This window comes from Stenotrophomonas sp. CFBP8994 (genome assembly GCF_034044835.1).
Taxonomy (GTDB): Bacteria; Pseudomonadota; Gammaproteobacteria; order Xanthomonadales; family Xanthomonadaceae; genus Stenotrophomonas; species Stenotrophomonas rhizophila_A.
The window spans coordinates 57,672-114,554 of sequence record NZ_JAXCWT010000003.1; the positions used below are offsets into that span (position 1 = coordinate 57,672).

Consider the following 56,883-nt stretch of genomic DNA (forward strand, 5'->3'; position numbering starts at 1 on the left):
TGGACCCGCAGCCGTCCGAAGCGGTGGTCGAGGCGTTCCTGCGCTGGCATGAGCAGGGCCTGATCTACCGTGGCCAGCGCCTGGTCAACTGGGACCCGGTGCTGAAGACCGCCATTTCCGACCTGGAAGTGGAAAGCGTGGAGGAAGACGGCTTCCTGTGGTCGATCGCCTACGCGCTGGAAGACGGCGCCAGCTACGAGCATGTCGAGCGCGACGCCGACGGCAACGAGACCCTGCGCGAAACCCGCCCGTATCTCGTCGTCGCCACCACCCGCCCGGAAACCCTGCTGGGCGATACGGCGGTGATGGTGCACCCGGAAGACGAGCGCTACGCGCACCTGATCGGCCGCAGCGTCACCCTGCCGCTGACCGGGCGCAGCGTGCCGGTGATCGCCGATGACTATGTCGACCGCGCGTTCGGTACCGGCGTGGTCAAGGTCACCCCGGCGCACGACTTCAACGACTACCAGGTCGGCCTGCGCCACAACCTGCCGATGATCAACCTGTTCACCCCGGTGGCGGCGATCAACGACAACGCCCCGGAAAAGTACCGCGGGCTGGACCGCTACGAAGCGCGCAAGGTGATCCTGGCCGAGCTGGAAGAACAGGGCATCCTGGTCGAGACCAAGGCGCACAAGCTGCAGGTGCCGCGCGGCGACCGCACCCAGCAGGTGATCGAGCCCTACCTGACCGACCAGTGGTTCGTGAAGATGGACGTGCTGGCCCAGCGCGGCCTGGAACTGGTCGAAAACGGGTCCATCCAGTTCGTCCCGGCCAACTGGATCAACACCTACCGCCACTGGATGGAAAACATCCAGGACTGGTGCATCAGCCGCCAGCTGTGGTGGGGCCACCGCATTCCGGCGTGGTTCGACGCCGCCGGCACCTGCTATGTGGGCCGCGATGAAGCAGACGCGCGCGCGCGCGCCGGGCTGGGGGCCGATGTGGTGCTCACCCAGGACAGCGACGTGCTGGAAACCTGGTTCTCCTCGCAGCTGTGGCCGTTCTCCACCCTGGGCTGGCCGAACGAACAGGCGATGGCCGAGCGCGGTTTCGAGCGCTACCTGCCGTCGTCGGTGCTGATCACCGGGTTCGACATCATCTTCTTCTGGGTGGCCCGCATGATCATGGCCACCGACAGCTTCACCGGGAAGATCCCGTTCAAGGACGTCTACATCACCGGCCTGATCCGCGATGCGCAGGGCCAGAAGATGTCCAAGTCCAAGGGCAACGTGCTCGACCCGCTGGACATCATCGACGGCATCTCCATCGACGACCTGGTCGCCAAGCGCACCACCGGGCTGATGAAGCCCAAGGACGCGCCGAAGATCGAGAAGCAGACCCGCAAGGATTTCCCGGACGGCATCATTGCCCACGGTGCCGACGCGCTGCGCTTCACCATCGCCGCGCTGGCCACCCATGGCCGCGACATCAAGTTCGACATGAGCCGCGCCGAGGGCTACAAGAACTTCTGCAACAAGCTGTGGAATGCCAGCCGCTTCACCCTGATGAACACCGAAGGCGCGCAGTTCAACGGCGTGCCGCAGCCGCGCACCGACGCCGAGCGCTGGATCCTGGCGCGGTTGGCGGCGGTGTCGGCCGAGGCGCAGGCGCATTACGCCAACTACCGCTTCGACCTGCTGGCGCAAGCGCTGTACGAGTTCGCCTGGAACGAATTCTGCGACTGGTTCCTGGAGCTGACCAAGCCGGCGCTCAACGGCGACAACGCCGAGGACGCGGCCAGCACCCGCCACACCCTGCTGTACGTGCTGGAAGCGCTGCTGCGCCTGCTCCACCCGCTCACCCCGTTCGTGACCGAGCAGCTGTGGCGCCAGGTGGCACCGCGCCTGGGTCTGGACGGCGACACCATCTCGCTGCGCGCCTATCCCACCGCGGAGGAGTTCGCCGGCGATTACGCGCGTGCCGAGGCCGACGTGGAGTGGTTGAAGTCGATGGTCAGCGCGCTGCGCCGCGTGCGCAGCGAACTGAACGTGCCGCCGGCCAAGCAGGTGGGCCTGCTGCTGCAGGGCGGCAACGAGGACGACCGCAACCGCGTGGCCCGCTTCACCTCGTCGCTGTCGTTCCTGCTGAAGCTGGAGCGCATTGAGTGGTTGGCCGGCGATGCGGACACCCCGCCGGCCGCGACCGCCATCGTGGGCGAGCTGAAGCTGCTGGTGCCGCTGGAAGGCCTGGTCGACCTGGGCGCCGAACGCGCCCGGCTGGACAAGGAAATCGCGCGGGTGGAAGCAGAGAAGGAAAAGAGCGCCACCAAGCTGTCCAGGTTCACCGACAAGGTGCCGGCGGCGGTGATCGAGCAGGAGCGCGTGCGCCTGGTCGACTGGACCGCGCAGCTGGAAGGCCTGGTCGCGCAGCGCGCGAAGCTGTAACGGGATGGCGCGTGGCGACCAACGGTCGCCACCTACCGGGGTTCGCAGCCACGCAGGGCGTGGCGGGCCTTACAACGGCGGCATCGTCTGGATGTCGTCGTCGACCAGTTCGATCGCCATCACCAGCGCATCTTCGCGCCCATCACGGGCCGGGTAATAGCGTGGGCGCCGGCCGATCTCGTTGAAGCCTTCGCTGTGGTACAGCGCTACCGCCGGGGTGTTGGACGGGCGCACTTCCAGGAACACCCGGTGCGCGCCATGCTCGCGCGCCAGCTTCACCAGCGCGCGGAACAGCCGCCGGCCCAGGCCACGGGTCTGGCAGGCCGGATCGATGCAGACATTGAGCACGTGCGCCTCATCGGCGGCGATGCTCAGCACCCCATAGCCCACCAGCACGCCGTCGTCCTCCAGCGCCAAGGCCGGATAACCGGCGCGCAGGCAGTCGACGAAGATGCCGCGCGTCCAGGGGAACGGGTAGCCGCGCAGCTCGATTTGCATCACCGCATCCAGGTCGACCTCGCGCAGCGCGCGCAGCCTCATCGGCCGCGGCGAACTGACCGCGCTCACCCGCGGCCCCGCTTGCGCAGTGCCCTCAACTGCGGCCACAACGCGCGCTTGGCGGCGGCATTGCCGCGCAGTTCGTCCAGGTTCCAGCCGGCCATCAGCGCCTGGGTGTCCGGATCATTGGGGTTGCAGCCCGAAGCGCGCAGCAGCGCGATCTGCAGCGGCGGCGGCATACGGACGGCGGGACGGCGGGCACCGGCGCGCACGGGCGCGGCAGGCGCTTCGGCAGCGGGCGCGGTGCGGCGCCGGGGGGCGGGAGCATCGTCGCTGGGCGCGTTGCCGCGCGCTGGCGGGGGTGCGTCTTCCATGCGCGACGGTGCGTCGCGCCGTGGGGCGGGCGGGAGTGCCTGGTCGGCGGCGGGTGCCGCGGCGAGTTCGATCTGCGCGTCCGGCGCCGGTTCAACATTGCCGTCCACGAACACCGTGTAGCCCATCGCCTGCAGCCAGGACTGCTGCGCCGGGGTCCACAGTGACGGGTCGGCCGGGCTGCTCACGCGCCGGGCTCGGCCGTCTTGCGGGTACGCTGCCACAGCCAGCTGACCGGCCCGGACAGCGCGTAGATCACCCCCACCGCGAACAGCACGCGCGGCAGGTCGATGACCATGATCGCAATGGCGATCGGCACCAGCGCCAGTGCCAGGAACGGCACGCGATCGGCACGCGGGCCTTTCTCGCCGCTGCCCTTGAAGCTCCAGAAACGGATCCGGCTCACCATCAGCAGCGCTGCCACCAGGGTCACGGCCAGCGCCACGTAGCGCAGCTCATTGCCATCCCAGCCCAGCTGGCCATCGGCGAAGGCCCACACGAACGACATCATCAGTCCGGCCGCGGCCGGGCTGGCCAGGCCGATGAACCAGCGCTTGTCGACCACGCTGACCTGCGTATTGAAGCGGGCCAGGCGCAGCGCCGCGCATGCGGCATACAGGAACGCCACCGCCCAGCCGACCCGGCCGAGGACGGGATCGTCGAACTTCAGCCACGACAGCGACCAGTGGTACATCACCAGCGCCGGGGCCATGCCGAAGCTGACCAGGTCGGCCAGCGAGTCATACTGCACGCCGAACTCGCTGCTGGTCCCGGTCAGGCGCGCCACCCGGCCATCCAGGCCGTCCATCACCGCCGCCACGAACACGGCGATGGCGGCATTGACGAAATCGCCGTTGGCCGCCGCGATGATCGCGTAGAACCCGGCGAACAGGCCGGCGGTAGTAAACAGGTTGGGCAGCAAATAGATGCTGCGCGAGCGCGGCGGGGGTTTCATCTGATCCATGCCCGCCAGTTTAGTGGCTGCGGCCCGGTTTGGGGGGAGGCTTGCCAGCACGGGGCGGGAATGCTGCAATCGCGCCTCTGTCCCCCGCTGCCCGGAGTTGCCATGCGTGCCCTGCCCCTCGTGTGCTGCCTGCTGCTGCTTGCCAGCGCTTCGGCCAGCGCCGGAACCGTCTACAAATGGAAGGACGCCAACGGCGTGACCCAGTATTCGGAGAAGCCGCCCACCGGCCAGAAGGCCGAAGAGCGCAAGATCCAGACCCGCGACCCGGCCGGCCGCACCGCGGCAGCCGAGCCCGCCGCCGCCGAATCGGCCGACTGCACCACCGCCCGCACCAACCTGTCCCTGCTCAACGGCAAGGGCGCGGTGCTGCAGGACACCAATGGCGACGGCAAGCCAGATACCCCGCTGGATGACGGCCAGCGCGAAGCGCAGAAGACCTTGGCCGAAGCCGGCATCAAGGCGTACTGCAAGCCTGCGGCCTGACCGGCCTCCCCCCGACCAACGGTCGGGGGCTACCGGAGGGGCGGTGGAATTGCGGCGGATTGGGCACGTCGCCGGCCGGGCTGGCAGAATATTGCCTCCCAGCCGTTCAGCGAAGCCGACGATGCGCCTCTCCCAGTTCCACCTGCACACCACCAAGGAAACCCCCGGCGACGCCGAGCTGACCAGCCACCGGCTGATGCTGCGCGCGGGCATGATCCGCAAGCTCGCCTCGGGGCTGTATATCTGGTCGCCGCTGGGCCTGCGCGTGCTGCGCAAGGTCGAGCGCATCGTGCGCGAGGAAATGGAGCGTGCCGGCGCCATTGAATTCCAGGTGCCGACGATCCAGCCCAAGGACCTGTGGGAGGCCACCGGGCGCTGGGAAAAGTTCGGCCCGCAGCTGCTCAAGATCAAGGACCGCAAGGAGCAGGTGTTCTGCTACAGCCCCACCGCTGAAGAGGCCGCCGCCGATTTCGCGCGCCAGGAACTGAACAGCTACAAGCAGCTGCCGGTGAATTTCTTCCAGATCCAGACCAAGTTCCGCGACGAGATCCGCCCGCGCTTCGGCGTGATGCGCGCGCGCGAGTTCCTGATGAAGGATGCCTATTCCTTCCACCTGGACGACGCCTGCCTGGTACGCGAATACGAGAACATGAAGGCGGCGTACGCCCGCGTGTTCACCCGCCTGGGCCTGGACTTCCGCATGGTGCAGGCCGACTCCGGCGCGATCGGCGGCGACGCCTCGCAGGAATTCCACGTCATCGCTGATTCCGGCGAAGACGCGCTGGTGTTCTCCACCGGCTCCGATTACGCCGCCAACATGGAAGCCGCCGTCGCCGCTGCCCCCGGCCCGCGCCCGGCCGCCAGCGAAGCGCTGCGCAAGGTCGACACCCCCACCCAGAAAACCTGCGAGGCGGTCGCCGCCCTGCTCGGCCTGGGCCTGGAGCGTACCGTCAAGTCGATCGCGATCATGACCGAAGCCGGCTTCGTGCTGGCGCTCGTGCGCGGCGACCACGACGTCAACGAGATCAAGCTGGGCAAGGTCCAGGGCCTGCAGGGCTACCGCATGGCCGGTGAGGCGGAAATCGCCACGCACCTCGGCAGCGAACCGGGCTTCCTGGGCCCGCTCAATCCGGCCAAGCCGATCCGCATCGTGGCCGATCGCGACGTCGCCGCGATGGCCGATTTCGTCATCGGCGCCAACGAAGCCGGTTTCCATATTGCCGGCGTCAACTGGGGCCGTGACCTGCCCGAGCCGGAAGTGGCCGACATCCGCAATGCGAAGGAAGGCGACCGTGCCGCCGATGGTGGCGAACTGCGCGTGGCACGCGGTATCGAAGTAGGCCACGTGTTCCAGCTGGGCCGCCAGTATGCGCAGGCGTTGAATGCCACCGTGCTGGACGAAAACGGCAAGGCCGCGGTGATGGCGATGGGCTGTTACGGCATCGGTATCTCGCGCATCGTTGCCGCGGCGATCGAACAGAACCATGACGATGCCGGCATTATCTGGCCCGACGCGATGGCGCCGTGGCAGGTGGTGGTGTGCGTGATCAACCCCAAGCAGGACGACGCCGTGGCCAGTGCCGCTGCCGAACTGCTGGCCGAGCTGCAGGCCGCCGGCCTGGATGCCGCACTGGACGACCGCGGGCTGCGCCCGGGGTCGATGTTCGCCGACATGGAACTGATCGGCGTGCCGCACCGGGTGGTGGTGTCCGAACGCGGCCTGGCCGCCGGTACGTTCGAGTACCGCGCGCGCAGTGCCAGCGAAGCGGAGAGCCTGGACCGCGACGCGCTGATGGCCAAGCTGACGAAGTGATGACAGTGCCGGGTGGGATATCCCGGCATTTTATTGTCCCGTTTCCATTGATTATTTCTGCGCGCTGTGCATCTTCGAAATGAGAATGTATGCTGTTGCCGCGCCAAGGACTGGCTCAACCCCGTCCTTCTATTTTTAGATTCCGGAGCAGTTGATGAGTATTGACCTGAGTGGTTTGTCCGCCAAAGAGCTGGGCGCCCTGATCAAGAACGCCAAGAAGCAGCAGACGATCGTCGCCAAGCGCCCGGCCATCACCAAGGTCCGCGCACAGCTGACCAAGTTGGCCAAGGCAAACGGATACACCCTGGAAGAAGTGGCGGGCGTTGCCGCTCCCACCCGCGGCCGCGCCAGCAAGGCCGCCGGCGCAGCACCGGCCAAGGCCGTGCGCAAGCTGGGCAAGGTTGCCCCGAAGTACCGCAACCCGGCCAACCCGAAGGAAACCTGGACCGGACGTGGCAAGCAGCCGCGCTGGCTGGCCGCGCACACCACCAAGGGCAAGAAGCTGGAAGATTTCCTGATCAAGAAGTAAGCGATGCGCCGATGGCGCGCGCATTGAAACGCCGGCCGGGATGGCTGGCGTTTTTTTTTGGGGGGGGTTACGTGCGCAGGCCTTCGGAAACTCTCAGAAACTCACAGATTCTTTCGCGCCGGCACCAGCAGGTTGCCGAACAATAATCCCGCCACGAGTGCCATTACCACGTTGAGCACGGTCATCAGTACGGTCTGGCCGGCACTCATGTCCTGCTGCTGCACCAACGTGAGCACCCCGCGCAGGCTGGTGCTGCCGGGCACCAGCATGATGATGCCGGGCAGGCGGATGATGGCGCCCGGTCGCTGCACCAGGCGGCCGAACAGGTTGCCTGCGGCCGTCATCACCATCGCCGACATGAAGATGCCGGCCGGCAGGCCCCACGCCTGGCCGGCAAATTTGGAGATCGCATAGCCGGCCACCGAGGCCGCGATCACCCACGGGTAATCGCGGCGGTGGGCCTTGAACAGCATCGCGAACGCGAACGCCGCGATCAGCAGCGCGCTCCATTCCACCCAGTCGGCCTGCGGGCGCGATGCGCGCACCACCGGGTCCAGCCCGATGATGCCCGACAGCGTCACCGCGATCACCGCGCCGACGGTGAGTTTGAGGATGGTGGTGATGGCACCGGCAAAACGCGCGGTACCCGATACCCAGTGCTGGCTGGCCAGTTCGTTGACCGCGTTGGTGAGCGACATGCCGGGCAGCATCACCACCAGCGAGGCGATGATGACGGTATTGAGGTTGAGCGCGCCCACGAACGAGGCCACCAGTGCCGCCACCGTACCGGCCAGCAGTGCCGCCAACGCCTCGCTGGCTTCGCGGCTGGCCGGGCGGCGGTCGGTGACCAGCGTCATCAGCCCGATCAGCAACCCGATCACCCCGGCGGTGGCGATATCCAGCCACGGCAGTTTCCACAGCCCGGCCACGCCGGCCGCGCCCAGGCTGTAGGACAGGATCATGCGGATCTTGCCGCGCCGGCCCGGGTCCTTGTCCAGCTGCCGCAGTGCGGTATGGCCCTGGGCGATGCTCATGGTGCCGTTGGCCACCGCTTCGGTGATCTGGTCGGCGATGCTGAGCTTGTGCAGGTCGTTTTCGCCCGGTGCCAGCCGGATGACGCGCGTGATGTCCGATGAACCGATGGCCTTGGTCGGGTCGCTGAAGCTCAGGATCAGCCCGGTCGGGTTCGACCATGGCTCGCAGTCCAGGTCCAGCCGCTGAGACAGCGCAACCACCGCCGCCTCCAGCCGCTGGGCCGTGGTGCCGTAGCTGTGCAGCCGTCCGGCGATCTCGGATACGAAGGCCACCCGCTGTGCGTAGGTGGCCGGAGGGGTGGCAATGGCGGGTGCGTCGGCAGACATGCGGCGTAGTATTACCCGATGTCGGGGCGCACACACACTTGGCATCCACGCAGACAGGTTATGCTGCGTGGAGGACGCCCCATGACGCCAGACCAGACTCCCAAACTTGAACAGGATCCACAGGACCCCGGTCTCATCCGGTTGTCCGGCCAGTGGACCTTGCGCACCGCGCTGGACGCGGCCGAAGTGCTGCGCGCAGCACCGGAAAAAGTCACCCGCATCGATGCCAGCGGCATCACCCAGCTGGATTCGGCTGGCGTGCTGCAGGTGCTGCGCGTGGCCCATCGCGCCGACCTGGCCGAGGATGCACTGACCTTCCGCGAGGACCACCGCGCGCTGGTCTGCACCATCGAAGAAGTGGCCGACGACCGCCCCAAGGCCAAGCGCGACTTCGGCGTGCTTGCCGCCTTGGAGCGGCTGGGCCGCAGCGTGCATGCGACCGGCCACAACATCGTGGCGCTGGCCAGCTTCCTCGGCGAGAACCTGGTCAAGGGCGGCCGCCTGCTGCGCGAGCCGCGCCGTTTCCGACTGACCGCCACCGTGCACCACATGGAGCAGGTGGGGCTGGATGCGGTGCCGCTGGTGGCGCTGCTGTCCTACCTGGTGGGTGCGGTGATCGCGTTCCTGGGCTCGACCATCCTGCGTGACTTCGGCGCCGAGATCTACGTGGTGGAGCTGGTCAGCATCGCCTTCCTGCGCGAATTCGCGGTGCTGCTTACCGCGATCGTGCTGGCCGGCCGCACCGCCAGCGCGTTCACCGCGCAGATCGGCTCGATGAAGGCCCGCGAGGAAATCGACGCCATCCAGACCCTGGGCCTGGACCCGGTCGACCTGCTGGTGCTGCCGCGCCTGATCGCGCTGCTGATCACCCTGCCGCTGCTGACCTTCGTGGCGATGATCGCCGGCCTGGCCGGTGGCGTCACCGTGGGCGCGTTCGACCTGGATATTCCGCCGCAGATGTACCTGGCGCGCCTGCACGACACCATTGAAGTGCGGCACATGCTGGTGGGCCTGTCCAAAGCGCCGGTGTTCGCCGCCGTGATCGGCCTGATTGGCTGCCTGGAGGGTCTGAAGGTGGAAGGCACCGCGCAGTCGGTGGGTGAGCGCACCACCTCCAGCGTGGTGCAGACCATCTCGCTGGTGATCATCATCGACGCGTTCGCCGCGTTGTGGTTCATGCACATGGATTGGTGATGACGACCACAGCCGCCCCTGAAGAAGACACCCGCTCCGACCTGGCCGATGAAGACGGCCTGGCGATCCGCGTGCGCGGGCTGACCAACCGCTTCGGCAGCCAGACCGTGCATGACGGGCTCGACCTGGACGTGCGCCGCGGCGAGATCCTGGGCGTGGTGGGCGGCTCGGGTACCGGCAAATCGGTGCTGATGCGCAGCATCCTGGGCCTGCGCCATCCCGATGCCGGCGAGATCGAGGTGCTGGGCGTGGATGCGCGTTCGGAAAACCGCGCCGACCGCCTGCACATCGAACGCAACACCGGCGTGCTGTTCCAGGATGGCGCACTGTTCTCGTCCATGACCGTGGGCGAGAACGTGCAGGTGCCGCTGAAGGAACACCACGGCGAACTGCCCGAGCGCTGGCACTACGAGCTGGCGCTGCTGAAGGTGAAACTGGCTGGCCTGCCGGCCGACGCGATCAACAAGCTGCCCTCGCAGCTCTCCGGTGGCATGCGCAAGCGTGCCGGCCTGGCCCGTGCGCTGGCGCTGGACCCGCCGCTGCTCTTCCTGGACGAGCCCACCGCCGGGCTGGACCCGATCGGCGCGGCCGCTTTCGACCGCCTGATCAAGACCCTGCAGGAAGCGCTGGGCCTGACCGTGCTGCTGATCACGCACGACCTGGACACCCTGTATGCGATCTGCGACCGGGTGGCGGTGCTGGCCGACCACAAGGTGATCGCCAACGCACCGTTGCATGAGATCGAACAACTGGAGCATCCGTGGATCCAGGAATATTTCCACGGACCGCGTGCGCGTGCTGCACGCGCTGCCAAGCAGAAGAGCGAGTAAGCCATGGAAACCAAAGCCAATTACGTACTGATCGGCGCGTTCACCCTGATCGTGGGGCTGGCATTGCTGGCCTTCGGCCTCTGGGCGGCCAAGTACTCCTCCGACCGCACCTGGACCGAGTACCGGGTGGTGTTCCGCGAGGCCGTCACCGGCCTGTCGGTGGGCAGCCCGGTGCAGTACAACGGCATCGCGGTCGGCTCGATCACCGAACTGAACCTGGTGCCGGATGACCCGCGCCAGGTGGTCGCGCGGATCCGCCTGAACTCCAACACGCCGGTCAAGACCGACACCCGCGCCAAGCTGGCCATCACCAGCCTGACCGGGCCGTCGATCATCCAGCTCAGCGGCGGCACGCCGCAGGCGCAGGCGCTGACCGCGGTGAACAAGGACCCGGCGCCGATCATCCCGACCACGCCATCGGCGCTGCAGAACATCACCGACGTGGCCAACCGCATCGTCGAGCGCATGGACCAGGTGCTGAGCGACCGCAACGTGGCCAGCATCAACGCCACCCTGGCCAACCTGGAAACCATCAGCGGCGGCCTGGCCGACCGCGACCAGGGTACCCAGGCGCTGCTGCTCAGCGCGCGCGATGCCGCGCGCAGCCTGGACAGCACGCTGAAGACCACCAACGGCACCATCCAGCGCCTGGACACCAACCTGGTGCAGCAGTTGCCGCCGATCCTGGACAAGCTGGAAACCACCCTGACCAAGCTCGATTCGGCGGCCGGCAGTGCCGATTCGATCCTGGGCGAGAACCGCGCGGCCATCAACAGCTTCGCCAACGATGGCCTGGCCCAGCTCGGGCCGACGTTGACCGAGCTGCGCGGGCTGATCCGCGACCTGCGCCGGGTCAGCGACAAACTGGACAACAACCCGGCCCGCTACCTGCTGGGCCGCGACGCGCCGAAGGAGTTCGAACCCAAATGAGCCGCTTCCCTCTCCTGCCCGCCTCCCTGCCCCGCCTGCTGCTGCCGGCGGCACTGATGATCGCGCTGGGCGCCTGCTCGTCGTTGCTGGGCGGCGGCGAGCGCAGCCAGGTCACCATCTACTCCCCCGTGGTGAAGATCCAGCCCGACCCGTCCTGGCCGAAGGTCGACTGGGCGCTGGTGCTGGTCAAGCCGACCGCCGCGCGCGTGGTCGACAGCCCGCGCATCAACGTGCGGCCGAACCCGGGTGAGCTTGAGGTCTACAAGGGCGTGAGCTGGGCGCAGCCGGCCACCGACATGGTGGACGACGCGCTGGTGCGCGCGTTCGAGGATTCCGGCCGCATCACCGGCGTGGCGCGTGCCACCACCGGCATCCGCGCCGACTACAAGCTGGCGCTGGATGTACGCCGTTTCGAATCCGATTACCGCGGCCAGCCGACCCCGACCGCTTTCATCGAGATCAACGCCAAGCTGATCCACGTGATCGACCAGCGCGTGGTTGCCGACCGCACGTTCCGCCAGGAGCAGCCGGTAGGCAGCACCGCGACCGGCGATGTCGCCCGGGCGCTCGAGCAGGGCCTCCAGGCGGTCACCACCGAACTGGTCGGGTGGACGCTCGTAACGGGCCAGGCCGACAGCCAGACCGCCGCAGTCATCCCGACGCGGTTGCGTTGATCCAACGGAACGTGAGGTTGATGCGTTCGGCCAAGGGCCGGGCGCTTTTTGGCAGGGCGTGCTGGTAGAAGGTCTGCGTGCGCCCCCCCATCACCAGCAGGTCGCCATGACCCAGGATGACCTCGGCCTTGCGCGCATGGTCATCGCGTCGGCGCAGCAGGAACCGGCGGGCCGCGCCGAGGCTCAGCGAGGCGATCACCGGCGTGAGGCCCAGTTCGGGTTCGTTGTCGCTGTGCCAGCCCATGCCGTCGTCGTTGTCGCGGTAGCAGTTGAGCAGCACGCTGTTGAATGGCTGGCCGCAGAACCTGCCCAACGCATCGCGGAGCGGGACCAGGGCGGGATGCCAGGCGTGCGGGACGAAGTCGGTGCCCGAATAGTGGTACCGCGCGGCGGGATCGCCCATCCAGCAGCTCAGCCGAGGCGAATCCACCGACCGCCCGAACATGCGGATCCGGTGCACCCCCCACGGCACCTCGCCGCGCAGCTGTCGCTGCAGGGCATCCGCCTCGGCGGCGGCCAACCAGTGGCGGTGCCAGTGCACCGAGGCATCGGGAAGATGGAGGTCCATGCGGGAACGCTAGCATGCCACTGCGTGCCAACGGGCTGCAGGGACCGCCTGGGCCGGCCAACGGCCGGCGCTACCCGGTGTCTGCGCCCGGCCGGTACGCGTCACCCGGTATCTGCGCTGGGCGGGTACGCGTCACCTCCACGTCGAGTCCTCTACAATCTGCGGCCTGAGGCGCGTTTCCGTCGCGCACCCACCCGCCGCATTGTCACAAGGTTCCTGCATGAGAAGTCACGACAGCAGCAAGCGCGTCCTGGTCACCGGTGGCGCCGGATTCCTCGGCTCGCACCTGATCGAACGCCTGCTGGAGCAGGGCCATGAGGTGGTGTGCGCGGACAACCTGTTCACCGGCACCAAGCGCAACATCGCGCACCTGCTGGGCAACCCGCACTTCGAGTTCCTGCGCCACGATGTGACCTTCCCGTTGTACATCGAGGTGGACGAGATCTGGAATCTGGCCTGCCCCGCGTCGCCGGTGCATTACAGCCACGACCCGGTGCAGACCACCAAGACTTCGGTGCACGGTGCTATCAACCTGCTGGGCCTGGCCAAGCGGCTGGACTGCCGGATCTTCCAGGCCTCCACCAGCGAGGTATACGGCGACCCCAGCGTGCACCCGCAGCGCGAGGAATACTGGGGCAACGTCAACCCGATCGGCCCGCGCTCGTGCTACGACGAAGGCAAGCGCTGCGCCGAGACGCTGTTCTTCGATTACCACCGCCAGCATGGGCTGGACATCAAGGTGGCGCGCATCTTCAACACCTATGGCCCGCGCATGCATCCCAATGATGGGCGCGTAGTGTCCAACTTCATCGTGCAGGCGTTGCGCGGCGAGAACATCACCATTTACGGCGAGGGGCAGCAGACGCGCTCGTTCTGCTACGTGGATGACCTGATAGAGGGTTTCATGCGCTTGATGGCCACGGACAAGGATTTCACCGGGCCGTGCAACCTGGGCAATCCGGCAGAGATGACCATCCGCGAGCTGGCGGAGGCGGTTATCGCGCTGACCAATTCCGGGTCAAAGCTGGTGTTCAAGCCGCTGCCGCAGGATGATCCGATGCAGCGCCAGCCGGATATCACGCTGGCCAAGAGCCGGCTGGGTGGGTGGGAACCGCAGGTGAAGCTGGAAGAAGGGTTGCGCCGGACGATTGCCTATTTTGACACCCTGCTGAGCGAATCCCGGTAACGCCGTCTTCTGGATGGCGCATTGGCACGGTAGAGCCGTCTGTTAGACGGCTGCCTTTAGCCTGGTAGAGCCGTCTGTTAGACGGCTGCCTTCTGCGCGAAGAGCAGCGGACTAACAGTCCGCTCTACCCGTCCGTGATACCCGTCCGTGATACCCGTACGCGATACCCGTACGCGATACCCGTCCGTGATACCCGTCCGCTCTCCCCCCCCTCCGCTCTACAACAGCGTTGATTCTTCTGCCGTAGGCGTTACCGACACTGGTAGGTGACGTCCTGGCGGCTGTGGCGGAACGGGTCGGTCAGGTCGTCGGAGTATTTACCCAGCAGCAGCCGCTGCTTTGGCAGGAAATGCTGGCGGTAGAAGCGGCTCATGCCGGCCACGCGCCTGCCCTTGTCGGTCAGCAGCACGCAGCCCTTTTCGATGTGGATCGTGCCCGAGCTTTCCTGTTCAGTCAGCCGCACGTCCACCAGCCGGTGTTCCACCATGTATTCCTTGGTGAACACGTCCTGGAAGGCATCCTGGCGGATGCCGCCGCCGCGCTGGTCCAGCTTTTCCAGGATGTAGAACGACAGCGAACGGTCGATCACGGTCGGCACGGAAATCGCGAAGGAATAGCCACCCAGCAGCCACACCGCGACCAGCAGTACTTTCTCGGTCACGGTGAAGCGCCGCAGCGCGGGCAGCAGCAGCAACAGGCCGGTCAGCACTGCCGCCAGGAGCGCATCGCCGATCGCCGCATAGAACACCACGTCCACGCTGAAAAAGCGCACGTGCAGGAAGTGGATGCCCAGCAGCAGCACCACGTAGACGATGGTCAGCAGCAGTGCGTTGCGCAGGGTTTTCATGGCTTGAATACCAGCAGGCGGTTGCCCAGGAACGAAAGGATGAACTGGATGATGCTGATCAGCACGAAGCCCACGCGGTAATCGAACTTCAGCAGGTCCGACCACAGCGCCATCAGCCCGCCGTTGAGCAATGCAATGGCGGCATACAGCAGCACGAACCGCCACAGCTGGCCGCTGGCGCGGGCCTGGGTGGCGGCGAAAACGAAGTAGCGGTTGCCCAGGAAGGACGACACGATGGCCACCGCCGCCGCCAGCAGGTTGGCCACGCCTTTCGAAGGCACATGCACCACCTCCACCAGCAGGCTCAGCACCGCGAAGTGCACGCCGGTCGCCACCAACCCATTGATGACGTAACGGAGCAGCTGGCGGATCTCAGCGCGGCGCGACATCGGCGGTTACTTCGGTGACACCGGCCAGGTATTCACGGTACGCGCCCGGTTTCTGGATGGTGCCGCGCACGATGCCACTGAGCATCAGCGTCATCAGCGTGAGCGTACCGGTCTGCAGGAACACCAGGAACAGCACGCCCAGCGCCATCGAGAACCAGCCCGGCGTGGCGTAACCGGCCAGCTTGAGCAGGGTGGCTACCACGGCCAGCACGATCGACGCCGAAGACACCAGCACGCACATCAGGCCCACGCGGACCAGCACGTCTTCGGCGAACACCATCAGCGCGCGGAACCCATGCAGGGTCAGGCCCACGAAGTTCATCTTGCTCTGCCCGGCGTAGCGCGGCCCACGGTCGATCGGGCACACCGCCAGGCGCAGCTTGCTGGCGATCAGCCCCGCGGCCACATGGGTCCAGACCTCGTGCATCGCGTTGAGCCGGTGCAGCGCACCGACCTTGATCGCCATGAAGTTGCCGAAGCTGATGGTGCGCCCGGTCAGCAGCTGGAAGATGAATTTGTAGACCACGTAGAACGCGCGGAACCGCAGGGTTTCCACCCGGCTCCTGCGCCGCGCCACGGCTACGTCCACGTTTTCGTCGCGCAACGCCTCGAGCAGGGTGGCGATGGTTTCGGGCAGGTCTTCGCCGTCGGAATCCATCACGACCACCCGCTGGGCGTCCGGCAGGTTCTCTTCGACATAGCCCAGCCCGATCGCGATCGCCTTCTGGTGGCCGACATTGCGGCGCAGCCTCAGCACCACCCCGCTGACCCCGGAGCTGGACAGCTGGAAGGGCTGCACCGGTTCGCGGATCGAGCCGTCATCCACCGCCACCACGAACACGCGGTCGCCGTACAGGCGCGCCAGTTCGGTGAACAACCGGGTGGAGGCTACGTGGTCTTCGTAGACCGGCGTCACCACCACGAACGTCGCGCTGGGCTCAAGCATTGGGTTCTCCTGCATTCCGGCGCGGGCCCGTCTGTCTCCACTGGTCCAGCAGCACCAGCACCGCGTACATCAACAGCAACTGTACCGGCAGCGCCACGCGCTTGGCACTGGTGGCCAGGTGCCAGGCCAGATCGTGCGGAGTGCTCAGGTACACCGCGAACAGCACGCCAAAATAAGCCGCGGCAACGGCCAGCCCGGCCCGGGCCGCAGACACGCGCCAAGTGCGGGTCCACAGTACCAGCAGCAGCACCAGCGGCACCCACACCGCACTGCGCAACAGGGCCTTCAGGATCAGCACGCTGGGTGCCAGCTCGGGCAGGCGCGCCAGCAGCTGCCCCTTCAGGTCGCTTTGGGCCAGGTCGTTGCCGAGGTCGGCGCCGGCCACGGCCAGCTTCCACGCCAGCAGCGGCAGCATCGACACGGCGAACGCGGCCAGCAGGCCCCACGGCATGCGGCGGTCGCGCAGCAGGACCGTACCCACCGCGACCACGCCGACCAGAATGGCCAGCACCGCGCCTTCGTTCTTGATGAGGGTCAGCACCGCCGACAGCGCCGCATAGGCGGCGAGGTTGAACCAGGCCCCCTCGGCCGCGTCCCTGCGCGGCTGGATCGCCACGGCAAGCGCCGCAACCGCGTAGACCGCCAGGAACGCATCCATGTAGCCGTCGACCAGATAGCGCCCACCCACCTCCAGCACCGCCACCGCCAACAGCCCGGCGGCCCACCACGTGCGCAGGCTGCGCGCGATCAACAACAGCGGCGGCAGCAACAGCAGCGTCGCGGCAGCCTTGGGGAATATCTCGTTCCAGTGCCCCACCACCCTGGCGGCCGTGGCCGACCACAGCGGCATCAGCGAGGGGTAATCGTTGTGGCTGAAGATGGCATAGCCGTCCAGCTGTGCGTACAGCGAATTCTCCAGGTAGATCCGCTTGGCATGCAGCATCCAGATCGAGCGCGGGTCCCACTCGTCGGTGGGGCTGCCCAATGCCAGCACCAGCAGCACCGCGACGATACCCAGCATCCAGGCGGCGCGGCCGTCGCGCAGGGCGAGCAGTGACCACAGCGCACACACGAGCACCGCGATGAAGGCCAGCTGCGCCGGCAGCCCGACCCAGCCAAAGGCGGCGAAGGCATAGCAGAGCAGCACGCCGGCCAGCATGCCCAGTGCGGCGCGGGCGCCCCCGTCAGTGGCAGTCAACGAGAACAATGCGCTCACTCCTTGCGATGTCGGTGCAGTTGGGCTGCTGGGGGCCGGGAGTCCGCCAGAGCATCAGGCCCTTGTCAGCCCAGTGGATGCGGCGCGGGTACAGCCCGTCCCACAGGCGTTCGCGGACAAGCGGGTCCTCCCAGAGGCCCGGCGCCAGGGCAATCGGCCCGCCGCTCTGCTCATGGCGGAGCAGCTCGCGGGCTTCCACCACCTCGGGCGGTACCGATTCGCTCCAGCCGGCGTCGGCCACGAAGGCCTGGCGCAGCAGCGATCCGTTGAAATCGACATCCTTCGCGATGCCGCGCAGGCCCACCAGCAGCGCCGCTCCGATCAGCAGACCGACCAGCCAGCGTTGCAGCATGGAGGGGTTCCCCTTCCCGGGTTTGATCACGGCAGCATTCCAGGTTCAGCCAAGCCGGAAAGTCTAGCATTCGGCCTACGCGGGTGATCGTTACATGGGCGCGCATCCGGGAAGAGCCTTCTCCGCCGGTGTTCATGCCACTATCGGACGCGGACAATTCAATGGCGGTCGATAGGGATGCGACCCTACCAGAGCCTTTGCCGCGCTCGGCGGTCGGGTTGGTTTCCAAACAACCGCGCGTATCCGGTCAACGCCTGGTAACGCTACACCCCAGAGCGGCGCCGCGCCGACCGCGCGCCAAATGGCGCAACCAATGCCATAAACGCCATTCGATATTGCACCGGGGAACACCGCGAAACTCGGATATCAGCGGCAATGTTAACCATGTTCCATATTGCAGAAACGTTGCTACGCAAGGCATTCCAACGCCGCATGACCCGATCGCGTCATCACTATTGATGCCGTCATCGAACCGGCGCAAATCAACAGAGACAATCAACTTCCGCTACCGTCATCGCGTCCGCATGGTGAGCACCGGAGTCTGAAAACTCCGTAACGAACAGCTGGTCCTCCGCGTCGGGAGGGTGACTAATACAACACCCGTATGGGGAATACGTCGCACCGTTCGTTACACGGTTTTCAGCCTCCCGACTCCCTCGCCATTCCGGCGAGGGAGACACTCAGGAGAGCCACCATGCATTCTCATGACAACGATGCGCCCATCCGCTCCACCCTCGCCCCCACCTCGGCTGGCACAAGCCCAAGCGGGTTCTGGTGGGTTCGCTGATCTACAACGACGAACGGCCACAGCCCGGCGACCCGATCATCCCCTGCATCAAACATGCGCGGCATGTGGATGTCCGAGGCCGGCATCGCGCCTGGAACCCGTTTGACGGTGGAGATGTATGACGGCGCCATCCTGCTGCGTGCGGCGGAGCCGGCGGTGTCGGTACAACTTCGGCCGGTCAGGCGCAGTCACCAGCGGGCGCATTCCGGTCGTTGACGGCCTCAGCGACGTTTGGCGCCGCCCTGCATTGCCGCTGCACCGGCGAACGCCCAGAATGACGGCCATTGCCGTTGTGCTGGAGCCCGCATGTCCGTTGCCGCCTTCACCCTGACCAGAGTCTGCCGTTCATGACCGGCCTGAAGGCCAGGCTGCGCGCAGCAGTCTATCTGGTGCTGCGTACCGGCTTCCGGGCGCTGCCCATGTCAGAGGGGCAGCGCGACCGCCTGCGCGGCCGCTTCCTGGACCGGCACTCGAACTGGGTGCCGCCGCCGGCGCGCGGGCGGCTTGATGTGGCGGGCGGCGACGGCGCCCGCCGCCCGCTGGTCCGCGCTGATGAACCCGCCATCGGCCACGTGCCGTACCGGGCCGAGGCCTTGCCTGCAACTCTGCCTGCGACCCTGGTGGCGTTCTATCTGCCGCAGTTCCACCCCATCGAACAGAACGATGCGTGGTGGGGCAAGGGCTTCACCGAATGGCGCAATGTCACCCGCGCCCTGCCCCAGTTCGAGGGCCACGTGCAGCCGCGTTTGCCGGCCGATCTGGGCTTCTACGACCTGCGCAACCCGCAGATCATGCGCGAGCAAGCCAGCCTGGCGCAGGAATATGGCATCGGCGCGTTCTGCTTCTACTACTACTGGTTCAGCGGCACCACGCTGCTGGAGACGCCGCTGCGCCAATGGCTGGCCGACGACAGCATCGAAATGCCGTTCTGCCTTTGCTGGGCCAACGAGAACTGGGCCCGGCGCTGGGACGGGCGCAGCGATGACATTCTCATTGGCCAGCAGCACAGCGCCGAGGACGATATCGCCTTCATCACGCACGTGGCCGATTACCTGCGCGACCGCCGTGCGTTGAAGGTGGATGGCAAACCGATGCTGCTGGTGTACCGCCCGCATCTGCTGCCCGACGCACGTGCCACCGCACAGCGCTGGCGCCAGTGGTGCCGGGACCATGACATCGGCGAGATCCACCTGGCCTACGTGCAGGGCTTCGAGCGCCCGGACCCGCGCGATATCGATTTCGATGCGGCCGTTGAATTCCCGCCGAACATGAGCAACCCGCGTTCGCTGACCGCCGACCAGTTCCTGATCAACCCGGAGTTCCACGGCGACGTGCGAGACTGGCGCGAGCTGGCCAGCGAAATCGCCGCGCGCCTGCTGCCGGACTACCCGCTGTACCCCGGGGTCAATCCCGGCTGGGACAACGAGGCGCGCCGTTCCGGGCACGGCCGCGTTTACCTGCATGCGTCACCGCGCGGCTACCGCGACTGGCTGTCGACCACGATTCACAAGCGCTTGGCGCCGGTACCGGCCTCCCAGCGTATGGTGTTCATCAACGCCTGGAACGAGTGGGCCGAGGGCGCAGTACTTGAGCCGGACGCCCGGCTGGGCCATGCCTACCTGGAGGCCACGCGGCAGGCGCTGCGCGCACCCGCGACCGCGCCCGCCTCAACGCGGCCGTGCGTGGTGATCCACGCGTGGTACCTGGATGTGCTCGAAGAGCTGCTCCGGGACCTGCGCGCTGTGGCGCTGCGCTGGCGCATCGTCATCACTACCACGGCCGATCGCCGGGAGGCAGTGGAAAAGGCCCTGGCCGCAGCCGGGCTGCAGGGCGAGGTTGAGGTGCATCCCAACCACGGACGCGACATCCTGCCGTTCCTTCAGGTTGCCGAACGGCTGTACCAGGAAGGTGAGCAGGTGGTGCTGAAACTCCACACCAAACGCTCCACCCACCGCCGCGACGGCGAAGATTGGCGCCGCGAGCTGACCGGTCGGCTACTGGATGCGGACCGCGCCACCGGCATATTTGACGCTTTCGTGCAGGACCCATCGCTCGGTCTGGTTGCCCCCGAAGGGCACGTACAGCGGCTGGATTACTACTGGGGCGCGAACGAGCGCAATGTCGGCGCCCTGCTGGCGCGGATCGGGTTGCCTGCCGCCGACATCGAGCGCGACACGTTCGTAGCTGGCAGCATGTTCTGGGTGCGCCTGTCTGCGCTGCGCCCCTTGCTGGACGCCCACCTGTACCGGTCGCTGTTCGAGTACGAAGCAGGCCAGGTCGACGGCACGCAGGCACACGCGATCGAGCGCATCGTGTCATTGGTCGTGCGCCATGCCGGCGCAAAGGAGCAGACCGCTGCGGCCGTGCTGGGGCTGCCGTTCACGGACGGACAGCCCTACGCATACGCCCGAAAAGGCTGAACCGGGAACCGGCTCAGCCGAAGCTGACGCCGGTCCTTTCCTTCAACTCATCCCTGCTCACGCCAGGCGCGGCTTCGACCAGCTTCAAGCCAGCGTCGGTAACGTCGAACACGGCAAGGTCGGTGATGATCCGATCCACCACGCCCACGCCGGTCAGCGGCAGGGTGCACTCGGGCAGGATCTTGTGCTCGCCATTCTTGGCGGTGTGCTCCATCAGCACCACCACGCGCTGCACGCCGGCCACCAGGTCCATGGCGCCACCCATGCCCTTGACCATCTTTCCGGGCACCATCCAGTTGGCCAGGTCGCCCTTGTCAGTGACCTGCATCGCGCCGAGGATGGCCAGGTTGACGTGGCCGCCGCGGATCATCGCGAAGCTGTCGTGGCTGCCGAAATAGCTGGCCCCTTCACGCGCGGTGACGGTCTGCTTGCCGGCGTTGATCAGGTCCGCATCCACCTCGGCTTCGGTCGGGAACGGGCCGATGCCGAGCAGGCCGTTTTCGGACTGCAGCCACACGTCCACGCCGTCAGGAATGTGGTTGGCGACCAGGGTCGGCAGGCCGATGCCCAGGTTCACGTACGCACCGTCGGTGAGCTCGCGGGCGGCGCGCTGCGCCATTTCATCGCGGGTCCATGCCATGTCAGTTGCCCTCCGCACGCACGGTGCGCTGTTCGATGCGTTTTTCAGGGGTGGGGTTGTGCACGATACGGTGCACGTAGATGCCCGGCAGGTGCACCTGGTCCGGGTCGATGCTGCCTACCGGCACCACTTCCTCTACCTCGACCACGCACAGCCTGCCGGCCATCGCACACGCCGGGTTGAAGTTGCGCGCGGTCTTGCGGAACACCAGGTTGCCGGCCTCGTCGGCCTTCCACGCCTTCACCAGCGCCACGTCCGCGCGCAGCGCGGTTTCCATCACGTAGTGCTTGCCGTCGAACTCGCGGGTTTCCTTGCCTTCTGCCACCACCGTGCCGTAGCCGGTAGCGGTGAAGAAGGCCGGGATGCCAGCACCGCCGGCGCGCAGGCGCTCGGCCAGGGTGCCCTGCGGGTTGAACTCCAGCTCCAGCTCACCGGCCAGGTACTGGCGTTCGAATTCCTTGTTCTCGCCCACGTAGGACGAGATCATCTTCTTGATCTGCCGGGTTTCCAGCAGCTGGCCCAGGCCGAAACCGTCCACGCCGGCGTTGTTGGAGATGACCGTCAGGCCCTTCACCCCGGTGTCGCGCAGCGCGGCGATCAGCGCTTCAGGAATGCCGCACAGGCCGAAGCCGCCGACGGCCAGGGTAAGGCCATCGGCCACCGCACCCTGCAGCGCCTCGGCGGCGCTGGCGTAGCGCTTGCCGCGCCGGCCGTTGTCTGGGGACTTGCTCATCTACGCCCTCACCTCGTTGATGTAAGGGCGCATTGTAGCGGCTGGCCGATGTATTCCCTGTCGCGCTGCAGCGTGTTCAGCGCGCGGGCAGTTGTGCCATCACCTGTGCGAGGCCATCCTGCCACGTCGGCAGGTCGATACCGAAATCGGACTGCAGGCGCGTCACGTCCAGGTGCGAATAGGCGGGCCGACGTGCAGGCGTGGGGTAGTCGGCTGTCGTGATCGCTTCGACCCGGGGAGCGCGCGGCAATACGCCACGGGCGACGGCGGCGGCGAATATCGCTTCAGCGAAACCATGCCAGCTGGCCTCCCCGGTGGCTGTCAGGTGCCAGGTGCCGGACAGCTGGCCGGGATGCTGCAGGGCGAGCGCGGTGACATCGGCAATCAATGCGGCAGGGGTGGGCGTGCCGACCTGGTCGGCGACCACTCGCAACAGGTCGCGCTCGGCGCCTACGCGCAGCATGGTGCGCAGGAAGTTGGCGCTGTGCGGGGCATACACCCACGCAGTTCGGAAGATCAGGTGCCGCCCCCCGGCCTCGCGGATGGCGATTTCTCCTGCCAGCTTGCTCTCGCCGTATACCCCCAGCGGGCCGGTGGGGTCGCTTTCGCGGTACGGGCGCGTACCTTGGCCGTCGAACACGTAGTCGGTGGAAAAATGGACCAGCGGCACGCCTGCGGCCGCGCACCAGCGGGCGATAACGCCGGGTGATTCCGCGTTGGTCCGCCACGCGGCTTCGCGATCCTGCTCGGCTCGATCCACCGCGGTGTAGGCCGCAGCGTTCACCACCGTATAGGGGTGGACTCGATCCAGCAGGGCCACCAGCGACCCGGGGTTGTCGAAGTCGGCGACCTCGCACGGCACGCCGTTGGCCAGCGTGCCGCTGCGCGTGGTGGCCACGATCGATCCGAGCGGCGCGAGCGAGCGCAGCAGCTCCTGTCCGACCTGTCCGTTGGCGCCGAACAGCAGCACGGTCACGGGGAATATACCGGCAGTCGGTCCGCGGCGATGTCCTTCAGGAACGGCGCCTGCTCGTCCTTGGGAGACAGGGAGGGGGCACTGACCGGCCAGTCCACGGCCAGGTCCGCGTCATTCCAGCGCACGGCTGCATCGAACTCCCGCAGATATACCTCGGTGCACAGGTAGCTGAAGATCGCGCGTTCGGAAAGCACGGCGAAACCATGCGCGAATCCTTCCGGTATCCAGAACTGGCGCTTGTTCTCGGCGCTAAGCAGCACTGCTTCCCAGCGCCCAAACGTGGGCGACCCTTGGCGGATATCCACCGCCACGTCGTATACCTCACCTTCCAGCACGCTCACCAGCTTGCCCTGCGGGCGCGGCCACTGGTAGTGCAATCCACGCAGCACGCCCTTGGTCGAGGAAGACACGTTGCTCTGCACGAACTTCGTCGGCAATCCCAGTTCGCCGAAACGAGCGGCATTCCAGGTTTCAAAGAAGAATCCACGGTCATCCCCAAAAACCGCAGGCTCGAGTACCACGCAGCCCGGAAGGGTCGTCTCGATTACTTTCACCGCACCACACCTCGTACTGCCAGTTTATGCAGGTATTGGCCGTAGCCATTCTTGATAAGGGGCGCCGCCAGCGCTTCCAGCTGGGCAGCGTCGATCCATCCCTGGCCGAATGCAATCTCTTCGGGACAGCAAACCTGCAGGCCCTGCCGGGTCTGGATCGTTTCAATGAAGTTGGAGGCTTCCAGCAGGGATTGGTGGGTACCGGTATCCAGCCAGGCAAAGCCACGGCCCAATGCTTCCAGTTGGAGCTGGCCATCGCGCAGGTAGCGCTGGTTGAGATCGGTGATTTCCAGTTCGCCTCGCGGAGATGGCTTCAACTCGGCTGCGTAATCGCTGGCGTTGCCGTCGTAGAAGTACAGGCCAGTGACCGCATAGTTGGAGCGCGGACTGGCCGGCTTCTCGACCAGGTCCACGACCTTGCCCTGCTTGTCAAACTCGGCCACTCCATAGCGCTCAGGGTCGTTCACCCAGTAGCCGAACACAGTGGCGCCCTGCTGCCGCTGGTCGGCACTGTGCAGCACGTCGGTCAGGCCGTGGCCATGGAAGATGTTGTCGCCGAGCACCAGGCAACTGGGTTTGCCGTCGACGAAGTCACGTCCGATCAGGTAAGCCTGGGCCAGTCCGTCTGGACTGGGCTGCACCGCGTACTGGATGTTCATTCCCCACTGCGACCCGTCACCAAGCAGTGCCTGGAAGAGCGCCTGCTCGTGTGGCGTGTTGATGATGAGGACATCCCGTATCCCCGCCAGCATGAGCACACTGAGCGGATAGTAGATCATCGGTTTGTCGTACACAGGCAGCAGCTGCTTGCTGACGCCCTTGGTGATCGGGTAAAGCCGGGTTCCCGAACCACCGGCAAGAATGATGCCTTTACGCTGGGTCATGTCCTTCCTTCCTTGATTCAAGCCGCAGTGCCGATGCGCTGCAGGCGGTAGCTTCCATCGAGCACGCCATTGACCCATTCCTGGTTGTCCAGGTACCAGTCGACGGTGGACGCAATGCCCTGGTCGAAGGTGTATTTCGGCTCCCAGCCCAGCTGGTCCTTGAGCTTGGACGCATCAATCGCGTAGCGGCGGTCATGCCCGGGCCGGTCGGCCACGTAGGTGATCTGGCTGCTACGCGGCTGACCATCTTCGCGCGGCCGGCGCGCATCGAGCAGTGCGCAGATTGCGTGCACCACTTCGATGTTTTCCTTCTCGGAGTTGCCGCCCACGTTGTAGGTTTCCCCGACCTGGCCCTTGGCCAGCACGGTGCGGATCGCTTCGCAGTGGTCGGACACAAACAGCCAATCACGCACCTGCTTCCCGTCGCCGTAGACCGGCAGGGGCTCGCCGGCCAAAGCCTTGGCGATCACAAGCGGAATGAGCTTTTCCGGGAAATGGTACGGACCGTAATTATTCGAGCAGTTGGTGGTCAGCACCGGCAGTCCGTAGGTGTGGTGGAACGCCCGCACCAGGTGGTCCGAAGCAGCCTTGGACGCCGAATAGGGCGAATTGGGAGCGTAGGGGGTGGTTTCACTGAACTTGCCGGTTTCGCCAAGGGTGCCGTACACCTCATCGGTGGAGACGTGCAGGAAGCGGAAGGCCGCGCCCTTGTCCGCAGGCAGCGCTTTCCAGTAATCGCGCACGCTCTCGAGGAGGCCAAGGGTACCCACCACGTTGGTCTGGATGAATGCGCCGGGACCATCGATCGAGCGGTCGACATGGCTTTCTGCGGCGAAATTCAGCACGGCATCGGGCTGGTGGTCGGCCAGCAGCTGCGCGACGAGGGCGCGGTCGCCAATGTCACCCTGTACGAAGAGGTGGTCCGGGTTGCCGTCGAGCGGTGCCAGCGTCTTCAGATTTCCCGCATAGGTCAGCGCATCCAGATTCACCACGCGCACGCCCCGGGCGACCGCTTCAAGCACGAAATTTCCGCCAATGAATCCGGCTCCGCCGGTAACAAGCCAAGTGGGCACTACCCGTTCTCCTGTTCGGTTTGGTCCATCGGACAGCCGGCTGGCGGCCCGACATCAGCCGGGAAGCATACAACGGCTGTGTAAGGGGCACCTGGCAACGAGAGGGCGAGCCGTTCATCAAACCCGCAACCCACTTGCCGTCCCAACCTGAACAATCAGCCCTTTACTTGAAGCAGCCAGACCTTGATGTCGGGCGGGAGCAGCTTCATTGCTGGGCTGGCCGCAGTAAGCGTGGCAGCCACCAAGGCGGCCTTGATTGGGGAGACATTCCTGTCCGTCCGTATCCTGGCATATAGCCCGTGCGTGGAAATCGAGGGCAGCGTACGTGCGGCAGCGACCCTCATTCCGGCGTGACCTGCAATCGCTTCCATGCTGCGGTCATCAAGATAATGCACATGCGGCGATGGGAACCCCTTCTGCCACATGCGATCAAAAGTCGCCGGCATACCAAGCCTGGCCATTATCCTGGAGGTACGATAAAGAACCCCCGTTCTCGACGGCGCATTCACGACTACCCAACCGCCCGGTTCGAGATGGCGCACGCAGGCCTCGAGCGCAGCGCTGATGTCAGGAATATGCTCCAGCACATCATTGAATACAATGACGTCAAAGCACTCATGTGAAGCCAGGACGTCGGGAAAGAATCCTCTCCTGACTGGCAATCCCCGCTTCTCTGCCGCGTCGGCCACACGCGCGTCCGGCTCAATGCCCGTCCCCACGAAATCATCCCTGCCAGCCTCTAGAAACCATCCGTGCGCACAGCCGACATCAAGCAGGGTGGGGCGACCGCCGCGCGCCGCTCGTACCCGACACACCAGATCGGCCTCCAGAATCTCGAAGTTCCGCTGGCGCAAGTGGCCGAGCCCTTCTTCTCGCATCGCTTCGTCGACCACGGCGGTGATGCCGTGGGTATCGATATCCACGCTCAGCGTGCTGCCCTCGTAAGTGCAGTGCTTGCAAGCGAGATGCCAATCCTGCAGGCCAACGTCAAGCGGTTGATGGCATGCAGGACATTTTCGGCCTACCTCGCTCGTTGCGGTTTCCATCTTCGTCACTCCGCCTCCCTTGCGCTGCCTGCAGCGCGGCCGTGGCGCATTTTGTCTGGATGGAGGCCATCGCGCTACTGGCGATGGCCCCAAGATGAGATCACAACGCCCAGCAGGATGACTCCCCCCCCTATCCACGTTTGCGGGCGAATGGGCTCATGCAGCAACCACCATGCGAAGGCGGGAACCAACAGAAACGTCAAACCATAGAACGGGAAAGCCATTGATAGCGGCACACGCGCCAATACTGCAAGCCAAAGCATTGTCGCGGCGCCGTAGACGAATAGCGCAATGATCAAAGTGCCGGACAGAAAGCTGGCAGGCCGGGCAAGGGACAGGTGCCCTGAGGCCTGCTTGAACAGGACCTGTCCGCAGGCAAGCATGGCCAGGGTCACAACGATCATCGCGATCACGGTCGGGGTCAGGGCGGAATCGGGGCGAGGCATGGATCATCCTGGGCAGGGCGCCGAAGCACGAAGGGAGCATACACCGCGGAGCAGCACCATACGCATTCGCATGGTGGCCCGGAGCCAGTTAGAATCGCGATCCCACCCCCGAACCGGTTGCCCCCAGGCAGACCGGCGTTCTCCGTAATTCAAGGATTCCGCACCAGATGAAAATCCTCGTCGCGTACAAGCGCGTGGTGGACTACAACGTCCGCATTCAGGTCAAACCGGACGGTTCCGGCGTGGTCACCGATGGCGTCAAGCTGTCCCCCAACCCCTTCGATGAAATCGCCCTGGAAGAAGCCCTGCGCCTGCGCGACAAGGGCATCGCCACCGAGGTCGTGGTCGCCACCATCGCCCCGGCCGATGCCCAGGCGCACCTGCGCAACGGCCTGGCCATGGGCGCCAACCGCGCCATCCACGTGGTCACCGACCAGGCCATCCAGCCGCTGACCGCCGCGCGCACCCTGCTCAAGCTGGTCGAGAAGGAACAGCCGGACCTCGTCATCCTGGGCAAGCAGGCCATCGACGACGACGCCAACCAGACCGGCCAGATGCTGGCCACGCTGTGGGGCCGCCCGCAGGCGACCTTCGCCAGCAAGCTTGAGATCGCCGATGGCAAGGCCACGGTGACCCGCGAGGTCGACGCCGGCCTGGAAACGCTGGAAGTGGACCTGCCGGCGGTGGTCACCACCGATCTGCGCCTGAACGAGCCGCGCTTCATCAAGCTGCCCGACATCATGAAGGCCAAGGCCAAGCCGCTGGAGACCCTGCAGCTGGCCGACCTCGGGGTTGAAGCCGCTGACACCTTCAAGACAACGCAGTACGCCGCGCCGTCAAAGCGCAGCAAGGGTGTGATGGTCAAGGACGCGGCCGAACTGGTTGCCGCACTCAAGCAGAAGGGGTTGCTGTAATGACCAAGATCCTCGTTGTTGCCGAACACCATGACGGCAAGCTCAACGCCGCCACCGCCAAGACCGTGAGCGCGGCAGCCGCCATCAGCGGCGCCAGCATCGACGTGCTGGTGCTGGCAGCCGACCCGGCCTCCGTGGCCGCCCAGGCCGCAGAACTGGCCGGCGTGGCCAAGGTCCTGACCGTGGCCAACCCGGCCAATGCGCAGGCGCTGGCCCAGGTGTTGGCCCCGCAGATCGCGCAGCTGGCCAAGGGCTACACCCACGTGTTCGGTCCTTCGACCACCTTCGGCAAGGACCTGATGCCGTGCGTGGCCGCCCTGCTGGGCGTGAACCAGGTTTCGGACCTGATGACGGTTGAAGGCAGCCACAGCTTCAAGCGCCCGATCTACGCCGGCAACGCCATCATCACGGTGGAGGTCCCGGCCGACCAGATCGTGGTCGCCACCGTGCGTGCGGCCTCCTGGCCGGAAGCGGCCAAGGGCGGCAGCGCCCCGGTCGAGGCCGCCAGCGTGGACGCCGCCCTGCCCTCGCACACCCGCTTCATCGGCCTGGCCGCCGGTGCCACCGACCGCCCGGACCTGCAGAGTGCCAAGCGCGTGGTCTCCGGTGGCCGTGGCGTGGGTTCGGAGGAGAACTTCAAGGTGATTTTCCAGCTGGCCGACAAGCTGGGTGCCGCCGTGGGTGCCTCGCGCGCCGCCGTGGACGCCGGCTATGTCCCCAGCGACCTGCAGGTGGGCCAGACCGGGAAGATCATCTCGCCGGAGCTCTACGTGGCCGTGGGCATCAGCGGTGCCATCCAGCACCTGACCGGGATCAAGGACGCCGGCACCATCGTGGCGATCAACAAGGACCCGGATTCGCCGATCTTCGAGATCGCCGATATCGGGCTGGTGGGGGATCTGTTTACCCTGCTGCCGGAGCTGGAAGCTGCACTGTAAATAGGATGTGAAAACCGGGCCGCGTATCCAATGGTTGCGCGGCCCTTTTTGAGGGTGGGCCTGGATCGCCCTTTCTGGCCGGATTCGCCACGCGCTCATCAGAACGCTGTAGCTATAATCGGCGGTCAACCCTGTAAGGACTGCATTGATGACGCTCCCCTGTTTCAAGGCATACGACATCCGCGGCCGCGTTCCGGAGGAATTGGACGCTGCCCTCGCCGAGCGCATTGGCGCCGGCACCGCGTCCCTGCTGGGGCCGGGTCCGGTCGTGCTGGGACGCGACATCCGCCTGAGCAGCCCGGAGCTGCAGGCCGCGCTGGAAAAGGGCTTCACCGCTTCCGGGCGCGATGTGATCGACATTGGCCTGTGTGGCACCGAGGAGGTTTATTTCCAGACCTTCCATCGCCAGGCAGCGGGTGGTGTGATGGTCACAGCCAGCCATAATCCGATGGGCTACAACGGCATGAAGCTGGTGCGCGAGCATGCACGCCCGATCAGTGGCGATACCGGCCTGTTCGATGTTCGCGACTTCGCTGCCGGCACTGCCCCCCTGCCCGCAGGTACCGGGCAGGTGCGCAGCGATACCGACAAGACCGCTTACATCCAGCATCTGCTGGGGTACGTGGATGTGTCGCAGCTCAAGCCGCTGAAGATCGTGGTGAACGCCGGCAACGGCGGCGCCGGCCTGGTGATCGACGAACTTGCCCCGCACCTGCCGTTCGAGTTCGTCCGCATCCAGCATGAACCCGATGGCTCCTTCCCCAACGGCATCCCCAACCCGCTTCTGCCTGAAAACCGTGCGGCGACCGCCGATGCGGTGCGCGCCCACGGGGCCGACTTCGGCATCGCCTGGGACGGCGATTTCGACCGTTGCTTCTTCTTCGACAGCCGCGGCGAATTCATCGAAGGCTACTACCTGGTCGGCCTGCTCGCCGTCGCCCTGCTCAAGCGCAGCCCCGGCGGCAAGGTCATTCATGACCCGCGCTTGACCTGGAATACCGTGGAAATGGTGGAACAGGCCGGTGGGGTGCCGATCATGAGCAAGACCGGCCACGCGTTCATCAAGGAGCGCATGCGCGCCGAAGACGCCATTTACGGTGGCGAAATGAGCGCGCACCATTATTTCCGGGACTTCGCCTACTGCGACTCGGGGATGATTCCGTGGCTGCTTATCGCGGAGCTTGTTTCTCAGACCGGCACCTCGCTGGGTGATCTGGTGGCCGACCGCATGAAGGCCTTCCCGTGCAGCGGTGAGATCAACTTCCGTGTCGAAGACGCCAAGGCCACCGTAGCCCGCGTGCTGTCGCACTACGCCGAGCAGTCGCCGCAGCTGGACCACACCGACGGCGTGAGCGTGGAGTTCGACAGCTGGCGCTTCAACCTGCGCAGCTCCAACACCGAGCCGCTCCTCCGGCTGAACGTCGAAACCCGTGGCGATGCCGCCCTGCTGCGCGCGCGGACCGAAGAGCTGACCGCCTTGATCGGCGGCCAGGCTCCCCAACACTGATTCAGGACGATCTTCATGTTGCCCATTCTCCCCGTCATCCTTTCCGGTGGTTCCGGCACCCGCTTGTGGCCGCTGTCTCGCGAAGCCTACCCCAAGCAGTTCCTGCCGCTGGTGGGCGACGCCACGATGCTGCAGGCGACCTGGAACCGCGTCGCCGCCATCGCCGGCAAGGCGCCTATCGTGGTGGCCAACCAGGAGCACCGCTTCATGGCGGCCGAGCAGCTGCGCGAGTGCAATGTCACTCCGCAAGCGCTGATCCTCGAGCCGATCGGGCGCAACACTGCGCCGGCCATCGCCATTGCCGCACTGCAAGCGCTGGCCGCCGGTGAAGATGCCTTGCTGCTGGTACTTCCGTCCGACCACGTGGTCCGTGACGACGCGGCCTTCCACGCCGCCGTCAAGCAGGCCGCTGCGGCCGCCGACGCCGGCAAACTGGTCACCTTCGGGATCGTGCCGACCGCGCCGGAAATCGGCTACGGCTATATCAAGGCGCAGGCGGGTTCGGGCGTGCATGCCGTCGACCGCTTCGTGGAGAAGCCGGATCTGGCCACCGCACAGCAATATGTTGCCTCCGGTGAGTATTATTGGAACAGCGGCATGTTCCTGTTCAAGGCCTCGCGGTATCTGCAGGAACTGGAAGCACTGCAGCCGGCTATCCTGGCCGCCTGCCGCACCGCTCTTGAAGGGGCATCGCGCGACAGCGATTTCATCCGCCTGGATGCGGACGCGTTCGCATCCAGCCCCAGCGACTCGATCGATTACGCCGTGATGGAAAAGACTGCCGATGCGGCCGTGGTCCCGCTGGATGCAGGCTGGAATGATGTCGGCTCCTGGTCGGCGCTGTGGGAAGTGTCGGACAAGGATGCAAATGGCAACGCCTGGCACGGCGATGTGATCGCATTGGACTGCAGCAACAGCTATGCCTACGGCAATCGCCTGATCGCGATGGTCGGCCTGGAAGACGTGGTCGTGGTGGAAACCGACGATGCCGTGTTCGTTGGCCACAAGGACCGCGTCCAGGACGTCAAGGAAATCGTGGGTCGGATCAAGCGTGACGGGCGCAGCGAAGCGGCCGCGCACCGCAAGGTATATCGCCCGTGGGGCGCCTACGATTCCATCGATAACGGCGCGCGTTTCCAGGTCAAGCGCATCACGGTCAAGCCAGGCGCGACGCTGAGCCTGCAGATGCACCACCACCGAGCAGAGCACTGGATCGTGGTCAGCGGCACGGCAGAAGTGACCCGTGGCGAAGAGGTGATCCTGCTTACCGAAAACCAGAGCACCTATATTCCGCTGGGCGTGACCCACCGCCTGAAGAATCCCGGCAAGTTGCCACTGGAGCTGATTGAAGTACAGTCCGGCAGCTACCTGGGCGAGGACGACATCGTGCGTTTCGAAGATCAGTACGGGCGCGCCCCGGCCTGATCTTCGCGTCCGCGCCCTACCCTTTGGGGTGGGGCGCTGTTGGGCCGGTCCGCAAGGCGCTGGTGCTTCTGTAACCGGAGATCCCTCGGCTTCCCGAGGGCAGGAGATTAATCTTGCCGGCGCGGCACCAGCACGCCCGTAAGGGGTCGGCGTGGCACCGATGCGATGTCGTAGCCCAGGAAGGCGAGCAGGAACTGCAGGCCGGAGACGGCCGCCACCGTGGCGATCATAACCGTGCCCAGAGGAGTGGACACTCCGTCCTGGGCCGAGTGCCACCAATGCCAGCCGCCGAAGGTGGCAGCCAGCAGCAGCAGGCCCAGCGCGGCCACCAACTCGAACGACGCCAGCGACAGGTCGCGCAGGAAGTAGTTGTAGCCGATCCGCTTGAAGGTGTTGCGGGCGTGTTTGAACGCGAATTCACCCAGGATCTTTCCGACCTTCAGCCCGCTTTCCTCGTCCCCGTAACGCGCATCCATCGGAATATCGACCACCACGGCCCGCATGGTATTGAGACGGAACAGGATGTCGGTCTCGAAGAAGTAGCGGCGGCTGATCTGGTCCATCGGAAGGTGGCTGGCAACTGACGTACTGATGGCGGTGTAACCGTTGGTGGGATCGAACAGATCCCAGTAGCCGGTGGAAGCCTTGGACATGAAGCTCAGGCCCAGGTTGCCGACCCGCCGCAGCAACGGCATCTGCTTGATCTGGCGGAGATCCCAGAACCGGTTTCCCTTCGTGTAATCCGCCTCTCCGCGCAGGATGGGTGCGACGAACTGGGGTAGCAGCGCCGGGTCCATCTGGCCATCGCCGTCAACCTTTACCACCACCGAGGCCCCGTCGACGATGGCTTGGCGGTAGCCGGTCATTACCGCCCCGCCCACCCCTTGGTTGACCTCGTGGCGAAGCACGCGCACGCGCGGATCAGAGATGTTGGCTTCGATGAAATCGCCACTTCGCTCCGGGCAAGCGTCGTCAACGCAGTAAATCAGCGCCACTTCGCTGCCAATCGCCGCGACCACGCCGGCGATGTGCCGGGTCACCTTGTAGCTTGGAATCACGACGGCGATACGGGACGGTGCGGAAGGAGAATTCATCGATAGATCCAGTGCTTTGATATGAAAAAGCTCAGCAGGGCAAGTGCGGCGTCACCGGCCGGCTTGACCAACCAAGCCCAGCCAAGGCCCGCCTTGTCGCCGACGATCCATACGATCGTTGAACTCAGTACGCTCAGGACGATCCAGGTCACCACGAACCGGATCATCTGCTTGCGTCCCAGCCCACTGCCACTCGCGAAAGTGTACTTGCCGTTGAGCCAGTATCCGAATCCAGCACCGCCCGCCCGAGCAATCAGGTTGGACGGCACCACCCCTATACCCGCCCACGACAAGACCACGAAAAGTGCCCAGTCGACACCCAGCTGGATGCCACCCACGAGGCCAAACCTACCAATTTCTCCCGCCAGCGACGTGAGCGCCTTGGCGCTCAGTCGCAACGAAAAGCTGCGTCGTGGCGATACTTCACGGACCATGCTCAACCAACGGTCAGCACACGCGACGGACCAAGCGTGCAGGCCACGGCCTTACCAGCATCGCCAATTACGAAGAAGATCTCATACGACCCCGGCGCAACGCCATTGAGTCGGATGCTGGAGGTCAGCCCTGCATTTGATGGCGACGCCGCCGCGAACTGCGGCGCGGCGCTGACATCGGCGCGTTCCGAGCGTTCGGCAGGAAAGTACACATCCGTCCCGCCCGGCGCCAAGCTGTGCAGACGGATCGAGCCGGCGCGCTGCGCCTTGGTGCCTGTCTCCACCGCCCAACCGGCGATGCGGATGGCATCTCCTGCACTGGCTCGCCAGCCATTGTCGCCTGCAGTCGCCCCTTCCAGGACGTCGAGATAGCAAACCAGCGACGGATCGGTCACTGCGCTGGACATCCACGATGGAACCGTTGCCAAGGCGGGGTTGCCCGCCGGCTCCGCCGACTTGGCAGCATCATTGGGCGACATGCTGGGCGGGGCCTCAGTGGCGCTGCAACCGGCAAGGCCGGCCAACAACAGGGCGATCCACGGCAAAGTACGCATCACGACTCCTTGATCAGTTTATTGAACAGTTTGATGTGACCTGCAACCTGGTTCTGCAGGCTGTAGCGGGCCGCACGTTCGCGACCAGCATGCACCAGTTCCTGCGCGTAGGCGCTGTCCTGGGATATCCGCTCAAGTGCACGGGTCATCTCAGCCGGATCCAAAGGATCCTGCAGCAGCAGGCCCGCGCCCTCGGCGATTTCCTGCAGCGAACTGTTGGCCGAGGTAATGACCGGCGTTCCACATGCCATGGCTTCGACCACGGGCAGGCCGAAACCTTCGTACAGCGACGGGTACACGAACGCCTTCGCGCGGCTATACAGCGCCGGGAGGTCCTGGATCGGCACGTACCCGAGCACTTTGACCTTGGAGCCGGCGCTTTTCATGACCTTGCGCAGGTCATCGTTGAGCCAGCCCGAGGCACCCACCACCACCAGCGTTTCCGGACCGTCGTAGCTCAGCATCGCCTTGAGAAGCGTTTTAAGATTCTTGCGCGGCTCGATGCTGCCGACGTACAGGAAGAACGCGTCAGGCAGGTCGTAACGCTGGCTTACGCTGTGCATCTGCGACTTCGACGCCGGCTTGAAGGTCGCCGGATCGATTCCGCAATGGATGGTATGCACGCGGTCTTCGGCCACCTTGTAGTGCTTGATGAAATCGCGACGCGAATTCTCAGAGACCGCCACGAAGCTTGCACCAGCCTGCACTGCCCGTTCGAAGTTGCTCGAACACAGGGCGATGTTTTCGGCGGTGTGGTACGCCGGATGCGACAGGAACGTGGTGTCGTGCACCACCATCACCGCGTTGGCACCCACACCGGCCGGGAACACGTTGCCCGCGCAATACACCAGATCCAGGCCCGGTACGAAATGGTCGGCGTCCTTGAACGCGGGCAGCGGGCCGCGGTACAGCGTCATGCCACTTCCCAGCCGTGTCTGGAGGCCGGACGGTTTACCAGCTGCGTACTCGGGGTGCACGAAGTCGCCGAATCCAGGCAAGAGCAGGTAATCGCGCGCTCGACCGGTCTCGGCCTGGTGCTCGGACAGGCCCTTGGTCAGCATCGCGACATAGCGGCCCACACCAGAGACCTCACCGCCCATGGCGCGTGAAACATCAATGCCGATCCGGCTGCGGACTGCCGCAGGTACTTCAGGCAAGTCGGAACCTTGGGGATTGAGCGCGGCCAAGCGCGCGCGCATACGCTCGGAGGAGCGTTCGAGCGACCATAGCTCACGCACGTCCCGGGCCGCCTGCTCGCCCTTGTCACGGGTTTCCTCGGGGTGTTCGAAGGCGTAGCGCAGCAGCGCGACCAGATGGTCTTCGTCGGGCAGCGCCCACTGGAAGCCATGGTAATAGGGGCACTTCGCCTCAGCCGGGGTGAGCGAAACCTGCAGTGGATAGCTGTTGTCCTCGTCCATGAAGGCCTGTTGGGCGCTCCAATAGCTTCCAATCACGGGAATACCGCATGCCATCGCCTCAAGCAATGGCATGCCCCAACCTTCCCCGCGCGTTGGCAGCACGAAGCAGTCGGCAGACCGGTAGAGCTGGGCCACCTGGTAATAAGGCACCGATTCATTGACCGAATACACGATGCGACCGCCGTCGGGGTCAAGCTGCAGCCCCCGGATAATGGCTTCCGGGTCCACGCCCGGGTCGCTATTGGAGTACTTGCAGATCAGCACCACCGGGTCAGTGCTGCGGAAGGCACGATTGAAGGCACGCAGCAGGATCTCGGGCGACTTGCGTTCACCCCACTCGAAGATCGAAAGGAAGGTAAAGACGCCTTCGATCTTCATGCCGCGGATACGCGGGTTGAAGTGATTGGTGTCGATGAGCGCCAGGGGCATCACTTTCACCGGCACGGTCACGCCGCTGCGCTGGAAGGTCCACTTGTTGAACTCAGTCGGTACCCACAACTCGTTCATCGTGTTGCAGCCGTCCACCCATTCCTTCGGAACGCCGGTGGTCTCCAGCATGGTGTAGCCGATGCGGTAGCCCTCGGTAACACGATTGAAGGCATCAGCTTGCCCGTAGACCAGCCGCGGCACCTCCGCGCCGGGTACTTCACGCTGTTTGATGACTTCCAGCGTGTAGATGCCGGTGTTCTGGTTGCGCGATTCTGCGATGGGCAGGACGCTGTCGAGGCCGTACAGATACTCGTAGGAGACCGATACACCCGCGCTGTCAAGGCCACTGGCGATCTGCCTGGCGGTCATCGCATAGCCCACAGGGCGGAAGAAGGTCGAATGCAGGTGCACCTTGTACTGGTAGCGGGCGTCGAGCACGTCCTTCCACTTGCCCAGGAAGGTTTCCTTGGACTTGAGGAACATGTCGTTGTGGCTGACCTTGTTTACCGAGGTCGATCCATGCTCGCGATGGCGGATGGTAAGCGAACCGCAGTTCATCACCCGGAAACCGGCGGCGCGTGCCTTGAGGCAGTAGTCGGTGTCTTCGTAGTAGGAGAAGAAGTCCTCGTCAAGGAATCCGACCGCGTCCATTACCTCGCGACGGATGTAGACGCAGGCGAACACTACGCCCTCCACTTCGCGATCGTAAGCGTACTGGTTGATGTCCTTTTCGCCCGAGCCGAGCTGCTGTCCCCAGTAGCTACGGTCAGGGATGTAGGTGCCGGCGTGCTGGAAGTCTGCACCGTCCAGGCGACGGATGCGGCAGCCCACAACACCGACGCGATCTTCGCCGAAGGCGGTCGCCTGCAGCTTCTCGATCCAGTGCGGGTCGTCGATCTCGGTATCGTTGTTCAGCAGGATCACGTCCCGATCGGTGTCAATCAAGCGCAGCGCCGCGTTGTTGCCGCGCACGAAACCCAGGTTGTCGCCGTTGAAGATCGTGGAAATGCCCGGGATCTTGCCCAGGTACTCCACCGTCCCGTCTGTGCTGCCGTTGTCGACGACAATCACTTCAACGCGGGAGGTGTCGGTGTGCCGCAGGACGCTGGCCAAGCAGGGCTTGGTGTACTCAAGTCCGTTCCAGGTCAAGATTACAACCGAGACCGGGCGCGCTGCGCGCACCGAGTCGGAGGGAACGTGAATTGGGCTGTGCTCATTGCTCATATCAGTCGACCTTGTAAATGCTGCAGGTACCCGTGCCGGGGAGACGGGTTGCATGTGTCACTTGGATGCGCTCATCGGCCAAGACGTAGCGCGCGCTTGCCAGCGTGCGACCATCCACCACGCCACCGTCGGGCAGCATGCGCATGGCAACCGGCAGGTAGGGCAGGAAGAAGACGTTGTCGACCAGTTCGCGGCGACCGCTGGCCACCACGGCTATGCCACCGGGATCATGGGCGACCAATTCGTGCGCCAGCGCGCCGCACCGCGAATCGAACGCACCCGGGCTGCGGCTGAGCTCGTGCCAAGTGCCGGCGTTGGCCACCATCAGCCAGGTGACCAGCAGACCCAACTGAAGGGTCCGCCTGAACCAACCCTCGCGCGTGGCGGCGATCGCCAGCACCAGGACCACGAAACCCACCAGCCACCATCGCGTGAACCGGTACCACTGGGCTTCCATGCTATCCACCGTTGCACCGAACCAGGGCGACGCATGGAGCTTGAGCACCATCACGAACAGCAGCGCAGCGCCGACCACGCTCGCCAACACGCCCCAGTAGGCATACCACGCCAGCGCCGACTGTTCGCGTTCCGGGCGGGGAAGGAACAGCAGGATCAACAGCAGCGGGAAGGAGGAGAAGTAATAACGGCTGTGCCAGCGCCCAAGGCCACCCAGGTCGCTGGGGGAAATGCCGACGGTGAACACGATGGCCATGCCGATCGCGCCGGCCGTGGCGATCAGCAGGAACATCGTGGCCGTACGCGCCGGTGTGGGCGTGCGCTGGTTGCGCCAGGGAAGCAGAAGGGCGATGCCCGCAGCCAGTGCCAGCGAGAACGGGATCGAAAGGATGGTGAGGTGACCCAGCAGCAGCCCAGCCGCACCATGCAGGTCGGACATGATCGTGTGCTGCCAACCACCCAGGCGGTTGCCGTACATGCCCAGCCCATCAGTGGTCGGCGCCGACAGGCTGACCGTCACCAGCTTGAAGATGAGGTAGCTTGACAGCGGCGCCAGCAACCAGGTCGGGCGCGTCAGGAACTGACGCAATGTCCGGTCACGCAGCGCGACGATGCCCCATGTCATCAATGCGGCCATCAGCACGGTGATTCCGTTGAGGCGCACATTGAGCATCAGGCCGATCCAGACACCGAAAAAGATCGGCGCGGCGATGGAGGCAGGACGTTCCAACCAGCGTACACCCGCCCAGCAGGCCCACAGGTAGAGCGGGAAGTACAGCACCTCGGTGACCGCGTAGGCGGAGATGAAGACCCCCGGCAGCGCTATCGCGGCTACCGAGACCACCAGGCTCAGCCGGCCATTGAGGAGGCGACGCGCCATCAGGTAAGTCGGGACCAGTCCCGAGGCGACGATCAGCGCGTTGATCAACCGTACCCCGGTGTAGAACGAATCACCGATCATGAAACTCGGTGCGATCAGGTACGGGTACAGCATGTTGGGCAGGTTGGTCGCATGCTGGATCTGGTCGGGTAGCGGAATGCCCGACCGGCCACCGCCGGCCCAGATGCCCGAGGCGATCATCTTGTAGACGTACTCGTCACCGGACCAGTACGGCAGCAGTTGTGCGGCAACGAAGCGCACCAGCGCAGCGCCCAGCCACAGGGAGATCAGCAGCGACCACGGCACGCAGGCGGCGGGGACAGTGTCATCCTTGCGGGTCCAGTCAGCTACGGCGGCGACCAGCGCCACCCCGGCCGCCAGCAGAAGTGCCATCAGCAGGTGACCGACCCAGATCCGCCAAGCCGGTACTTCCACCACCCGAATGTCGCTGAGCAGCAACCCGGGCGGGCCGTCGTAGAAGATGCGCAGCGATACAGCCTCCGGTACGTCGTGGCCGACGTCCATGGTGTCCGACCAGTGCACGGACGTCTGGCCCGGCTGTGTGGCGAATGTACGTTCCTGGGCAGGATTGTCGTAGCCAGGCCCAAACAGATCGACCACTACAGCGGCAGGCGCCCCCGGGGCGGTATCAACGGAGAACGAGAAGGAATAGCGCTTGTCCGCATGCAGGCGGAACTGTCCCGCAAGCGAATGGGAAGGCTGGTCGCCTACGGCGCGGAAGCCATTGCCTTCTACGCGGAAGCCGTCCATCTGCACGCTTGCGGCTTGCAGCTGCGGGGCGTGTCTCGGGTCGGCCTGGAACGCGGCCCACCACCACACCAGCAACAGGGCCAGCGTCGTCGCAGCCGCTGCGAATGCAACGGCGGGGACACGACCCTGGCGCAGTCCGCTAAGTTCAATACGCTGTTTCACCTTGTCTTCCATTCCGTGCGTTCAGATGTGACGGTCAGGCCTGGAGACGGCGAAGATCCGCATCCACCATCGAGGTGATCAGCTGCTGGAGGCTGGTCTTGGGCGTCCACCCCAAGGCCTTCTGGGCCTTGGCCGGATTACCCAGCAGCACGTCCACTTCGGCGGGGCGCAGGAACTTTTCGTCGATGACCACGTGCTGCTGGTAATCCAGCCCGACGTGGGAGAACGCGATCTGGCACATGTCCCGCACGGTGGTGGTGATACCCGTGGCGATGACGTAGTCATCGGCCTGGTCCTGCTGCAGCATCAGCCACATTGCCTCGACGTAGTCCCCGGCAAAACCCCAATCGCGCTTGGCATCAATGTTGCCGAGGTGCAGCTTGTCCTGCAGGCCCAGCTTGATGCGTGCAACTGCATCGGTCACCTTGCGGGTGACGAATTCAATTCCGCGCAGCGGCGATTCGTGGTTGAACAGGATACCGCTCGATGCATGCATGCCATGGCTTTCGCGATAGTTGACCGTGGCCCAGTGGCCCATCAGCTTGGCGACGCCGTACGGGCTGCGCGGGTAGAACGGGGTGCGCTCGTCCTGCATCTCGGCCTGGATGAGTCCGAACATCTCGCTGGTCGACGCCTGGTAGAAACGTGCGTCCGGACGCACGATCCTAACTGCTTCGAGCATGTTGATCACACCGACGCCGTCGAGCTGAGCGGTCAACACCGGCTGCTGCCACGAGCTTCCGACGAAGCTCTGCGCGGCGAGGTTGTACACCTCGGTGGCACCCGAGAGCTGCATCGCGCGGATCAGCGACGAAAGGTCTGAAATATCGCCGTCGATCAGCTGGACCTGCTTGTCCACCCCCAGCTCGCGAAGGCGCCACAGGGTGTCGGTGCTGCGGCGGGCCAGCAGGCCATGCACGGCATAACCCTTTTCAAGCAGAAGCTTGGAAAGGTAGGCGCCGTCCTGGCCGGTGATCCCGGTAATCAATGCGGATTTGGTGCTCATTGGCTTCTCACTGATTGCAATATGTCGGTCAGCGTCTGATCGAGCTCGATCAGCGGTCGCCAACCCGTTTCCTGGGTGGTGGCAGACGGGTCGGCCACCATTCGTCGTTGTTCGGAGGCGCGCAGCCGGGACGGATCTACACGGATATCGGCCGATACCCCGGCCAACTCAAGCATGCGGCGCAGAATGGTCGCGACCGAACGCTCCACGCCGGACGCCACGATATACCTGGCTTGGTTGTTTCCCTGCTCGAGGATGGCTGCGTAGGCGGAAACCACGTCGCGCACGTCGCTGAAATCGCGAGTCGCGTCGATATCCCCCACCTCGATTATTGCAGGTTGGCGCCCCTCCTTGATGGCCACTACCTGATGAGCCAAGGAGGATACAACGAACCGGTCGCTTTGCCCCGGCCCAATATGATTGAAAGGACGGGCAACGAGCACCTGTGCGCCGGTCCTGCGGGACCATTGAAGGCAAAACTCCTCCGCCGCAAGCTTGCTGGACGCGTAAGGGTTGCCCGGCCGAGGCCAGGTCGACGCGTCAACAGGCAGCGAAGACTCATCGACCCTTCCATATACATCGCCTGAGCTGACGAAAAGGAAGCGGCCATTGAAACCCGCCGCATCCAGGGCCTGGATGAGGTTGAGCGTACCAATTACATTGATGTCGTACGTTTCACGCGGATTCTCTATCGCCCTGGGTACGAAGCTTTGTGCGGCCAGGTGAATCACCGCGTCTGGACGCTGCTCGGCGACAAAATCGGACAGCGCTTCTTCGTCACGAACATCCAAGCCGGAGGGAAGCACGACCGCATCACGAAGCCGACCGAATCGGCCTTCCGCGATGGCAGACAGCAAATGACGGCCAACGAAGCCGCCACCGCCGGTAACCAGGACTTTCGACGTCACGGCAGGGAAACCGACTTACGCGCCATGATTGCGTAATCTCGCGATGCATGCAGTGGCCTGACCAGCGCGTTGATCGTGGCGGCGCCTGGCACGTCCTCCGGCACGAAAGCAACTTCCGGTGTTCCACGTGCCTCGAAGAGCGGTCGGATATCGGATTGCACGAAACCGCGCGCCTGCACCATCCAGCGCAACATCTGCGGAGGCAGCGGGTTACGGTGCGTCGGATCCATGTAGAACGCCCACTGCGCAACCAGCGCATTCTCCGGGTTCGGCGTCTCTACGATCAGGCCGCCACCCGGCAGCAACACCCGGTGGACCTCATCGAGGAGATCGACCAACGTGCGGAACGTCAGATGCTCTGCGAGATGGAACAGCGTGACCATCCCGGTCGACGCGTTGGGCAATCCACGCAGCTTGGTCAGCGCGTCGGTGTACTCGACCTGCAGGCCCTTCTTCTCACACTCTTCCACGAACAGACCGTTTAGATCCACGCCCGATGCCTGGAGCCCTTCATCACGAAGCATTCCGAGCCACTCACCGCGACCACAGCCCAGATCGAGTATCGGCGCCGATGCGGAGCCAGCGCCGATATCCGCCACGAACTTGAGATAAGGGGCCAAACGCTCCCGAATCTGGTCCTGGGGACCACGGAACTTATCCTCGAACGCCGCGTAAAGATCATCAAGATCGGAGTCGACCGCAGACGCATCCACTGCCTGCACGGTCGTGACAGGAGCCGTTGCCACAGCAGCCTCGCGCGGCGGCGGCCGGTAGCGCGGCAATGCGTGCAGCGCCGCTACCTGTTCAGCCAGCTGCTGGGTAAGCACGTTGATACGCTGTCCCAACTCGTCAACCATTTCAGTACTGGGCAGGTTCTGCAGCGCTCGCTCCTGTGACTCCAGACGCATGCCTTGGTCAGCAACGACCTGGGAAATGTTGCCCTGGAAGAACTGCAGATCCCCGCTCACTGCAGAGATATGCGCATCCACCACCCGCGAATGCCGCGGCAGACGGACCAACGTGTGGCACCAGTGCAGCACCCACCCAAGCAGAGGAATCCGCCTCCAACTGTGGAGCTTGTACGGGATCAACAGCCCGTCGATATGCACCCCGTGACTGAGACCTTCGGGCGACCAGCGAAGGGCAGCCAGAATCTCAATCTTGGTTGCACCGCCTGAGCGCAGCGCCTCCAGATGCCCACGCGCGCTATCGTCCGGCTCACGGTGCAGGATAGCCTGGTAAGCGTGGGTGATGAACGCAAGGTCGTCATACGCCAGAAAATCAGCGACCACATACTCATCGCGCTTCTTGAAGTCAGCGGTCGGCGGCTTGAAGGCTGCGTTCGGCGGCGCGCTCGTAGCGCCAGCGACCACACTGGTGAGGCTGGCCGACACCGGGCCGCCCGACACGATGTCGCCGACGCCCAGGCGCATGCGCACGCGGCGCATCACCTCGTCGGCTGAAATCAAGCTTTCCTGACTGGATGACATCGATGGATCCTCAGATTATCTAGACGCTGTTTGGGGGCGACGCGGGCGGGCCGCGCTTGGGCGGGGCGGTTATTCGATGGATATCCGGGGGGGTATCCAGCTGGTCCCGATGAAATACTGCTTGTCCATGTTGGCCACGGAGAATACCAGTGCCATGTCGCGCCATTCATAATTATGGCCAAGATGGTCCTGTGCATCGCTCAACGCCACCGAGACAGAGTAGGTGCCGGGCCCGAGCATGGCGGTGAAATCGGCACTGAAGGTCAATGACTGGCCTACGACCGCACCCACCACTACCTGCTCGGTATGGTGGGTATTGGTACCGAAGATGGTCTGCCCGAGGCGGTCGCGGATCATGTAGCCGAACACCAGCTTCTCAACCGGCGCCGTTACGTTCACCCCCACGCGCAGGGTCACGCGCTCGCCTACCGACACATATTCGGTGGCCTCACCCTTTTCGTTGAGCAGGTGCACGCTGGCGATCGCCGCCTCACCCGTGCCTGAGGATATCGCCGCAGCGCCATCTTCTCGCACGGCAACGTTGATGGTGCCCTGCTCTTTCTGTGCAATCAGCGCGTTGTAGTAATCGATGACCTGCTTTGGATCCGCATCCAGAAGCAGCCTGCCGCCCTCGAGCAGGATCGCGCGATCGCACAATACCTGGACCGCAGTGGGATCGTGCGAAACGAAAAGCAGGCTGGTGCCCTGTTCGCGGAATGCCTTGATGCGGTCGAAGCACTTGTGCACGAAGTAGGCATCGCCCACCGACAACGCTTCGTCGACGATCAGCAGGTCCGGGCGGAACGCGGTGGCGACGCTGAACGCGACGCGCATCTGCATGCCGCTGGAGTACGTCCGCACCGGCGCATCGAAGTATTCACCAATCTCGGCGAATGCTTCGATGTCATCCATGGCGTCGGCGATGGCCTGCTGCGGGTGCCCCATCAGCCCGGCGGCGTGATAGACGTTCTGGCGCCCGGTAAGGTCGAGATTGAACCCCATGCCAAGTTCGAGGATCGCCGACACCTTACCCGTCTGCGTCACGCTGCCCTTCGTGGGCTGCGACGTACCGGTGATCAGCTTGAGCAGGGTGCTCTTGCCGGCGCCATTCTGCCCTACGATGCCCACGCTTTCGCCAGGGCCTACCGCGAAACTGATTTCTCGCAGAACCCAGTGCTGCTCCGCCGGCTTGACCGGCAGGCCGAACCAAGACATGAAACGCATCCACTCGCTGTTCCAGCGCGAGTAGCACTTGCCTACGCCGCGCACTTTCAACAAAGAACTCATAGGGCGTCCACCATTTCAGCGCTGGACTTGCGGAACATCACCAATGCCACACCGGCCAGCACGGTCGTGGCCAGCACCAGGCCACCCAGCTGTCCCCAAAGCGGCGGCTTGCCGTAGACGAGGACGTTCTGGTAACTGCTGACAAGAACGTAGAGGGGGTTGAACTTGAACCAGGCCTGGTAGCGCGCGGGCAGCGCATTGAGGTTGTAGACCACAGGTGTCAGCCAGAACAGCGCGTTCAGCACGACGGGAATCACCTGGCCGAGATCGCGCATGAAGACGTTGATCACGCCAAGCAGGGTGCCCAGGCTCATTGCCAGGGCCAGGGTCATCAGCACCAGTACCGGCAGCCAGATCGCGTTTTCGTCCGGGAAGTGACCAAGCACGGCGAACACACCAAAGATCGCCGCACACAGGAGCACGTTGTTCACCAGCATGGTGCCCGCGGCGATAACCGGCAGGCACAGCCGTGGAAATGCCATCTTCTTCATCAGGTTGGCGTTGTCGATGAAGAGCGTGAGACATCGCTGGATGGTTTCGGCAAACAGCGTCCAGAAGAGCATGCCTGCCATCAGATACAGCGCGTAGGCGTACTTGTTGTCCACCCCCGGCAGTTTGGCCGACAGCACTTCTGAAAGGATCAGCGCGAAAATCAGCACCTGCGCCAGCGGGTGGATCACCATCCACAGCCCGCCCAGCTTGCTGCGGGTGAAGCGCGCTCGCAGATCGTTCTTGATCGACGAGAGGATGAAGAATCGGTAGCTCCAGAGGGAGCGCAACACACTACTCATGGGGTTCCTGCTCCAGACAGACCGCGCGCTTCCGGCGACGCCGGCGCGGCCAAGGGGGTGGTGCCATCCAGGTATGCCGCAAGCAGCGCACCCGAGCGCTGCAGCGACATGCCATGTTCAATTTCCCGCTGCGCGCGGGCAACCCGGTCGGCCACGCCTGCAGGGTTATCGACCACCTGTTGCATCAAGGTAGCCGCGTGCTGGACGTCCGGCTCGGCCCACACTTGGCCTTCGGCGTGCGGGTACTCGCCTGCCTTGACCGGCACCAATGTGTAATCCACCAGCAGGCTGTTGCCTGCATTCATGAAATCCATGTTTCCCGACCAACCGGTAGCAATTACCGGCTTGCCCAGGCGCATGCACTCGGCCATGCCCAGCCCGAGCCCTTCGGCCCGATGCAGGGAAACGTAAGCATCGCAGTGACCCTGAAGCGCCTGGAGGTGACGAACATCAATGACGTCATCACGCAGCAGGATGCGAGCGTCGTTGCCAGCAAAGGCCAGCAGCTGGCGCAGGGCTTCCGGGTTGCGATGGCCGTTGCTGGACTTCACCAACAGCACAACGTCCTGCCGCTCCTGTGGAAACGCTGCGCGGAAAGCGCTGATCACGGCGCCGGGGTTCTTGCGCGCCACCGAGGAATTGCAGTCGAAGGTGCACAGGAACACGAAAGCATCGTCAGGCAGTCCGAAGTCCGCACGCTCAAGGCCGCTGGGCGCCGCATCCATCAAAGGGAACGGGATTCGGGTGACCGGCTTGTCGGTTACCGCGCGAAACGCATCGGCAACGAACTCCGTTGCGACGATGATCTCGTCCACGGCAGTCACCGCCTCGCGCCAGGCGTCTGGCACGCGCGGCAGTTCCCAGAACCAGCAGGCCACCACGCGCGTGGGCCGCTCCGCAACCCCTCGGGCCGCCATGGCTTCGCTGAAGTGGTCCGGATTAACGAACACCAACGTCGTGGCGAAGGCGCCCACGCCCGGCCGAAGGTGCGGCTCCAGGCTCCGGTCCCCATTGGCGTGCGGGACAGCCACGCGGGAATCCTGCAGGGAGATCGGATAGCCAACGGATATCAGCGCCTGACTGTAGGCACGCGCGCTTACCCCCAGCCCGAACTGGCCGCGCAGGTATCCCAGCACATTGACGCCCCGCCCCGTCGCCTCGGTAGGCGACGGGCAGATGCTCGACGGCGCTGCCTCGGGTAATGCCCAGCCAGGGCCACGGGCAAACCGCAGCCTGGCGCAAAGCCGCTGGTTGCGGCGCTGCGACAGCCATTCGCGCAGCATCCTGGGTAGCAGCGCACGGTAAAGTCGCGCCAGCAAAGGGACCGCAGGGCCACTCATCCAGGTGCCCCTTCCCGGCGCGTCCACGGCGGCAATGGAAAAGTCCACGTCAAGCTGCCAGCGCCCTTTCCAGATCCACCTGCAGATCCCCCAGCTCCTCCACGCCCACGCTCAACCGCACCAGTGCATCGCTGATGCCCAACTGCTCGCGGCGCTCCACCGGAATGGAGGCATGGGTCATCACTGCCGGATGGTTCACAAGACTCTCGACGCCACCCAGCGACTCCGCAAGGGTGAACAGCTCGGTGTTCTCGCAGAACCGCTTTGCCGCCTCGAATCCGCCCTTGAGCACGATCGACACGATGCCGCCGTAGCCGTTCATCTGGCGCGTGGCCAGTTCGTGCTGCGGGTGGCTCGGCAGGCCCGGGTAGATCACCTTTTCCACGGCCGGGTGCTTTTCCAGCCACTGGGCCAGGGCCAGCGCGTTGGCGCAGTGCGCCTTCATGCGCAGCGGCAGTGTCTTCAGGCCACGCAGGGCCAGGAAGCTGTCGAACGGCCCCTGCACGCCCCCGATGGAGTTCTGCAGGAAGGCCATCTGCTCGGCCAGCTCGGCGTTGTCGCCCACCACCACCATGCCGCCAACCATGTCCGAGTGCCCGTTGAGGTACTTGGTGGCCGAGTGCAGGACCAGGTCCGCGCCCAGCTCCAGCGGGCGCTGCAGCATCGGCGAGGCAAACGTGTTGTCCACCACCACGATCAGGCCACGGCGCTTGGCGATGGCCGCGACCGCGGCGATGTCCACGATCTTCAGCATCGGGTTGGTCGGGGTCTCGATCCAGACCATCTTCGTCTGCGGGGTGATCGCCGCCTCGAAGGCGGCCAGGTCGGTCAGGTCGACGAAGCCGAACTGCAGCCCGGCGGTGCGCTTGCGCACGCGCTCGAACAGGCGGAAGGTGCCGCCGTAGATGTCATCCATCGCCACCACGTGGCTGCCGGCGTCCAGCAGCTCCATCACCGTGGAGGTGGCGGCCATGCCCGAGGCGAAGGCGTAGCCGCGGGTGCCACCTTCCAGCGAGGCCACGCAACGCTCGTAGGCGAAGCGGGTCGGGTTGTGGGTGCGCGAGTACTCGAAGCCCTGGTGTTCGCCGGGGCTGGACTGCGCATAGGTGGAGGTGGCGTAGATCGGCGGCATCACCGCGCCGGTGCTCGGGTCGGGCGACTGCCCGCCATGGATGGCCAGCGTGGCCAGGGCGAGCTGGCGCTTGGAGTGCCCTGAGGCTGCAGAATCGGACATGGGGGTTCCCAGCAATTGAGAGCCCCAATCGGGGCCCACATTAAATGGAGCGGAAGTCTATCAGCGCCGGCTTAATCAGCCGTTGACTCTAATAAACACAGGTTCAGAGCCGAACGTCGGCCATCGCGCCCTTATTGGACGCGACGACGCAGGTAATTCAGCAGGTCGATCCGGGTAATCAGCCCCAGGAAGCTGCCACCATCCATGATGATGGCCACCTGGCCGCGGTCGAACACCGGCAGAAGGGCTTCGATCGGCGATTTCACGTCCAGCCGGTCCAGCTTGCTGACCATGGCGGTGGAGACCTTGTCGCGGAACCGCGACTCGTCCCCATACACATGCAGCAGGACGTCGCTCTCGTCGACGATGCCGACCAGCTGGTCGCCATCCATCACCGGCAGCTGCGACACGTCATACAGCTTCATGCGCTGGTAAGCGGTGGTCAGCAGGTCGTTCGGGCCGATCACCACGGTGTCGCGCTGGCCGTACGGGCGCAGGATCAGGTCGCGCAGGTCGCCGGTCTGCGGGCGCTCCAGGAAGCCGTTGTCCAGCATCCAGTAGTCGTTGTACATCTTGGAGAGGTACTTGTTACCGGTGTCGCAGACCAGCACCAGCACCTTCTTGGGGGTGGTCTGCTCCTTGCAGTACTTCAGCGCGGCCGCCAGCAGGGTGCCGGTGGAAGAGCCGCCGAGCACGCCTTCCTTGCCCAGCAGCTCGCGCGCGGTGTGGAAACTTTCGGCGTCGGTGATGGCATAGGCCTTGGTGACCCGGCTGAAATCGGCGATCGAGGGCAGGAAGTCCTCGCCGATGCCTTCCACCAGCCAGCTGCCCGACTTGTCGTTGAGCACGCCGTCATTGATGTATTCGGCCAGGATCGAGCCGACCGGGTCGGCCAGCACCAGCTCGGTCTTCGGCGACAGGGTGGAGAAGGCGCGCGACAGGCCGGTCATGGTGCCAGAGCTGCCGCAGCCGAACACGATGGCATCCAGGTCGCCGTCCATCTGTTCCAGGATTTCCGGGCCGGTGCCGAATTCGTGCGCGGCCGGGTTGTCCGGGTTGCCGAACTGGTTGATGAAGTACGCGCCGGGGGTTTCCTCGGCCACGCGCTTGGCCATGTCCTGGTAGTACTCGGGGTGGCCCTTGGCCACGTCCGAACGGGTCAGCCGTACTTCGGCGCCCATCGCCTTGAGGTTGAAGATCTTCTCGCGGCTCATTTTGTCCGGTACGACCAGGATGAGCTTGTAACCCTTCTGCTGGGCGACCAGGGCCAGGCCCAGGCCGGTATTGCCCGCAGTGCCCTCCACCAGCGTCGCACCCGGCTTGAGATCGCCGCGCTGTTCCGCCGCCTCGATCATCGACAGGCCGATGCGGTCCTTGATGGATCCCCCGGGATTGGCGCTTTCGAGCTTCAGGTACAGCTCGCAGACACCGGTGTCCAGGCGCTGGGCCTTGACGATCGGGGTCTTGCCAATGAGGTCGAGTACGGAGGAGTGGATTGCCATCGGGTCACATCGATTCGCGCCGCAGGGCGGCCGGACCCCCGATTATCCGACAGATGGTAGAGACACGCCATGCGTGCCTGGCCCCGAAAGAGCGACGCGGACGGCGCCCGTCGACGAGGAGACGGACGCCGCCCGCGGCGTTTGGCGGTGCCGGCGCTGGGCCGGCAGGTTCAGCGGCAGGTGCCGGGCGTGGGCCGGCACGATCAGGCCTTAGTGCACGGGGGAGGAAGACTCGTACATACGCAGCAGACGCTGCTTGGTGAGAAGCTTCTCACGCTTCAACTGGCCCAGAGTGAGGTCGCCTACCGGATTCACGCCCAACGCGGCATCCATACACTTCTTGTTCAACTTCTGGTGCCGTTCGTAAAGCTCTTTGAATTCCGGATCGCTCTTGCGGCGTGCGTCGATTTCACTCTGGGGCTGACCTTCAAACATGATGAACCTCCTATCGCGTCTACAGCACAAACAAGAACGCCCCGGCCGGTAAGGCACGGGGCGTTGCTTCGGGAGGAGCGCCGGCATCCACCGCGATCACGGCAGAACCCAGGCGCACGACCGGGGTTGCCCGGCCTGCAGACTGCTCTGGTTCGTGCCCTCGATGCATCGGCCCGGCCCTCCAATCGTCCGGGTCGCGGAAGGCCACCCGGACAATCGACCCTACGCCTGCCAAAGGGCCGGTTCAAGGGTTTCGTTTGAAATCGCCGGCGCGCGCCAGTCGGGGTTCAGGCTGAACGCGCAGTTCAACGAAATTTAAACAAAAACATAGGGTTGCGTCGGTTTTGGCCCATGTCACGACCACCGGTCGTGACCTCCCGGGAATGTCGACGATCGGGCCCTTTTACGGCGCGATAATGACCTCGGCCGACCGCGCCTTGGTGGCCGCCGCCTTCTTGCCGCTGACCTGCAGGCGGCTGGCGCTGACGCCGGCCCCCACCAGGGCATCGCGCAGGGCTTCGGCACGCTGCTGCCCTACCCCGGCGGCGGCATCGTAGGCCTCGATCCGGACCCGGCCCTTCTTGCCGATGTTGAGGTACTCGGCCAGCGCCTTGGCCTGGCCCTTGGCCCCGCCCGAGAGCGCGCCCTTGCCGCTGGCAAAGGCATCGCCGGCGAAGGTGAACACCTCGCCGCGGCTGTCGAACTTCGACCCCGGCAGCTTGTTGCCCGAGACCAGCTCGGCTTCTTCGCGGGCCAGCTTGGCCGCGTTCTGCTGGGCCGCGCTCAGCCGCGCGGTCTGCTTGCCGGCCACGCTGGTCAGCGCGGTTTCGGCGTCCTGGCGGGCCAGCGCCTCGGTCTCGGCGGCCAGGCGCAGGCGTTCGGACTCCTCGGCCTGGATCTGGGCCTGCACGCGCAGCCGCTCGCTTTCCTGGCGGGCACGCTGGGCATCGCGGCGGCTGGCTTCGATCAGCAGGTCGCTGCGGGTGCGCTCGAGGGTGGCCACTTCGCGCTTGGCCAGGGCGGCGCGCACGCTGGTTTCGGCGATTTCGACCCGACGGTCGGCCAGGTAGCGGGCCTGGTCGAGGTCGCGGCGCTTGGCATTGGCCAGCGCGGCGATGGCCTGCTGGGCCTGCAGGCGCTCATAGGCGGCCAGCTCGGACGCATCCGGGTTGGCCTGGATGGCCATCAGGCGCTGGGTGAGCTGGGCCACGGCCGGGTCTTCGGCGGCGCCGGCCAGCGGCGACAGGGCCAGGCCGATGGCCAGCAGCAGGGGCGGGATGCGCAGGGCAGCGACTTTCATCGGCGGTCCTCCCCGGCGAGCTGGCGTTCGAGCTGGGTCACCTCGTTGCGGCGCAGCTGCAGCTGGGCCGTGGCGGTGGCCTCCTCGCTGCGGGCGCGGGCCAGGTCGGCATCGGCGGTGGCGCGCACGGCCAGGGTCGGGGCGTTCTTGCGCTCGCGGCGGTCGCCCGCTGCGGCCTGGGCCTGTTCCAGGCCCTGGCGTGCAATGGCGATCAGGTCCGGGGCGTACTGGTCGGCGTCGGCCTGGGTGGCTTTGTCCACGGCCTGGCGGGCCTGCATGAGCTCGAGCGCGCCGTCCTGGGCCAGGGCCGTCCCGGCCAGTGCGAATGCGCACGCCATCACGCAACTCGTCAAAACTACATACGGGGTACGCCGCATTTGTGCGAAGCTAGGATTCATTGGGGGTGCCGTTCGCCTGAAGTAGGTGCGCGGCCATTGTCGGAAGCCTGCGGCGTGCTTGCAATGGCATGTCGCCGATTGTTGGGGAAACATTTCGCATGGATATCGGCTATTTCCTGAAGCTGATGACCGAAAAGAACGCTTCGGACATGTTCTTGACCACCGGCGCCCCGGTGTACATCAAGATCGAGGGCAAGCTGTACCCGCTGGGCAATACCGGGCTGCCGCCCGGGATGGTCAAGAAAATCGCCTATTCGCTGATGGACGAGGGCCAGGTGCCCCAGTTCGAACGCGACCTTGAGCTCAACATGGCCATCGCCCTGCCGGATGCAGGACGCTTCCGCGTCAACGTGTTCAAGCAGCGCGGCGAGGTCGGCATGGTGATCCGTGCCATCCGCAGCAAGATTCCCAGCATCGAAGAGCTCAACCTGCCCCAGGTCCTCAAGGACGTCATCATGACCCCGCGCGGGCTGGTGCTGGTGGTGGGCTCGACCGGCTCGGGCAAGTCGACCTCCCTGGCGTCGATGATCGACCACCGCAACAGCACCACGACCGGGCACATCCTCACCATCGAGGACCCGATCGAGTACCTGCACAAGCACAAGATGTCGATCGTCAACCAGCGAGAGGTCGGGCTGGATACCCATGCCTTCCACAACGCGCTGAAGAACGCGATGCGCGAAGCGCCGGACGTAATCCTGATCGGCGAAATCCTCGATTCGGAAACGATGGAGGCGGCCATCGCCTTCGCCGAAACCGGTCACCTGTGCCTGGCCACGCTGCACTCCAACAACGCCGACCAGACCATCGAGCGCATCCTCAACTTCTTCCCCGAGAGCGCGCACCGCAACGTGCTGATGAACCTCTCGCTGAACCTGCGCGCGGTGATTTCCCAGCGCCTGGTCAAGGGCCAGGATGGGCGCCGCCTGCCGGCCACCGAAGTGTTGATCAACACGCCGATGATCCGCGACCTGCTGCGCCGCGGCCAGGTGCACGAGATCAAGCCGGCGATGGAAGCCTCGCTGGAAGAAGGCATGGAAAGTTTCGACCAGTGCCTGTTCCGCATGGCCAAGGGCGGCATCATCGAGCAGGAAGAAGCGCTGCGTGCGGCCGATTCGCGCGATGGCCTGGCCCTGAAGTTCCGCCTGTCCGAAGGCGGTAGCGGCGAGCATGACCCGTACGCGGATTACTCGGCGGCGACCCCGGCGGCGATCACGCACGGCTTCTGACGGAATCGGCGCCCGGCAACGGGCGCCATGCGGTTTGGAACCGCCTGGGCCGGCCAACGGCCGGCGCTACCGGTATCCGAAGCCTTCGGTCGATTGATCCCGATCCCAATGGGCTCGTAACGGTTCGTAGCCCCGGCCGTTGGCCGGAAACCGCGCGCAGCGCGGCACAAGCGTCCGAACGCGGCACGGTTACCCATTGCGGCCAACCACCCGACGTTTAACGGCGCCGAAGCCGCCCATCACCCCGCGCAATCCACCTGGTTTTCAGGCCGCGCCGCATCGAATGCCGGCAAGGCCAGGCACGCCTCGTCGATCCGCACCAGGGTCGGGTACGGACCCAGATCCACGTTGAAGCGGCGGGCGTTGAACAGCTGCGGCACCAGGCAGCAATCGGCCAGGGTCGGTGTGTCGCCGTGGCAGAAGCGCCCGGTGTCCACCGACTCGACCAGCAGCCGTTCCATCGCATCGAAGCCAACCTGCATCCAGTGCCGGGTCCAGTCCTCACGCTCGGTCTGCGGCACGTTCCAGGTATCGCTGAAGAACTGCATCACGCGCAGGTTGTTGAGCGGGTGCAGGTCGCATGCCACCAGCTGTGCCAGTGCACGCACGCGGGCGCGGCCCGGGGCATCGTCGGGCAGCAGCGGCGGTTCCGGAAACACCTCGTCGAGGTATTCCAGGATCGCCATCGACTGGTGCAGCACCAGGTCCCCATGCACCAGGGTAGGCACCAGCTCCTGCGGGTTGAGCGCAGCGTACCCTTCGCTGTGCTGCTGGCCGCCGTCGCGGACCAGGTGCACCGGGGTGATCTGGTGTTCCAGGCCCTTGAGGTTCAGACCGATGCGCACGCGGTAGGCCGCGCTGGAGCGCCAGTAGCTGAACAACTCGATGCGGTCGGCCGGGGTGTTCAGGGCCGTGCCGCCTGTTCGATGCGCTGTTCGATGGCGCCGAAGATGCTCTCGCCGGCGGCGTCGAACATTTCAATGCGGACCACGTCGCCGAACGACATGAACGGCGTGCTCGGCTTGCCGTCGCGCAGGGTTTCCACGGTGCGCTGCTCGGCAAAGCAGGAGGCCCCCTTGCTGGTGTCCTCGTTGGCGATGGTGCCCGAGCCGACGATGGCACCGGCGCCCAGCGGGCGGGTCTTGGCCGCGTGCGCGACCAGCTGGGCGAAGTTGAACTGCATGTCCACGCCCGCTTCCGGCGCGCCGAACCAGGCGCCGTTGACGTGGGTGACCAGCGGCAGGTGCACCTTGCTGTCCTGCCAGGCCTCGCCCAGCTCGTCGGGGGTGACGAACACCGGCGACAGCGCCGAGCGCGGCTTGGACTGCAGGAAGCCGAAGCCCTTGGCCAGCTCGCCGGGGATCAGGTTGCGCAGCGAGACGTCGTTGACCAGGCCGACCAGCTGGATATGGCCGGCGGCCTGCTCGGCGGTGACCGCCATCGGCACGTCATCGGTGATGACCACCAGTTCGGCTTCCAGGTCGATGCCGTACTCCTCGCTGATCACCTTCACGGTATCGCGCGGGCCATGGAACCCGGCGCTGGTGGCCTGGTACATCAACGGATCGGTGTAGAAGCTTTCCGGCACTTCGGCGCCACGGGCGCGGCGCACGCGCTCCACATGCGGCAGGTAGGCGCTGCCATCGACGAATTCATAGGCGCGCGGCAGCGGCGCGGCCAGTGCCTGCAGGTCGATGTCGAACACCCCATCGGCGCTGCCGTCATTGAGCGACTCGTACAGGGCGTTCAGGCGCGGCGCCAGGTGGCTCCAGTCTTCCAAGGCCTGCTGCAGCGTGGCGGCGATCCCGGTGGCGCGCACACCATGGCGCAGGTCGCGCGAGACCACGATCAGGGTGCCGTCGCGGCCGCCTTCCTTCAAAGAACCAAGCTTCATGGGTGGAATATCCGGGATCGCAGGAAATAGGTTTCGAGTGTAACCAAATGCGCGGTCATGCCAAGTCGCAGTGCCGCAGAAGGAACATAAACCATCCGAATGCTGCTGATGTGGTCGCTCGCCAAGGTCGTCCGGCTGGGGCCGGCCGCTACGAATTGCTACGGGCGCCGGGGAGGCATGGATACGTCGGGAGTCGCTTGTTCAACCTGAACGGGGGATTTGGCCTTGTTCGCGCGGTTCCGCTACACTGTCGGGGTCTGCAGCGGCCGTCCGTTTCCCTTCGGGATCGCCGGCGATCGGGATTTCCGTCCCTCGCCCGCCCCCACTCCGACGCCATTCGTCATGCATTCCAGTCTGCGCACCGCGCCGGCTGCACCCAATTCTCGCAGCGCGGTTCACGGGAACGCTCCGAGTCAGCCGATCAACTCGATCTGCCTTGCGTCCGGCCATTCGGCCTGGCGTTACTTCGTCTTTGGAGCTTCCACCCGATGTCTTTTGAAAACCTGGGCCTTGCCCCGTTCCTGCTGCGCGCGTTGTCCGAGCAGGGCTATGAAAACCCCACCCCGATCCAGGAGCAGGCGATCCCGCTGGCCCTGGAAGGCCGCGACCTGCTGGCCGGCGCACAGACCGGTACCGGCAAGACCGCCGCGTTCGGCCTGCCGCTGCTGCAGCACCTGGGCACCAACCCGCAGGCCGTGAACGGCCCGCGCAAGCCGCGTGCGCTGGTGCTGGCCCCGACCCGGGAACTGGCTACCCAGGTGCATGACAGCCTGCGCGGCTACAGCAAGTACCTGCGCATTCCCAGCGCCTGCATCTACGGCGGCGTCGGCATGGGCAACCAGTTCGACGTGCTGCGCCGTGGCGTGGACCTGCTGGTGGCCTGCCCGGGCCGCCTGATCGACCACCTGGAGCGTCGCAGCGTCGACCTGTCGGGCATCGAGATCCTGGTGCTGGACGAAGCCGACCGCATGCTGGACATGGGTTTCCTGCCGTCGATCAAGAAGATCCTGGCCAAGCTGCCGCGCCAGAACCGCCAGACCCTGCTGTTCTCGGCGACCTTCGAAGAGAGCATCAAGCAGCTGGCCCTGGAGTTCATGCGCGATCCGGCGCAGATCCAGGTCACCCCGAAGAACACGGTCGCCGAATCCATCAAGCACTGCGTGCACCCGGTTGACGGCCCGCGCAAGCGTGACCTGCTGCTGCACCTGCTGGCCCAGGACAGCCGCGAGCAGACCCTGGTGTTCGGCCGTACCAAGCACGGCTGCGACAAGCTGGCCACGTTCCTGGAGAAGTCCGGCATCAAGACCGCGGCGATCCACGGCAACAAGAGCCAGGGCCAGCGCCTGCGTGCGCTGGGCGACTTCAAGGCCGGCCGCGTGACCGTGCTGGTGGCCACCGACATCGCCGCGCGCGGTATCGACATCAACGAGCTGCCGAAGGTCATCAACTACGACCTGCCGATGGTGCCGGAAGATTACGTGCACCGTATCGGCCGTACCGGCCGCAACGGCTCGACCGGCCAGGCGATCTCGCTGGTGGCCCAGGACGAAGCCAAGCTGCTGCGCCAGATCGTGCGCCTGCTGGACAAGGACATGGACATCCGCGACGTGCCCGGCTTCGAGCCGCAGACCCCGATCCGCTGGGGCAACAGCGCGCCGGGCAAGGCCGAAGTGCCGGGTGGCGATCGTTCGCCGCGCAAGCACGCGCGCCGTCCGCATGGCGAGGCCCCGCGCCACGCCCATGCCGGTGCCAAGACTGGCGGCGGCCAGCGTGACGGTGCCGGTCGCGGTGCAAGCCGTGGTGCCGGCAACGGTGCGCCGCGCGGTGGTGCGCCGACCGGCCAGCGCCGTGGCGGTGGTGGCGGCGGTCGCGGTCCGGGCGGCGGCAACCGCGCCGGCTGATCGTTTCGCCGGCTGCACAATGGAAAAGGGCGACGCATTGCGTCGCCCTTTTTTTTACCCGCGTGGCTTGGTCGGGTTGAGCAGGTTGCCGAAGAACACCGCGTTCAACAGCAGCCGCTCGGTGCCGTGCCAGTACTTGCGATGCGCCGGATCATCGGCGAACAGCACCACGTTGCCCTGCCCCTGCGGCGACACCAGCAGCCAGGCGCTGCCGGCCACGCGGCTGCGGTTGGCCTCGGACAGGTAGCCGTTCACCCGCGGTGACTCGTCAATGCGCACCACGGTCGAGAACGCATTGCGGCTGGGCTTGAAGCTGATCCCGTTTTCCTTGTTGATCGCCAGCTGGGTGCGCGGCAGCCCGAAGCCGAGCGGGTGGCTGGTGTCCACGTCGGCGCTGAGGATGTTGCCGCTCACCCGCTCGATGGCGGCGATGTCGCGCTGGTCGCCGAACGCGCGGCGCGCACCTTCGGGCTCCTTCTCTTCGGCACCCAGCACTTCATCGCTGAGCTTCTGCTCGATCGCCCACTTGGCCGCGCTGCCGTAGGTCACCAGCGAACCGCCGGCGTTGATCCAGCGCTTGAGCGCGGCCACCGCCGTGGCATCCACGCCGCTGTAGGTACCGCCGGACAGCACGATGGTGGTGTAACGGTCCAGGTTGACCTTGCCCAGCTGCGCCGGGTCCAGCTTGCTGGCCGGCAGCTGCACCTGCTGGTCGAGCAGGAACCACGCCGAACCGATCTCGGTGGCGCTCACGCCCTCGCCCATCACCAGCGCCACCGCCGGCCTGCGTAGCGATTTGACGCTGTCGCTGCCCAGGTCGATGCCGCTGCGGCTCTGTCCACTGGCCAGGGCGTGCACCTGCAC

Annotated in this window: 52 protein-coding genes and 1 pseudogene (2 of these 53 running past the window's edge); 16 read left to right on the plus strand and 37 right to left on the minus strand. The window is 65.3% G+C overall.

Going from position 1 to position 56,883, the window contains the following annotated elements; genetic code table 11:
• On the plus strand, positions 1-2,387 hold the 3' portion of the coding sequence (locus SOM39_RS08730; protein WP_320458102.1) for a valine--tRNA ligase. The gene continues 439 nt to the left of window position 1, outside the view; only the last 2,387 of its 2,826 coding nucleotides appear in the window; the start codon falls outside the window, past its left edge; the stop codon is at positions 2,385-2,387.
• Between the two features lie 69 nt (positions 2,388-2,456).
• Here SOM39_RS08730 and rimI read toward each other — a convergent pair whose 3' ends face one another.
• The 3 genes from rimI to pssA are packed head-to-tail and all read right to left on the minus strand — an operon-like array spanning position 2,457 to position 4,221.
• Positions 2,457-2,954, minus strand: coding sequence for a ribosomal protein S18-alanine N-acetyltransferase (rimI, locus tag SOM39_RS08735; RefSeq protein ID WP_320458103.1), 498 nt, complete (start codon positions 2,952-2,954; stop codon positions 2,457-2,459).
• Positions 2,951-3,385: a DNA polymerase III subunit psi gene (locus tag SOM39_RS08740; protein ID WP_217538828.1), complete on the minus strand. Its 435-nt coding sequence runs from the start codon at positions 3,383-3,385 to the stop codon at positions 2,951-2,953. The genes rimI and SOM39_RS08740 overlap by 4 nt, the downstream gene beginning before the upstream one ends.
• A gap of 56 nt (positions 3,386-3,441) precedes the next feature.
• Entirely contained in the window at positions 3,442-4,221 is a 780-nt protein-coding gene (gene pssA / locus SOM39_RS08745; RefSeq protein ID WP_068849124.1) for a CDP-diacylglycerol--serine O-phosphatidyltransferase, read from the minus strand.
• 102 nt (positions 4,222-4,323) lie between these two features.
• Here pssA and SOM39_RS08750 point away from each other — a divergent pair, with 102 nt between their 5' ends.
• From SOM39_RS08750 to SOM39_RS08760, 3 genes and pseudogenes are all read left to right on the plus strand, one after another.
• Complete coding sequence (locus SOM39_RS08750) at positions 4,324-4,704, plus strand: DUF4124 domain-containing protein (protein ID WP_068849122.1); 381 nt, start codon at positions 4,324-4,326, stop codon at positions 4,702-4,704.
• A gap of 121 nt (positions 4,705-4,825) precedes the next feature.
• Positions 4,826-6,517: a proline--tRNA ligase gene (locus SOM39_RS08755; RefSeq protein WP_068849120.1), complete on the plus strand. Its 1,692-nt coding sequence runs from the start codon at positions 4,826-4,828 to the stop codon at positions 6,515-6,517.
• A gap of 154 nt (positions 6,518-6,671) precedes the next feature.
• A pseudogene (locus SOM39_RS08760) lies at positions 6,672-7,043 on the plus strand (H-NS family nucleoid-associated regulatory protein); the annotation flags it as partial.
• 104 nt (positions 7,044-7,147) lie between these two features.
• On the opposite strand, the gene SOM39_RS08765 reads toward SOM39_RS08760, so the two are convergent.
• A complete protein-coding gene (locus SOM39_RS08765; protein WP_068849116.1) occupies positions 7,148-8,407 on the minus strand; it encodes a threonine/serine ThrE exporter family protein in 1,260 nt (419 codons plus the stop codon).
• A gap of 81 nt (positions 8,408-8,488) precedes the next feature.
• Here SOM39_RS08765 and SOM39_RS08770 point away from each other — a divergent pair, with 81 nt between their 5' ends.
• Genes SOM39_RS08770 through SOM39_RS08785 form a run of 4 tightly spaced genes read left to right on the plus strand, consistent with a single transcriptional unit; the run spans position 8,489 to position 12,035 of the window.
• Complete coding sequence (locus tag SOM39_RS08770; protein ID WP_320458104.1) at positions 8,489-9,601, plus strand: MlaE family lipid ABC transporter permease subunit; 1,113 nt, start codon at positions 8,489-8,491, stop codon at positions 9,599-9,601.
• Entirely contained in the window at positions 9,601-10,431 is an 831-nt protein-coding gene (locus tag SOM39_RS08775; RefSeq protein ID WP_320458105.1) for an ABC transporter ATP-binding protein, read from the plus strand. The genes SOM39_RS08770 and SOM39_RS08775 overlap by 1 nt, the downstream gene beginning before the upstream one ends.
• Positions 10,432-10,434: 3 nt before the next feature.
• Positions 10,435-11,361, plus strand: coding sequence for an MlaD family protein (locus SOM39_RS08780; protein ID WP_068849110.1), 927 nt, complete (start codon positions 10,435-10,437; stop codon positions 11,359-11,361).
• Positions 11,358-12,035: an ABC-type transport auxiliary lipoprotein family protein gene (locus SOM39_RS08785; RefSeq protein ID WP_320458106.1), complete on the plus strand. Its 678-nt coding sequence runs from the start codon at positions 11,358-11,360 to the stop codon at positions 12,033-12,035. Before SOM39_RS08780 ends, SOM39_RS08785 begins: the two co-directional genes overlap by 4 nt.
• Here SOM39_RS08785 and SOM39_RS08790 read toward each other — a convergent pair.
• Positions 12,013-12,603: an alpha-ketoglutarate-dependent dioxygenase AlkB family protein gene (locus tag SOM39_RS08790; RefSeq protein WP_320458107.1), complete on the minus strand. Its 591-nt coding sequence runs from the start codon at positions 12,601-12,603 to the stop codon at positions 12,013-12,015. The two genes, SOM39_RS08785 and SOM39_RS08790, sit on opposite strands and share 23 nt — an antisense overlap.
• Before the next feature lie 220 nt (positions 12,604-12,823).
• Here SOM39_RS08790 and SOM39_RS08795 point away from each other — a divergent pair, with 220 nt between their 5' ends.
• A complete protein-coding gene (locus SOM39_RS08795; RefSeq protein WP_320458108.1) occupies positions 12,824-13,789 on the plus strand; it encodes a UDP-glucuronic acid decarboxylase family protein in 966 nt (321 codons plus the stop codon).
• A gap of 250 nt (positions 13,790-14,039) precedes the next feature.
• Here SOM39_RS08795 and SOM39_RS08800 read toward each other — a convergent pair whose 3' ends face one another.
• Genes SOM39_RS08800 through SOM39_RS08820 form a run of 5 tightly spaced genes read right to left on the minus strand, consistent with a single transcriptional unit; the run spans position 14,040 to position 17,539 of the window.
• Positions 14,040-14,636, minus strand: a complete 597-nt coding sequence (locus SOM39_RS08800) for a hypothetical protein (protein ID WP_320458109.1) — start codon at positions 14,634-14,636, stop codon at positions 14,040-14,042.
• Complete coding sequence (locus SOM39_RS08805; RefSeq protein ID WP_320458110.1) at positions 14,633-15,025, minus strand: GtrA family protein; 393 nt, start codon at positions 15,023-15,025, stop codon at positions 14,633-14,635. Before SOM39_RS08805 ends, SOM39_RS08800 begins: the two co-directional genes overlap by 4 nt.
• Complete coding sequence (locus SOM39_RS08810; RefSeq protein ID WP_320458111.1) at positions 15,009-15,971, minus strand: glycosyltransferase; 963 nt, start codon at positions 15,969-15,971, stop codon at positions 15,009-15,011. The genes SOM39_RS08805 and SOM39_RS08810 overlap by 17 nt, the downstream gene beginning before the upstream one ends.
• Positions 15,964-17,178, minus strand: coding sequence for a hypothetical protein (locus SOM39_RS08815; protein WP_320458112.1), 1,215 nt, complete (start codon positions 17,176-17,178; stop codon positions 15,964-15,966). The genes SOM39_RS08810 and SOM39_RS08815 overlap by 8 nt, the downstream gene beginning before the upstream one ends.
• Entirely contained in the window at positions 17,156-17,539 is a 384-nt protein-coding gene (locus tag SOM39_RS08820; RefSeq protein WP_320458113.1) for a hypothetical protein, read from the minus strand. Before SOM39_RS08820 ends, SOM39_RS08815 begins: the two co-directional genes overlap by 23 nt.
• Positions 17,540-18,673: 1,134 nt before the next feature.
• Here SOM39_RS08820 and SOM39_RS08825 point away from each other — a divergent pair.
• Positions 18,674-20,746 (plus strand): glycoside hydrolase family 99-like domain-containing protein, encoded by a 2,073-nt coding sequence (locus tag SOM39_RS08825; RefSeq protein WP_320458114.1) that lies wholly within the window; start codon positions 18,674-18,676, stop codon positions 20,744-20,746.
• 13 nt (positions 20,747-20,759) lie between these two features.
• Here SOM39_RS08825 and SOM39_RS08830 read toward each other — a convergent pair whose 3' ends face one another.
• From SOM39_RS08830 to SOM39_RS08865, 8 genes are all read right to left on the minus strand, one after another.
• Positions 20,760-21,386 carry a CoA transferase subunit B gene (locus SOM39_RS08830; protein WP_320458115.1) on the minus strand — a complete coding sequence of 209 codons (627 nt, stop codon included), beginning with the start codon at positions 21,384-21,386 and terminating at the stop codon, positions 20,760-20,762.
• A 1-nt stretch (position 21,387) separates the two neighbouring features.
• The gene (locus SOM39_RS08835) at positions 21,388-22,119 is read right to left on the minus strand and encodes a CoA transferase subunit A (protein ID WP_320458116.1); all 732 of its coding nucleotides are present in this window, start codon (positions 22,117-22,119) and stop codon (positions 21,388-21,390) included.
• 76 nt (positions 22,120-22,195) lie between these two features.
• A complete protein-coding gene (gene rfbD, locus SOM39_RS08840) occupies positions 22,196-23,095 on the minus strand; it encodes a dTDP-4-dehydrorhamnose reductase (RefSeq protein WP_320458117.1) in 900 nt (299 codons plus the stop codon).
• Positions 23,092-23,649 (minus strand): dTDP-4-dehydrorhamnose 3,5-epimerase, encoded by a 558-nt coding sequence (gene rfbC / locus SOM39_RS08845; RefSeq protein WP_320458118.1) that lies wholly within the window; start codon positions 23,647-23,649, stop codon positions 23,092-23,094. Before rfbC ends, rfbD begins: the two co-directional genes overlap by 4 nt.
• The gene (gene rfbA / locus SOM39_RS08850) at positions 23,646-24,533 is read right to left on the minus strand and encodes a glucose-1-phosphate thymidylyltransferase RfbA (protein WP_320458119.1); all 888 of its coding nucleotides are present in this window, start codon (positions 24,531-24,533) and stop codon (positions 23,646-23,648) included. Before rfbA ends, rfbC begins: the two co-directional genes overlap by 4 nt.
• A 17-nt stretch (positions 24,534-24,550) precedes the next feature.
• The gene (gene rfbB, locus SOM39_RS08855) at positions 24,551-25,606 is read right to left on the minus strand and encodes a dTDP-glucose 4,6-dehydratase (protein ID WP_320458120.1); all 1,056 of its coding nucleotides are present in this window, start codon (positions 25,604-25,606) and stop codon (positions 24,551-24,553) included.
• A gap of 155 nt (positions 25,607-25,761) precedes the next feature.
• Positions 25,762-26,529, minus strand: coding sequence for a class I SAM-dependent methyltransferase (locus tag SOM39_RS08860; protein WP_320458121.1), 768 nt, complete (start codon positions 26,527-26,529; stop codon positions 25,762-25,764).
• 197 nt (positions 26,530-26,726) lie between these two features.
• Positions 26,727-27,098, minus strand: a complete 372-nt coding sequence (locus SOM39_RS08865) for an EamA family transporter (RefSeq protein ID WP_320458122.1) — start codon at positions 27,096-27,098, stop codon at positions 26,727-26,729.
• A 167-nt stretch (positions 27,099-27,265) separates the two neighbouring features.
• Between SOM39_RS08865 and SOM39_RS08870 the strand changes: the two genes are divergently transcribed.
• The 4 genes from SOM39_RS08870 (at position 27,266) to SOM39_RS08885 (ending at position 31,882) form a co-directional block, all read left to right on the plus strand.
• Complete coding sequence (locus SOM39_RS08870; RefSeq protein ID WP_312738948.1) at positions 27,266-28,012, plus strand: electron transfer flavoprotein subunit beta/FixA family protein; 747 nt, start codon at positions 27,266-27,268, stop codon at positions 28,010-28,012.
• Positions 28,012-28,950 (plus strand): electron transfer flavoprotein subunit alpha/FixB family protein, encoded by a 939-nt coding sequence (locus SOM39_RS08875; RefSeq protein ID WP_320458123.1) that lies wholly within the window; start codon positions 28,012-28,014, stop codon positions 28,948-28,950. The genes SOM39_RS08870 and SOM39_RS08875 overlap by 1 nt, the downstream gene beginning before the upstream one ends.
• Positions 28,951-29,098: 148 nt before the next feature.
• Positions 29,099-30,457 (plus strand): phosphomannomutase, encoded by a 1,359-nt coding sequence (locus SOM39_RS08880; protein WP_320458124.1) that lies wholly within the window; start codon positions 29,099-29,101, stop codon positions 30,455-30,457.
• Between the two features lie 15 nt (positions 30,458-30,472).
• Positions 30,473-31,882: a mannose-1-phosphate guanylyltransferase/mannose-6-phosphate isomerase gene (locus SOM39_RS08885; protein WP_320458125.1), complete on the plus strand. Its 1,410-nt coding sequence runs from the start codon at positions 30,473-30,475 to the stop codon at positions 31,880-31,882.
• A 107-nt stretch (positions 31,883-31,989) separates the two neighbouring features.
• Here the strand turns inward: SOM39_RS08885 and SOM39_RS08890 are convergent, their stop codons facing one another.
• The 16 genes from SOM39_RS08890 to SOM39_RS08965 form a co-directional block, all read right to left on the minus strand.
• Complete coding sequence (locus tag SOM39_RS08890) at positions 31,990-32,976, minus strand: glycosyltransferase family 2 protein (RefSeq protein WP_320458126.1); 987 nt, start codon at positions 32,974-32,976, stop codon at positions 31,990-31,992.
• Positions 32,973-33,410 carry a GtrA family protein gene (locus SOM39_RS08895; protein WP_320458127.1) on the minus strand — a complete coding sequence of 146 codons (438 nt, stop codon included), beginning with the start codon at positions 33,408-33,410 and terminating at the stop codon, positions 32,973-32,975. The genes SOM39_RS08890 and SOM39_RS08895 overlap by 4 nt, the downstream gene beginning before the upstream one ends.
• A 2-nt stretch (positions 33,411-33,412) precedes the next feature.
• On the minus strand, positions 33,413-33,964 hold the full coding sequence (locus SOM39_RS08900; protein WP_320458128.1) for a hypothetical protein: 552 nt from the start codon (positions 33,962-33,964) through the stop codon (positions 33,413-33,415).
• Positions 33,964-37,035 carry a glycosyltransferase gene (locus SOM39_RS08905; protein ID WP_320458129.1) on the minus strand — a complete coding sequence of 1,024 codons (3,072 nt, stop codon included), beginning with the start codon at positions 37,033-37,035 and terminating at the stop codon, positions 33,964-33,966. Before SOM39_RS08905 ends, SOM39_RS08900 begins: the two co-directional genes overlap by 1 nt.
• A gap of 1 nt (position 37,036) precedes the next feature.
• Positions 37,037-39,304 (minus strand): ArnT family glycosyltransferase, encoded by a 2,268-nt coding sequence (locus SOM39_RS08910; RefSeq protein ID WP_320458130.1) that lies wholly within the window; start codon positions 39,302-39,304, stop codon positions 37,037-37,039.
• Positions 39,305-39,338: 34 nt separating this feature from the next.
• The gene (gene gmd / locus SOM39_RS08915; RefSeq protein WP_320458131.1) at positions 39,339-40,310 is read right to left on the minus strand and encodes a GDP-mannose 4,6-dehydratase; all 972 of its coding nucleotides are present in this window, start codon (positions 40,308-40,310) and stop codon (positions 39,339-39,341) included.
• Entirely contained in the window at positions 40,307-41,218 is a 912-nt protein-coding gene (locus SOM39_RS08920; RefSeq protein ID WP_320458132.1) for a GDP-mannose 4,6-dehydratase, read from the minus strand. Before SOM39_RS08920 ends, gmd begins: the two co-directional genes overlap by 4 nt.
• Positions 41,215-42,708, minus strand: a complete 1,494-nt coding sequence (locus tag SOM39_RS08925) for a methyltransferase domain-containing protein (RefSeq protein ID WP_320458133.1) — start codon at positions 42,706-42,708, stop codon at positions 41,215-41,217. The genes SOM39_RS08920 and SOM39_RS08925 overlap by 4 nt, the downstream gene beginning before the upstream one ends.
• Before the next feature lie 69 nt (positions 42,709-42,777).
• Positions 42,778-43,995 (minus strand): ABC transporter ATP-binding protein, encoded by a 1,218-nt coding sequence (locus SOM39_RS08930; protein ID WP_320458134.1) that lies wholly within the window; start codon positions 43,993-43,995, stop codon positions 42,778-42,780.
• A complete protein-coding gene (locus SOM39_RS08935; RefSeq protein ID WP_320458135.1) occupies positions 43,992-44,786 on the minus strand; it encodes an ABC transporter permease in 795 nt (264 codons plus the stop codon). Before SOM39_RS08935 ends, SOM39_RS08930 begins: the two co-directional genes overlap by 4 nt.
• Positions 44,783-46,069, minus strand: a complete 1,287-nt coding sequence (locus SOM39_RS08940) for a glycosyltransferase (RefSeq protein ID WP_320458136.1) — start codon at positions 46,067-46,069, stop codon at positions 44,783-44,785. Before SOM39_RS08940 ends, SOM39_RS08935 begins: the two co-directional genes overlap by 4 nt.
• Before the next feature lie 106 nt (positions 46,070-46,175).
• A complete protein-coding gene (locus SOM39_RS08945) occupies positions 46,176-47,360 on the minus strand; it encodes a cystathionine gamma-synthase (protein ID WP_320458137.1) in 1,185 nt (394 codons plus the stop codon).
• Between the two features lie 131 nt (positions 47,361-47,491).
• Positions 47,492-48,862: a pyridoxal-phosphate dependent enzyme gene (locus SOM39_RS08950; protein WP_068849030.1), complete on the minus strand. Its 1,371-nt coding sequence runs from the start codon at positions 48,860-48,862 to the stop codon at positions 47,492-47,494.
• Between the two features lie 210 nt (positions 48,863-49,072).
• Positions 49,073-49,297 (minus strand): YdcH family protein, encoded by a 225-nt coding sequence (locus tag SOM39_RS08955; RefSeq protein WP_068849028.1) that lies wholly within the window; start codon positions 49,295-49,297, stop codon positions 49,073-49,075.
• 403 nt (positions 49,298-49,700) lie between these two features.
• A complete protein-coding gene (locus tag SOM39_RS08960) occupies positions 49,701-50,597 on the minus strand; it encodes a hypothetical protein (protein ID WP_320458138.1) in 897 nt (298 codons plus the stop codon).
• Positions 50,594-50,995, minus strand: coding sequence for a DUF4398 domain-containing protein (locus SOM39_RS08965; RefSeq protein WP_320458139.1), 402 nt, complete (start codon positions 50,993-50,995; stop codon positions 50,594-50,596). The genes SOM39_RS08960 and SOM39_RS08965 overlap by 4 nt, the downstream gene beginning before the upstream one ends.
• A 98-nt stretch (positions 50,996-51,093) precedes the next feature.
• Here SOM39_RS08965 and SOM39_RS08970 point away from each other — a divergent pair, with 98 nt between their 5' ends.
• Entirely contained in the window at positions 51,094-52,224 is a 1,131-nt protein-coding gene (locus SOM39_RS08970) for a PilT/PilU family type 4a pilus ATPase (protein WP_068849022.1), read from the plus strand.
• Between the two features lie 239 nt (positions 52,225-52,463).
• Here SOM39_RS08970 and maiA read toward each other — a convergent pair whose 3' ends face one another.
• The gene (gene maiA / locus SOM39_RS08975; protein ID WP_176472688.1) at positions 52,464-53,111 is read right to left on the minus strand and encodes a maleylacetoacetate isomerase; all 648 of its coding nucleotides are present in this window, start codon (positions 53,109-53,111) and stop codon (positions 52,464-52,466) included.
• 17 nt (positions 53,112-53,128) lie between these two features.
• Positions 53,129-54,118 (minus strand): fumarylacetoacetate hydrolase family protein, encoded by a 990-nt coding sequence (locus SOM39_RS08980; protein ID WP_320458140.1) that lies wholly within the window; start codon positions 54,116-54,118, stop codon positions 53,129-53,131.
• Between the two features lie 488 nt (positions 54,119-54,606).
• Here SOM39_RS08980 and SOM39_RS08985 point away from each other — a divergent pair, with 488 nt between their 5' ends.
• Complete coding sequence (locus SOM39_RS08985; RefSeq protein ID WP_093532896.1) at positions 54,607-56,019, plus strand: DEAD/DEAH box helicase; 1,413 nt, start codon at positions 54,607-54,609, stop codon at positions 56,017-56,019.
• A gap of 54 nt (positions 56,020-56,073) precedes the next feature.
• Here SOM39_RS08985 and SOM39_RS08990 read toward each other — a convergent pair whose 3' ends face one another.
• Positions 56,074-56,883 carry the end of a M14 family zinc carboxypeptidase gene (locus tag SOM39_RS08990; protein ID WP_320458141.1) on the minus strand. Its footprint extends 1,755 nt past the window's final position, so the window shows 810 of its 2,565 coding nt (coding positions 1,756-2,565); the start codon falls outside the window, past its right edge — the gene reads right to left on this strand; it ends in the stop codon at positions 56,074-56,076.

Coding starts and splice junctions, on each gene's coding strand:
- SOM39_RS08740 (WP_217538828.1), bottom strand. CDS start 3,385: ATGGGCTACACGGTGTTCGTGGACGGCAATGTTGAACCGGCGCCGGAC.
- pssA (WP_068849124.1), bottom strand. CDS start 4,221: ATGGATCAGATGAAACCCCCGCCGCGCTCGCGCAGCATCTATTTGCTG.
- SOM39_RS08750 (WP_068849122.1), top strand. CDS start 4,324: ATGCGTGCCCTGCCCCTCGTGTGCTGCCTGCTGCTGCTTGCCAGCGCT.
- SOM39_RS08755 (WP_068849120.1), top strand. CDS start 4,826: ATGCGCCTCTCCCAGTTCCACCTGCACACCACCAAGGAAACCCCCGGC.
- SOM39_RS08765 (WP_068849116.1), bottom strand. CDS start 8,407: ATGTCTGCCGACGCACCCGCCATTGCCACCCCTCCGGCCACCTACGCA.
- SOM39_RS08770 (WP_320458104.1), top strand. CDS start 8,489: ATGACGCCAGACCAGACTCCCAAACTTGAACAGGATCCACAGGACCCC.
- SOM39_RS08775 (WP_320458105.1), top strand. CDS start 9,601: ATGACGACCACAGCCGCCCCTGAAGAAGACACCCGCTCCGACCTGGCC.
- SOM39_RS08780 (WP_068849110.1), top strand. CDS start 10,435: ATGGAAACCAAAGCCAATTACGTACTGATCGGCGCGTTCACCCTGATC.
- SOM39_RS08785 (WP_320458106.1), top strand. CDS start 11,358: ATGAGCCGCTTCCCTCTCCTGCCCGCCTCCCTGCCCCGCCTGCTGCTG.
- SOM39_RS08790 (WP_320458107.1), bottom strand. CDS start 12,603: ATGGACCTCCATCTTCCCGATGCCTCGGTGCACTGGCACCGCCACTGG.
- SOM39_RS08795 (WP_320458108.1), top strand. CDS start 12,824: ATGAGAAGTCACGACAGCAGCAAGCGCGTCCTGGTCACCGGTGGCGCC.
- SOM39_RS08800 (WP_320458109.1), bottom strand. CDS start 14,636: ATGAAAACCCTGCGCAACGCACTGCTGCTGACCATCGTCTACGTGGTG.
- SOM39_RS08805 (WP_320458110.1), bottom strand. CDS start 15,025: ATGTCGCGCCGCGCTGAGATCCGCCAGCTGCTCCGTTACGTCATCAAT.
- SOM39_RS08810 (WP_320458111.1), bottom strand. CDS start 15,971: ATGCTTGAGCCCAGCGCGACGTTCGTGGTGGTGACGCCGGTCTACGAA.
- SOM39_RS08820 (WP_320458113.1), bottom strand. CDS start 17,539: ATGCTGCAACGCTGGCTGGTCGGTCTGCTGATCGGAGCGGCGCTGCTG.
- SOM39_RS08825 (WP_320458114.1), top strand. CDS start 18,674: ATGACCGGCCTGAAGGCCAGGCTGCGCGCAGCAGTCTATCTGGTGCTG.
- SOM39_RS08830 (WP_320458115.1), bottom strand. CDS start 21,386: ATGGCATGGACCCGCGATGAAATGGCGCAGCGCGCCGCCCGCGAGCTC.
- SOM39_RS08835 (WP_320458116.1), bottom strand. CDS start 22,119: ATGAGCAAGTCCCCAGACAACGGCCGGCGCGGCAAGCGCTACGCCAGC.
- rfbA (WP_320458119.1), bottom strand. CDS start 24,533: ATGACCCAGCGTAAAGGCATCATTCTTGCCGGTGGTTCGGGAACCCGG.
- SOM39_RS08865 (WP_320458122.1), bottom strand. CDS start 27,098: ATGCCTCGCCCCGATTCCGCCCTGACCCCGACCGTGATCGCGATGATC.
- SOM39_RS08870 (WP_312738948.1), top strand. CDS start 27,266: ATGAAAATCCTCGTCGCGTACAAGCGCGTGGTGGACTACAACGTCCGC.
- SOM39_RS08875 (WP_320458123.1), top strand. CDS start 28,012: ATGACCAAGATCCTCGTTGTTGCCGAACACCATGACGGCAAGCTCAAC.
- SOM39_RS08880 (WP_320458124.1), top strand. CDS start 29,099: ATGACGCTCCCCTGTTTCAAGGCATACGACATCCGCGGCCGCGTTCCG.
- SOM39_RS08885 (WP_320458125.1), top strand. CDS start 30,473: ATGTTGCCCATTCTCCCCGTCATCCTTTCCGGTGGTTCCGGCACCCGC.
- SOM39_RS08890 (WP_320458126.1), bottom strand. CDS start 32,976: ATGAATTCTCCTTCCGCACCGTCCCGTATCGCCGTCGTGATTCCAAGC.
- SOM39_RS08895 (WP_320458127.1), bottom strand. CDS start 33,410: ATGGTCCGTGAAGTATCGCCACGACGCAGCTTTTCGTTGCGACTGAGC.
- SOM39_RS08900 (WP_320458128.1), bottom strand. CDS start 33,964: ATGCGTACTTTGCCGTGGATCGCCCTGTTGTTGGCCGGCCTTGCCGGT.
- SOM39_RS08905 (WP_320458129.1), bottom strand. CDS start 37,035: ATGAGCAATGAGCACAGCCCAATTCACGTTCCCTCCGACTCGGTGCGC.
- gmd (WP_320458131.1), bottom strand. CDS start 40,310: ATGAGCACCAAATCCGCATTGATTACCGGGATCACCGGCCAGGACGGC.
- SOM39_RS08925 (WP_320458133.1), bottom strand. CDS start 42,708: ATGTCATCCAGTCAGGAAAGCTTGATTTCAGCCGACGAGGTGATGCGC.
- SOM39_RS08930 (WP_320458134.1), bottom strand. CDS start 43,995: ATGAGTTCTTTGTTGAAAGTGCGCGGCGTAGGCAAGTGCTACTCGCGC.
- SOM39_RS08935 (WP_320458135.1), bottom strand. CDS start 44,786: ATGAGTAGTGTGTTGCGCTCCCTCTGGAGCTACCGATTCTTCATCCTC.
- SOM39_RS08940 (WP_320458136.1), bottom strand. CDS start 46,069: ATGCTGCGCGAATGGCTGTCGCAGCGCCGCAACCAGCGGCTTTGCGCC.
- SOM39_RS08945 (WP_320458137.1), bottom strand. CDS start 47,360: ATGTCCGATTCTGCAGCCTCAGGGCACTCCAAGCGCCAGCTCGCCCTG.
- SOM39_RS08950 (WP_068849030.1), bottom strand. CDS start 48,862: ATGGCAATCCACTCCTCCGTACTCGACCTCATTGGCAAGACCCCGATC.
- SOM39_RS08955 (WP_068849028.1), bottom strand. CDS start 49,297: ATGTTTGAAGGTCAGCCCCAGAGTGAAATCGACGCACGCCGCAAGAGC.
- SOM39_RS08960 (WP_320458138.1), bottom strand. CDS start 50,597: ATGAAAGTCGCTGCCCTGCGCATCCCGCCCCTGCTGCTGGCCATCGGC.
- SOM39_RS08965 (WP_320458139.1), bottom strand. CDS start 50,995: ATGAATCCTAGCTTCGCACAAATGCGGCGTACCCCGTATGTAGTTTTG.
- SOM39_RS08970 (WP_068849022.1), top strand. CDS start 51,094: ATGGATATCGGCTATTTCCTGAAGCTGATGACCGAAAAGAACGCTTCG.
- SOM39_RS08980 (WP_320458140.1), bottom strand. CDS start 54,118: ATGAAGCTTGGTTCTTTGAAGGAAGGCGGCCGCGACGGCACCCTGATC.
- SOM39_RS08985 (WP_093532896.1), top strand. CDS start 54,607: ATGTCTTTTGAAAACCTGGGCCTTGCCCCGTTCCTGCTGCGCGCGTTG.